This window comes from Mesorhizobium sp. M0496, from assembly GCF_040321205.1.
In the GTDB taxonomy this organism is placed as follows: domain Bacteria; phylum Pseudomonadota; class Alphaproteobacteria; order Rhizobiales; family Rhizobiaceae; genus Mesorhizobium.
In genome coordinates, this window is sequence record NZ_JAMYRC010000009.1 from 1 (window position 1) to 55,691 (window position 55,691).

The window sequence follows — 55,691 nt, forward strand, 5'->3', positions numbered from 1 at the left end:
TAAACCGCTTTCTCTTCATCAGTCCGTCCTTCAATCAAGGCCCGGACTCTAATCTCAGATGGAGGAAATTCTCAGTGGCAGGTCATGATGAACAGGCCTGTGTGGGTCTGGCCGGCGAGCGTATAGGTTCCGGCCAGAGTTCCGTCGGGCATCATCATAAAACTGACGTCCGCGCCATTCGGGAGGCGCCCAAGCTTCAACGTAGTCGCTGATTGTCCCTGAAAGGATTTATTTTTTTTCAGTACGTTACGTCGCAGATTGGCGTATTTTCGGCAGCGTTTGGGCAGGTCTGAATCACTCCCACTCGATTGTTCCCGGCGGCTTCGAGGTTACGTCGTAGACGACGCGGTTGATGCCGCGGACTTCGTTGATGATGCGGGTGGCGGCCGCACCGAGGAAGGCCATGTCGTAGTGGTAGAAATCCGCCGTCATGCCGTCGACCGAGGTGACGGCGCGCAAAGCGCAGACGAATTCGTAGGTGCGGCCGTCGCCCATTACGCCAACCGTCTGCACCGGCAACAGCACGGCGAAGGCCTGCCAGATGGCGTCGTAGAGGCCGGCCTTGCGGATCTCGTCGAGATAGATGGCGTCTGCCTCGCGCAGGATCTCCAGCTTTTCGCGGGTGATGCCACCGGGGCAGCGGATGGCGAGACCCGGACCTGGGAATGGATGCCGGCCGATGAAGCTCTCGGGCAGACCGAGCTCCTTGCCGAGCGCCCTCACCTCGTCTTTGAACAGTTCGCGCAGGGGCTCGACCAGCTGCATGTTCATGCGCGCGGGCAGGCCGCCGACATTGTGATGCGACTTGATCGTCACCGACGGGCCGCCGGTGAAGGAAACGCTTTCGATGACGTCGGGATAGAGTGTGCCCTGCGCCAGGAATTCGGCGCCGCCGAGTTTCTTGGCCTCCTCCTCGAACACCTCGATGAACAGCCGGCCGATGGTCTTGCGCTTTTTCTCCGGGTCCGACTCGCCCTCCAGGGCGCCGATGAAGCGGTCCGATGCGTTCACCAGAATGAGCGGCAAATTGTAGTGCTCGCGGAACATCGCCACCACGCCCGCGGCCTCGTCCTTGCGCATCAGGCCGTGGTCGACAAGTATGCAGGTCAGCTGGTCGCCGACCGCTTCATGGATCAGCAGTGCCGCGACCGAGGAGTCGACGCCGCCCGACAACGCGCAAATGACCTTGCCCTTGCCGACCTGCTTGCGAATGGCCTCGACGGCGTGCTCGCGGTAGGCACGCATGGTCCAGTCGCCCTCGATGCCGGCGATGTTGTGGACGAAGTTGCGCAGCAGTCGGGCGCCATCGGGCGTATGCACCACCTCGGGGTGGAACATGATGCCGTACATCTTGCGCTCGATGTTGCCGAAGATGGCGAAGGGCGAGCCTTCCGACTTGCCGAACACTTCGAACCCCTGGGGCAAGGAGATGACGCGGTCGCCATGGCTCATCCACACCTGGTGGCGCTGGCCGGGTGCCCACAGGCCCTCGAACAGCGGGCTGTCCTTTTCGATCTCGACGAAGGCGCGGCCGAACTCGCGATGGTCGGAGCTTTCGGCGACGCCGCCCATCTGCACGCACATGGCCATCTGACCATAGCAGATGCCAAGCACCGGCACGCCGGCGTCGAAGACGATCTGCGGCGCGCGCGGGCTGCCGATGTCGCCGGTCGAAGCCGGGCCGCCGGACAGGATGACGGCTTTCGGATTGATGCGCTTGAATGCCGCTTCGGCCGACTGGAACGGCACGATCTCGGAAAACACGCCGGCCTCGCGGATGCGGCGGGCGATGAGCTGGGTAAACTGGCTGCCGAAATCGACAATCAGGATGGTGTGGGGATGATTGGCTGTTTTCATGGCGAGCGTTTAGAGAAAGAAATGAGTCGGCGCAATGGGTTGCGAGGCCTGGCTGTCACTTCGATTCCACGACTTCACCTTCAGCGCCAGCGTCTTCATCCATTGCAGCAGCCCCTCCGGCCGCAAGCGCCCGCAGAGCACCCATCAGCGCAGTGAACCGCTCCTCGCCGATGCGACCGACATAGCGGCGCTCGATCTCCATCTTGATACGATCGCCGTCTCGCAAGGCATCCAGCCCCTTGCGGGTGTAGCGCACCAGCTTGCCGCGGCCATCTTGCGGATCAGCCAGACGCTCGACGATGCCTTCCGCCTCGAGGCCGTCGAGCAGTTGTTGGATCGCCTGCTTGGAGATTGCCGAGCGTTCAATCAAGGCCGACTGGCGCATGCCAGCCCTGGTGATGTGTCCAAGCAGTCCGGCGCGCGCTTCGGTGAACCAGCCGTGACCGGCGGCCCGCATCGCCGCGGCGAATTCGGCCTGCCAGGCACGGCTTGCCTGCCATAGCCGCCAGCCGACGTGATCGGGCAGCGCTTCGGCTTTTTCGTCAAGCTCCTTGACCATTCACTCCAGGCTCCATATAGTCAAGATACTTGACGATGCTCATGCCGTCGAGGCTATTTCGAACTCAAGCATGTGGACAGGGAACCATGACAATTCTCGACAAGAACACGCTGGCCGTTATCATGATTGGCACCACGCATGTCATCGACATGGGCGGCAAGGACGCCTTCATCCACTACGAAAACGAAAACCGGGCGCATATGCTGCTGCCGGATGGTACCCTTTTCCATGGGCTTTGGACGCTGCTCGACGATGGCTACAAAGTCGAATGGAAGGACGGTCCCACCGGCTCCTGGAAACTCGATCATTCGCCGGGAGCAATCGACTATGTCGATGCAAACGGCGCCGTGCGCGGGCGTATTTCGCGCATCGATTTCGGCGATCCAGCGAGCTTGGCGGCTTGATCCGATCTGCGGTCAGGCGCCGAGCAGACCGTCGCCGATTGCCTGTTCCAGCAGCCCGACCGCCCCGGCGAGCTTCTCGTCGATGACATGCAGATATTCGGTCCAGTCGTTGACGTGCCTGAGATCCGCCGCGCCGTCGGAAATGCCGCGCAGCCCGACCAGCGCGATGTCGAACAGCTGGCAGGCGCGCAGGCAAGCGAAGGTTTCCATGTCGACCATGTCGGCGGCGATCGCGTCATAGGCCGCGCCAGTAACGATCGCGCCGCCGGTCGACAGCGTCGCTTCCTTGATTCCAGGAATTCGCAGGGGCAGCGGCACCGTCACCGGCAGATCGAGAAACGGGGTCGCCCCTTTCTCGAAACCGAGCGGCGAGGCGTCGATGTCGCGATAGCTGACCGAGACCGCCTGGTAGATCTCGGTCTGCTCCAGCGTCCGGCTGCCGGCCGAGCCGAGCGACACGACGAGGTCCGGCAGCGCCTTCCGCGACTTCAGCCAGGAGAGTTCGGCGCCGAGCCTGACGCCGGCCTCGACCGGCCCGACGCCTGTCATCAATGGCGTGAACAGCCGCTTGAGGTGCGGGCCGTATTCGGCCTGCGCCGCCATGACGAAGAGGACGTCCTTGCCGCCTAGCCGCGCAACATTGCCCATCGGATCAGCCTTCGATGCCGTCACGCCCGACCACCGTCATCATCGTTCCGGTCATGGTGGCAATCAGCTTGGCCTCGCCGTCGGCGGCGAAGGCATAGGCCTGGCCGTCGGCGACGATGATGGTGCGGCCGGGTTTGGTCACCGAGCCGCGGAACAGGAAGCGCTCGCCCCGGCCGGGCGCCAGCAGATTGACCTTGAATTCGATCGTCAGCACGCCGGAGTTTTCCGGCATCAGCGAAAACGCCGCATAGCCGCAGGCCGAGTCCAGCGCGATCGAAATCACGCCTGCGTGGAGGAAGCCGTGCTGCTGGGTGAGTGCTACCGAATAGGGCATCTCGATCTCGATGATGCCGGGCGTCACCAGCGTCAGTTCGGCGCCGATCGTGGCCATCGCGTTCTGGCGCGCGAAGGAGGTCCTGACGCGGTCTTCATAGTCCGGGGCGGGTACGATCTTTGCTGCCATGGCCGCTGCTTTCCTTTATGCGGATAAGCTTATTGCAGAGGCATGGGTGGCAGGCAAATGCTTTTGCTGCACTGCAACAATCAGTCTCGTCTGCCGGCTAGGGATACGCATTCATCAGGGATTGGCGATATCCAATGGGTTCAAGCCGACCTGCGCAACGCACAGAAGTAAAACCCGTCGGTGCCGCTCAGCGCCGGCGACAGCGAAATGTCCCCTTTGGCGCCGATGCGTGCGGCTGCCTCATGACCGGGAAAACAGCTGTCCCAAAGCGCGCGATGATCGACCGGGACAAAACCGCTGTTGCGGTCCCGGAAGGCCGCGACCTGCTCGCCATTCTCCTCAGGGAAGACCGAGCAAGTGATGTAGACCAGCAGGCCGCCGGGTCTGACATAGGCCTTGGCGGCATCGAGAATCGCCGACTGTTCGCCCTTGCGGGCATCGAGCTGTCTTTGCGTCAGCCGCCATTTGGCGTCGGGACGGCGCCGCCAGGTGCCGCTGCCGGTGCAGGGCGCGTCGACCAGCACGATGTCCATGTGGTTGCCGAGCGGGGCGAGTTCGGCCGGCTTGGTGACGATCTGGACATTGCGGTTTTCCGAACGACGGATGCGGTCGAAGATCGGCGCCAGCCGCGCCTTTTCGGCGTCGTGGGCAAAGACCTGGCCTGTATTGCCCATCGAAGCCGACAGCGCCAGCGTCTTGCCGCCGGCGCCGGCGCAGAAATCCAGCACCTGCATGCCGGCTTCGGCTCCGGCAAGGGCAGCTACCACTTGCGAGCCTTCGTCCTGCACCTCGAACCAGCCTTTCTGGAAGGCCGGCTCGGCCTGCACGTTCGGGTGCCTGCCGTCGCCGTCGATCGGCGGAATGCGGATACCCTGCGGGGCGATTGCCGCGGGTTTCGCGCCGGTTCCCGACAGTTCGGCCAGCACCTTGTCGCGATTGGCCTGCAAGGTGTTGACCCTGAGGTCCAGTGGCGGGCGTGTCGCAAGCGCAGCGCCCTCGTCGACCCAAATGGGGCCGAAGGCCTGTTCGAAAAGCGGTTCGCACCAATCCGGTATGTCGGCCCGCACCGCGTCCGGCGCACCGGCGAGCCGGTGCCCGGCGATTGCCTGAAGCTCGTCGGCAGTCAGCAGCGGCGGTGCGAACTTGTCGCCATCGAGCGCGTCGTTGAGCGATTGTGCGGTCTGGCCCCATTCGAGCAGCAGCGCGCCAAAGCCGATGGCGCGCGGCGTGTCCTCGCCCAGCAGCCAGCCGGCGGAACGCTTGTGGCGCAAGGCGTCATAGACGATGTTGCCGATCGCCGCGCGGTCACCGCCGCCGGCGAAGCGATGCGACAGGCCCCAATCCTTCAGCGCGTCCGCCACCGGCCGGTGGCGCCGGCCGATGTCTTCAAGCACTTCGATGGCCGCAGCCAGCCGTCCGCCCAGTCGCATTCGTCATTCCATCATATCGAGCACATCTCAGCCTGCTCTTAGAGCTTTTCACGCCTGGATTGAACCCCGCTTCCGTCTGGCGACGATGAGGCAATCCAAACTCTGGCCAGCCACCCCGTCAGTAAACGCCCTCGGCCGGCAGCAGCAGATCGACCAGTAGATGAAAGGTCTCTAATGTTCGTGACTGGCGACTGCAAGCACGGCATGTGGCGCAACCGCTCTGCTTCCCAAGTTTTTCCGTTGAGAATACTCTTGGCGCCATGATTCGCGGCGCAGAAAAGGCGGACCGGCGGATCGCTACGAGGAGAGGGCAATGAAAACTTATCTGGCGGAAGTTCTAGGCACATTTCTATTGGTATTCATCGGTACGGCTTCTGTGGTGACAGGCGGCTTCGGCGGTGCGCTGCCGCTTGGCCAGGAAGGCATCGGTCTGGCGTTCGGCATCGGCCTCATTGCTGCGGCCTACGCGATCGGCCCGATTTCGGGCGCACATCTCAATCCGGCGGTGACGCTCGGCGTCTTCCTTGCCGGCCGGCTGCCGGCCAAGGACGTCATCCCCTATTGGATCGCGCAGGTCATCGGCGCCATCCTCGCCTCGCTGGCGTTGTGGATAATCGTCTCCGGCCAGGTCGGCGGACACACCGGCGGCTTCGGCGCCAATGGCTGGGACGTGGCCAAATGGGGCGTCAGCTCGGCGTTCCTGTGGGAAGTGATCGGCACCTTCACCTTCGTCACCGTGATCCTCGGCGTCACGGCTGAAAAGCACTCGACGGCGTTCGCCGGGCTGGTCATCGGCCTGACGCTGGCAGGATTGCATTTCGCCATCATCCCGGTGACCGGCACGTCGCTCAATCCGGCCCGCTCGATCGGCCCTGCGCTGTTTTCGGGCACTGCCGCGATCGGCCAGCTCTGGCTGTTCATCGTCGCACCGTTGATCGGCGGCGCCATCGCCGGCGTCGTCGCCAAGGCTCGAATCTTCGAGAAGGACTGAGCTTCGAAAGCCTGAATGAGGAAAAGGGCGCGGGCCAGTCCCGCGCCTTTTACTTTGGTGGATGATATTTTCGTCAAAGGCATAGCCGGGCCGGTCGTCGTTAGGACCCGAAAACGGACCTCCGGATGCCCTATGAAGCAGTCGCACCGTCTGCGATGGCGCGAGTCGTGTTCTGGTGAGGACGCGCCAAAAAATAGAATGCGGCTACGTGCGTGATCATCAGCAGCGGTACGTAGATGATCGGGATCGCATAGGCGGCGCCAAGTTGCTCCGCGTGTGCAGGAAGGCCTACCTGGATGGCGTGGTAATAGTCGACGACGAGCTCGACTGTGCCTACGAGATTGAAGGTGACGACGAACGGCCAGAAGAGCCGAGGCAGCCTCACCGTGAGCAGCGCCAGCATCGCCAGCAGCCCTGTTGCAAAGTCACCGTAGGCGGCGAACACGGCGAAGTGGGCTGGGAGATCGGGGCTGACGACGCCCGCCAGGATGAAAACGAGCCCGAAGAAGCGGAAGCTGTGCAGAGTGGCGATGGCCCGCTGCGCCGCGACCCGGTCCATTGAGTTCAGCCACGGCAGACCGTAGGCGCCGAAGCAGAGCAGCCACGCGACGTAGCCTAGAACGAGATGGGTTTGGAACAGAATTTCCGTGGACATTTTTAACCTCCTGTCGGCAGCTGGTTCACGCGACCTCCCAGTTTCAGCCGGTTACCTAAGCCAGCTTCCATAATTCGACCATCCGGTGTAATCACAACAACCTATGAAGCAGAACTACACAGTCCGGCATGGTGCGCTGGAGGGCATCGAGGTGTTCCTGGCCGTCGCCAGGCGCCGTAACTTCCGCCGTGCGGCCGCGGATCTCGGTGTGACGCCGTCCGCCGTGAGCCAGGCGGTGCGCACGCTGGAAGCCCGCATGGGTGCGGCGCTGTTCGTGCGCACGACGCGAAGCGTCGGTTTGACCGAGGCTGGCCAGCGGTTCCTCGAACGTGCAGGCCCTGCCTTCGAGGAACTCGTCGCGGCAGGCGAGGCCGCGCGCGATGTTGGTCAACGGCCGACCGGGCTGCTGCGCCTGTCCGTACCCCGCGCCGTCGTGCCGTTGATCCTGGAGCCGATGATCGCGTCGTTCTGCCGAACCTATCCCGAGATCGAACTGGAGATCGCCGCGAGCGACGAGATGGTCGATCTCGCGACCGGCGGGTTCGATGCCGGCATCCGCCTCGGCCAGTTCATCGCACCCGACATGATCGCGGTGCGGCTGACGCCATCGTTCCCGTTCCTGGTCGTCGGCAGCCCGGACTATCTCGAGCACCATGGCCGCCCCGAGCGCCTCGAGGATCTGCGCCACCATGCCTGCCTGCGCTTGCGCCGCTCGAACGGCGCCATCGCGCCCTGGTCCTTCGTCGACGGCAACGAGGCAATCGAGGCGATGGTCTCAGGCCCGCTGATCGCGCACGACTATCCGACGTTGCTCGGTGCGGCGATACAGGGCATCGGGCTGGCCCAGACGCCCCGACCCGTCGCCGAAGGTCCGATAGAACAGGGAAAACTCAAATCGGTGCTGGACGGCTTCGCCGCGACGACGCCGGGCGTCTTCCTTTATCATCCCGGTAAGCGCCAGGTCCTGCCGAAGCTGCGCGCCTTTATCGATCACCTCAAATCCGCAGCGTGAGGCTATGAGGGATGTCGCACCCTGCCCCCTCACGCCGTCTTCTGCGTCACCAATAGCAGCCGCCTCATTCGTGCAGTAATTGCCCGCTCGAACCAAAGCCTTCATGGTACAAATATAAGAAATAAATAAGTAAAAAATACCACGATATGAACCGTACCCGTCAAGAATGTTGTTCTTTCAGTACTAAAACTCACGTTGCATATGAAGAGCGCTAAAATCAAAAGCACTGTGTCAGTCGCTGGAAGCCCCAGGGTTAACCCTCTTCCCGTCAGCAGGCTGGCGGCTGCGACCGCCGGTATTGTCAAACCAATTGTAGCGCAAGCCGAACCCATCGCGACATTCAAACCGCGTTGCAGCTCATTGTTGAGGGAAGCGCGAACCGCCGAAATGGCCTCCGGCATCAAAACCAGCCCCGCGATCAACGCCCCCACAATACTGTCAGCCTGTGTCACCTCGTAGGTAACGAGCGTATTTTCAACACTTGCGGCGACTTGCTCGGCGAGCATTACAATGCCAATCAGCCCGATTAACAGGAGCAGAGTGCTGGCAGAGATGCTTTCGTGAGGGGCAGTCCGCAGCGAAACGCCGTGCGTCTGCCCTTCGACAAAGTCGTCTCGGTGCCGGACAGTTTGCGCGAACACAAAACTTGCATAGAGCAGCACCGAAAGCACGCTCACGAAACCAAGTTGAGCTGCTGAAAATGTGCCAGGATCGGTAGTTCGTGTGTAGGTCGGCAGAATAAGCGTCATGATGGTCAGCGCGGCCAGAACCGCCAGATATGCGCTGGTCCCTTGCCGAACGATTGCCTGCTTGCGATGGCGCCAGCCGCCAAGCGTGAGACACGTACCGACAACGCCGGTAGATGTAATCATCACCGTCGAGAAGACGGACTCACGTGCAAGCGTAGGGTTGTTTTCTCCATGCAGCATCATGGAAACGATGATCGACACTTCGATTGCCGTCACGGCAAAAGTCAGCACCAACGTACCGTAAGGCTCCCCTACACGCCGAGCTACCGCTTCGGCGTGGTCGAGCACCACGAAAATGGTGATAAACATGATCGCACTCGAAAGCGTTCCGACGAGGATCCTGACGCTCGGCGAACCTTCGTCTACCGACAGCCCGCTGGCTCTGACTGCGACAGCCATCACCAAGGCGGCCAACGGCATCGCATAAGAAGTCACCGATCGCGCGAAACCACTCATTTCAAGCCCCGTGCGTTTCTGCGAACCTTGCGGAAAGCCTATACTCACGCCGTCTTCTGCGTCACCAATCCCAGTTCCTCGACCATCGCCTGACGCATCAGGAACTTCTGCGGCTTGCCGGTCACCGTCATCGGCAATTCGCTGCGGAAGCGGATATGGCGGGGGATCTTGTAGTGGGCGATCTGGCCGGCGCAGAAGTTTTTGATTTCCTGCTCGGTGACGATCTGGCCGGGCTTGAGCACGATCCAGGCACACAGCTCCTCACCATATTTGGCGTCGGGAATGCCGAACACCTGCACCTCCTTGACCTTGGGATGGCGGTAGAGGAATTCCTCGACCTCGCGCGGGTAGACGTTCTCGCCGCCGCGGATGACCATGTCCTTGACCCGGCCGACGATGTTGCAATAGCCCTCGGCGTCGATGGTGGCGAGATCGCCGGTGTGCATCCAGCCGTCGCTGTCGATCGCCTCGCGGGTCTTCTCCTCGTCGTCCCAGTAGCCCTTCATCACGGAATAGCCGCGTGTGCAAAGCTCGCCCGGCGCGCCGACGGCGACGGTGGCGCCATCGGCATCGACCGCCTTGACCTCGACATGGGGGTGGATGCGCCCGACGGTCGAGACGCGCTTTTCCAGCGGGTCGTCGACGCCGCTCTGGAACGAGACCGGGCTGGTCTCGGTCATGCCATAGGCGATGGTCACCTCTTCCATGTGCATCAGCGACACCACCTTCTTCATCACCTCGATCGGGCATGGCGAGCCGGCCATGATGCCGGTGCGCAGGCTGGAGAGATCGAAGGACGGGAAATCCGGGTGATCGAGGAGGGCTACGAACATCGTCGGCACGCCGTAGAGCCCGGTGCAGCGTTCCTGCGCCACCGCCTTCAGCGTGGCGCCGGCATCGAAGCCCTCGCCCGGAAAAACCATGGTGGCGCCCTTCGACACGCAGCCCATCGTGCCCATCGACATGCCGAAGCAGTGGTAGAGCGGCACCGGGATGCAGAGCCGGTCGTCGACGGTCAGTTTGATCGCCGAGGTGACGAAATTGCCGTTGTTGACGATGTTGTTGTGGGTCAGCGTCGCGCCCTTGGGCGCCCCTGTCGTGCCTGACGTGAACTGGATGTTGATGGCCTCGCTCGGTTTCAGCCCCTCCGAGATGCGGTCGAGGCTGTCATGCTCGTCGCGTCCGGCCATGGCCAATACATCGCCAAAATTGAACATGCCGGGTGAGTTGTCCTCGCCCATGCGGATGACGATCTTCAGCGCCGGCAGTTTTTGCGCCTTGAGCTTGCCCGGCGTGGCCTTGGCAATCTCCGGCGCCAGCGTCTCGATCATGCCCAGATAGTCGGAGGTCTTGAACTTGGCCGCCGTGACCAGCGCCTTGCAGCCGACCTTGTTCAGCGCGTAGTCCAGCTCGGTCAGCCGGTAGGCCGGGTTGATGTTGACCAGGATCAGGCCGATGCGGGCGGTGGCGAATTGCGTCACCAGCCATTCCCATCGGTTGGGCGACCAGATGCCGACGCGATCGCCTTTTACCAACCCCAGCGCCAGGAAGCCGGCGGCCAGCGCATCGACGGTGTCCGACAGTTCGCTCCAGGTGAAGCGCTTGTCCTGATCGACGAAAACGGCGGCATCTTGCGTACCGTACTTGCTGACGGTGTCGGAAAGTAGCGCGGGAATCGTCTTGTCGAGCAGCGGCACGCTGCGCTCACCCGAGACATGCGCCTTGCCGTCGACGGGTGCCACGAAAACACCGCCATTGCGCGCTCCGCGTCCACGCAAATTGCTGGCGTTCTTTAGCTCGTCGAGATTGACTGGCATCGCTCTCTCCTCCCGGGACTGGCCGAGCCTATCAGCCCGAGGGGGTGGTGAAAATCCCGCCGATAGTCGTGGCAGAGCACCGATCCGGTCAACGATGCTTCGGAGACTCGCGTTGGCTGGCGAAGCATCAAAACGCAAAAACCCGCCTGGGCGGCGGGTCGCTGGCGCAAATCAGCACCATGGACAAATATGTACCATAGCTGAGGGCACGGAGTCAAGAAAAAATTCCTATCGCGAAGAAACTAACGGCACAAAAGCTGCTAACACTGGTCGCCGTCAGCTTTTTGTTAATCTGAGTTCGGAGCCCTGTGCCGCCGGGCTGGCCGCCGTCAGCTTTTTGTCAAGCTGGGTTCGAAGCCCGGGGGTAGTGGAGGTGTGGGAAGGCCCCGCCGCTATCCGACCGCTGCCGCTACCTTCGCAGCAATATCGCGCAGGATCGCTTCATCCGCCGCCGCCCGTGTCTTCCTCGACGCCACCAGACAGGCCTGCGAGCGCAGGACAAGGCCGTCGCCCAGCACCTTGAGATGATTGGCGCGCAGCGTCGAGCCAGTGGTGGTGATGTCGACGATGACATCGGCCAGCCCCGCCGCCGGCGCGCCTTCGGTGGCGCCGAGGCTCTCGACGATGCGGTAGACCTGGATGCCGTGTTTTTGCGAGAAGAATTGCTGGGTCAATCGCCAGTATTTGGTGGCAATGCGCAGCCGCCTGCCGTGGCGCTGGCGAAAGTCGGCGGCGACGTCGTCGAGGTCGGCCATGGTGTCGACGTCGAGCCAGATGTCGGGCACGGCCACCACGACATCGGCACTGCCGAAGCCGAGACGGGCGATGATTTCAGCGCGGGTTTCCCAGTCGGCGAGGTTTTCACGCACCAAATCCTCGCCGGTGATGCCGAGATCGATCGCGCCCTGGCCGATCTCGCCTGATATTTCGGAAGCCGACAGGAACACCACTTCGACATTGTCCAGGCCCTCGACGCGGGCGTGGTACTTGCGCTCATCACCTGGCAGGCTGACGGTGAGGCCGGCTTTGGCCAGCACGTGCAGCGCCTGCTCTTTCAGGCGGCCTTTCGACGGGATCGCCAGCGTGATCATGGCGCCATCTCGCGCAACGCCTCGATGCGGTCGAGCCAGACGGAAAAGCCGACGCCTGGGATCGGCGTTTTCGCGCCGAGCAAGGTCAGCAGCCGGTCATAGCGGCCGCCACCGACCAGCGGCCGGTCGCCCCGGTCGCCATTGTCAGCCGCGATTTCGAAAACCAGGCCGGTGTAGTAATCGAGCGGCCGGCCGAAAGCGGCATCGTAGCGGATTTTTCCGGCCGGCAGGCCGTGCGCCTCGATCGCCTGGGCACGGGCGGCGAACTTCTCCAGCGCAGTATCAAGCGAAAGCCCGGCAGCGCTGGCGAAGGAGGCCAGCGCCTCGGCCGCGCCGGCGAGCGGCACGTCGATCGCCAGAAAACCCTTCAGCGCCGCGAAGGCTTCATTCGACAGCCTCACGCTGCGCAGTTCGGCTTTCTCGATCAGCCGCCGCGCAATGTCGGATGGCGGGCGTCCGGCGGATGCCGACAGGCCGGCCTCTTCCATGCCACTGGCGATGTGAGCGGAAAGACCGTCCAGATCACCGTCGAGAACGAGAGCAGCGACCGCGCCGGGGAGCTGGCCGTTGCGCGGCGGATTGGCGAGATCGGCGAGTGCCGCCTCAAGCATCGGCGCTGAGCCGAAGGCGCGGGCAAGACGCATGCGCCAGCCGCGCGGCAGGCCAAGGGCTGCCAGCACCGCCTCGAAAATGGTCTGGTCGCCGAGCGTGATCGCCAGCGCCTGGCCGGGCAGCACCAAGGCAAGCAGCGCATGCGCATCGGCCAGCGAGCGAGCATCGGCTTGCGCCGTATCACGATCGCCAAGATCCTCGATGCCAGCCTGGAAGAACTCGTTGCCGCCTTCACGGCGCTGGCGGAAGACCTCGCCGAGATAGGAATAGCGGCGCGGCGTGCCGGCTTGCGAATGGATGTGGTCGAGGCAGACCGGAATGGTGAATTCCGGCCGCAGGCACAATGTCTGGCCCGTTTCGCTTTCGGTCAGGAAGATACGGCGGCGCAAATCCTCGCCGGCCATGTCGAGGAACGGGTCGGCCGGCTGCAATATGGCGACCTCGACGGCGTGCGTGTTGCGCGTGGCGAAGAGGTTGGTGATATCGGCTGCGATGGCGGGGTAGCGGGAGGTCATGAAGCGCCACCTTCCCTTCTCCCCTTGTGGGAGAAGGTGGGTTGGCGCGTAGCGCCAAGACGGATGAGGGGTGCTGGACGGAATAAGGCGTTGGTGTTCCCTGGAACACCCCTCATCCGACCTCGCTTCGCGAGGCCACCTTCTCCCACAAGGGGAGAAGGACAAGAGAGGCCGGCGCTCGTCACTTAGACCGTTCCTCGGCCTGCGCCGCCAAAATCTTCTTCACCTCCGCGACCAGCTCGCTTTCCGCCACCGTCACCTGCGCCGGGCGGGCGGCGCGCCATTCGGCGTTGTCGGTGATCTCGGCCGACATGCGCGCGCCTTCGATCAGGTCCTTGATCTGCAGCTCGCCCTTGGCGCGCTCGTCGCCGCCCTGGATGATTGCAACCGGGCAGCCGCGGCGATCCGCATATTTGAGCTGTGCTTTCATGCCGGCGCCGCCGAGGTACATTTCCGAGCGGATGCCGGCGGCACGCAGTTCCGAAACCATCTTCTGGTAGCGGCCGAGGCTGTCGGTATCCTTGTCCATCACCAACACCACGACCGGCGCGATTACATCCGCGCTGTCGAGCTTGCCGAGGTTCTTCAGCGCGGTCATCAGCCTGGAGACGCCGATGGAGAAACCGGTCGCCGGCACCGGCTCGCCGCGAAAGCGCGAGACGAGGCCATCATAGCGGCCACCGCCGCCGACCGAGCCGAAGCGCACGATCTGGCCGTCCTCGTTGGGGATTTCGGCCAGAAGCTCGGCCTCGAAGACCGGGCCGGTGTAGTATTCGAGGCCGCGAACGACCGAGCGGTCCATGGCAATACGGTCTTCGCCATATCCCGCCGCCCTGACCAGGGCCTCAATCGTCGACAGTTCGCCGACACCTTCCTGGTAGACCGCGTTCGAACTGACCATGGTATCCTGGCCGGCATGTGCATTCCTCGCTGTCGCGAGAAGAACCGCCTCGGCTTGTCCGCTGTTCAACCCGGCGCCCTTGGCGAAGTCGCCCTCGCCTTCCTTGCCGCCATCCCAGCGCCCCGGCCCAAGCAAAAGCTTCACCCCTTCCGGCCCGAGCTTGTCCAGCTTGTCGATCGCCCGCAGCACCGTCAGCCGGCGGCCGGTATTCTCCTCGCCGCCAAGGCCGATCGCCTCCAGAACGCCGTCCAGAACCTTGCGGTTGTTGACGCGGATGATGTAGTCGCCGCGCTTGATACCCAGCGCTTCCATGACGTCGGCCATCATCATCGCCATCTCGGCGTCGGCGGCCACGCCAGGCGTGCCGATCGTGTCGGCGTCGAACTGCATGAACTGGCGGAAGCGGCCAGGACCAGGCTTCTCGTTGCGGAACACCCAGCCGGAGCGATAGCTGCGATAGGGTTTTGGCAGGCGCTCGTAATTCTCGGCGACGAAGCGCGCCGTCGGCGCGGTCAGGTCATAGCGCAGCGACAGCCACTGGTCGTCGTCATCCTGGAAGGAGAATACCCCTTCGTTCGGCCGGTCCTGGTCGGGCAGGAATTTTCCGAGCGCGTCCGTGTATTCGATCAACGGCTGGTCGGCCGGTTCAAAACCATAAAGCTCATAGACCGAGCGGATCGTCACCATCATCTTCTCGACGGCGCGGATGTCCTCGGCGCTGCGGTCGGCAAAACCGCGCGGCAGTCGCGCTTTCGTCTTTTCCGATTTATCGGCCATGAGATGGGTACTCGGTGTTTCGTGGCGCTGTGCGATAGGAAATTTCCTATTTCCGCAGCGCGCGTGTCCTAACCGATGCAGCTTTGTGCGGCAAGGGTTTGCAGCCTTGCCTCTCCCTGCCGAGAGAAGGCGGAACCGAAGCACCCTGAAACAGAACCGCATCGAAAATGAAACAATCACGCCATGCGCGCGGCATCGTGCCGACACAATCGCCAGGGATAAACGCGCCGAAATGAGGGGGTCGCGGCGATGACCAGCACAGCAAGATTCCATGCCATCGACAGCGATGCAGGCGAATTGCCCGCACGCTTGCGCCCGGCCGACATTCATGCCCCGAAAATGGTCAGCCAGGCTGCCGGCCCGTTCGAAGTCCCGGCCGACACCGGCAAGGGTCCATCCATGCGCGACGCGTTGATGACCGGCCTGCTGGTGATCTATCCGACCGTGGCCACGGTGGTGGCGATTGTCGCCGGCCTGGTGCTGGCCAGCGCCAACGGCACCTGAAGTTACCCCCACCCGCGCCTTCGGCGCGACCTCCCCACAAGGGCGAGGTGGGGAGCCCTATTTTGGTCTTTTGAAAGCCTTCCGCTGCTTCTCGACCTCTTTGCGGCAGACGCAGCCCTCGAGGTGGTCGTTGACCAAACCCATCGCCTGCATGAAGGCGTAGACGGTGGTCGGGCCGACGAAGCTCCAGCCGCGCTTCTTCAACTCCTTCGAAATCCGCACCGAGACGGCCGTGGTCGGGTTGGCGCGCAGGTGCGCGAGATCGACCGTCTCTGGCCGCTCATCCTTGCCGGGTTCGAACTTCCAGAACCAGGCGGCCAGCGAGCCGAATTCATCTGCCATTTCGCGGGCGCGCTTGGCGTTGTTGATGGTCGAGACGATCTTGCCGCGATGACGGATGATGCCGGCATTGCCAAGCAGGCGCTCGACATCCTTGTCGGTGAAGGCAGCGACCTTGTCGAATTCGAAATTGGCGAAGGCTTGCCGAAAATTCTCCCGCTTGCGCAGGATGGTCAGCCACGACAGGCCCGACTGAAAGCCTTCGAGGCAGATCTTTTCGAACAGCCTGCGGTCATCCGCCACCGGCCGTCCCCACTCATGGTCGTGGTAGTGCAGATAGTCGGGCAGATTGCCGTGCCAGAAGCAGCGCGCGACGCCGTCGGGGCCGGCGAGCAGGCCGGTGTCTTCCTTGTCCATAAGCCAAAATCCGTCCGTTAATGCGCTTTTGCGCTGCATTTACTGCGGCTTTACCAGATTCCTGAACCCGGCGGTAACCACACCAAAAGGTTTACCGACACTTGCGCATTTTACGCATTCCGATTCATGTTTCGGTTGCTGCTTGCGCGCCAATGATCGCCGAACCGGGAGGACGTTTCCACCCGTTTTGTATCAGACGATCAAGGTGCGTTCCGATGAAGACAGTACTGTTTCCCGTGCTCGGCGCCGTGGCTGTGTTTGCCGCCGGCGTCACGCCCTCAACCGCCGGCGATCGCTACGCCGACAGGCCGCCGGTGATGGTGAGCCCCGACCTTTCCGCCCCCTGGGTGCTGCAGCTTGGCCAGGCGCCCGGCATCGTGCGCCAGAACCGCCAGGTGGTGCAGCAACAGCCGCGCCTGCGCGCGGCGCAGCCCGACCGGGTGCGGACGGCAGCGGTGCAGGCACCGGCCAAACGCATGGCCATGCGCCCGCAGATCAACCCGATCTTCCTGCCGCAGGAGGTCGACTATGACGGCGCGCAGAAGCCGGGCACGATCGTCATCGACACCACGCAGAATTTCCTCTTCCTGATCGAGAAGAACGGCAAGGCGCGGCGCTACGGCGTCGGCACCGGCAAGCCGGGCTTCGAATGGTCGGGCACGCACAAGATCACCAACAAACGCGAGTGGCCGGACTGGCGCCCGCCGGCGCAGATGATCAAGCGCGAAGCCGCCAAGGGCCGCTATTTGCCGACCTATCTGGCCGGAGGCATGGAGAACCCGCTCGGCGCCCGCGCGCTCTATCTCGGCACGACCGAGTACCGCATCCACGGCACCAACCAGCCGTGGACGATCGGCGGCGCGGTGTCGTCGGGTTGCATCCGCATGCGCAACGAGGACGTGGTCGATCTCTATGAACGGGTCAATGTTGGAACCACGGTCGAGGTGATATAATTCCTGCGAATCACTTGGCCGGCAAAGCAGACCGCTTTTCGAGGTCAGTTTAGGGATAACGGGGGACGGGTCGTATGGGGATGCGGCCGGTCAGGAAGGGCAGCACGGGAAACCGCGCTGCCCTTTCCGTTTTGACCACGGCCTGAGGCGTAACGAAACACTGTTTCCCGGCGCGTCGCGCAAAAATCATGGTGGTTCGCTTTCGCGCTGCCATTGGCGATGTTCTTTTGCTATGTGGGCGGCAACCAGCAAAAGAGTTCACCCATGTCCCTGTCCGAAGACAGCCGTTATCTCAGAGGTGGCCCGGTCGCCCAGCGCATCATCGCCGCCGTCCGCGAGGATGCCGCGATTGCCAAAGCTGAGGGTTTTCCGCCCAAGCTGATCTCGATCACCGTCGGCGACACCGATGCGGTCGACGTCTATGTGCGCAACCAGCGCGCCAAGGCACAATTGGCCGGTATCGATTTCGAGGAAAGGCGCTTTCCTGCAACCATCACATCAGGCGAACTGGAAGCGGCGATCCACGGCCTGAATGCCGACCCGCGTGTCACCGGCATCATCATCCAGCGGCCGGTTCCCGCGCATATCCCGATCAGGACGCTGCAGGCGGCGGTGCATCCGCTGAAAGATGTCGAAGGCATGCATCCGTCCTCGATCGGCAACATCGTCTACAATCAGCTCGACCTCGCCCCCTGCACGGCGGCCGCTTCGGTCGAGCTGCTCAAGGAGACCGGCCTCGACCTCAAGGGGCTGGAAGTCGTGATCGTCGGCCATTCGGAAATCGTCGGCAAGCCTATCGCCTTCCTGTTGATGAGCGAAGGCGCGACAGTGACGGTCTGCCACCACATGACGCGATCGGTCGCCGCCCATGCGCGGCGCGCCGACGCGCTGTTCGTCGCCGTCGGCAAGCCGCGGCTGATCAAGGCCGACATGGTCAAGCCGGGTGCGGCCGTCATCGACATCGGCATCAATTCCGAGATCGGCCCTGACGGCTCCAGCCGCATCGTCGGCGATGTCGACACCGACAGCGTGCGCGAGGTCGCCTCCTGGATCACGCCGGTACCGGGCGGCGTCGGCCCGATCACGGTCGCCATCCTGCTGCGTAACACGATGGTGGCGCTCAGCCGCCAGCGCGCGCTCTACGAGGCGACCTACGGCACGGCGGACAGGCTGGCGGCGGAGTAACGCCGCGACAGGCAGGCTATTCCGCGGCGATCAGACTCTCGTCCAGAACACCTTCCGGCTTTGGCCCGCCATAGGCCCAGTCGAGCAGCTTGATCGTGTGCACGACCGGCAGCTTCGCGGCGGAAGCAATCTGCGTGATGCAGCCGATGTTGCCGGTAGCAACGATCGAGGCACCCGTCGCCTCGATGTTTTTCACCTTGCGGTCGCGCAGCTTGGCCGAAATCTCGGACTGCAGAATGTTGTAGGTGCCGGCCGAACCGCAGCACAGATGGCCCTCGCGCGGCTCGCGCACAATGAAGCCGGCCTTGGCCAGCAGTTCCTTCGGCTGGCGGGTGATCTTCTGGCCGTGCTGCATCGAGCAGGCCGAGTGATAGGCGACGATGGTGCCCGGCTTGCGCACCGGTTCGGGCAGCTCGAGACCAGCTAGATACTCGGTGATGTCCTTGGCCAGCGCCGACACGCGCGCGGCCTTGTCGGCATAGGCCGGATCGAGCCGCAGCATGAAGCCATAATCCTTGATGGTGGTGCCGCAGCCGGACGCGGTGATGACGATGGCATCGAGCCCACCCTGCTCGATGGCTTGTGTCCAGGCGTCGACATTTTGTCTGGCCGACGCAAGGGCAGCTTGCTCCCGCCCCATATGATGCACCAGCGCGCCGCAGCAGCCCTCGCCCGGCGGCACCACGACCTCGATGCCTAACCGGGTCAGCAGCGAAATCGTGGTCTTGTTGATGGCGGGATCAAGCACGGATTGCGCACAGCCGGTGAGGATGGCGACGCGACCCTTTTTCGCCCCCTGCCCGGCATGGATGCCTGGTGAGGCCATCGGCGAAGCCGTGGGGATCGAGGCCGGCGCGAGCTTGAGCATCGCGCCGAGCGGCTTCAGCGCCGGGACCTTTTCGAACACGCGAATGAACGGCTTGCCCAGCTTGGCCAGCCTGAGCGCGGCGCGAAAGCGCGCGGGATAGGGCAGCACCAAGGCCAGCATGACGCGGGTCAGGCGGTCGAGCAGCGGTCGCTTGTAGGTCTCCTGGATATGGGCGCGGGCATGGTCGACCAGATGCATGTAGTTGACGCCCGACGGGCAGGTGGTCATGCAGGCGAGGCACGACAGGCAGCGATCGATATGGGTGACGATCTGCTTGTCGGCCGGACGGCCGTTCTCCAGCATGTCCTTGATCAGGTAGATGCGCCCGCGCGGTGAATCGAGTTCGTTGCCGAGTGTCACATAGGTCGGACAGGTCGCGGTGCAGAAGCCGCAATGCACGCATTTGCGCAGGATCTTCTCCGATTCCGCGACATGCGGATCGGCAAGCTGGGCAAGCGAAAAATTGGTCTGCATCGCGTCGGATCCTAGGCCATTCGGCTGGGATTGAGGATGTTCTTGGGGTCGAATTCCTGTTTCAGCCGTGCCGACAGTTCCGCCAGCGCCGGTGCCTGCGGCTCGAAAACGGGCAAGGCAGCACGATGCGAAGGCGCCGCGCGCACCAGCGTCGCATGGCCGCCGCCATGTTTCCTCAACAGCCCGCGCAGCAGAACGGCTTCCGGGTCGCCCTGTTCCATGCGCAACCACACCAGCCCGCCCTGCCAGTCATAGAAGGCGCTGACGGCTGCCTGCATGCGCAGCGTCAGGACCATCTGGTGACCCTCTCCCGGCGTCATCGACACGCGCCAGACCGGTTTCTCGCTGTTGTCGGCGAAAGGCATGCAATCACGCACATCGCGCCAGATCAGCCGTGAAGCCTCACCGGCAATCTCCTCCAGCGGCCCGGCCTCGCCGAGCAGCGTTTTCAGCGCGGCGATGCGATAGGCGACGGAGGGGCCGAAGCCCTCGACACGCAGCAGCGTGGCGGCCTCGTTGCCAAGCGCACCCTCGGCGACGCGCGCGGCGATGCGCTCCGGCAGATGGGCGGCACTCGACACTTCAGCGCTCGAACCCAGCGCCATGGCCATGGCGGCGGCAGCCGCATCGTCGAGCAGGCCACGAATGGCGAACGTGACCTCGGTCTCGGCGGCCGGCAGCACCTTGAAGGTGACGTCGGTGAATACGGCCAGCGTGCCCCAGCTGTTGGCCATCAGCTTCGACATGTCATAGCCGGTGACGTTCTTGACCACGCGGCCGCCCGACTTGAAGGCCTCGCCACGGCCGGACACCACATTGATCCCCAGAACATGATCGCGTGCCGCGCCCGCCTTCAACCGGCGCGGGCCGGAGAGGTTCGCGGCAAGCACACCGCCGATCGTGCCTTTTCCAGGCTCGCCGCCGAGCAGCGGACCGTAATCCATCGGTTCGAAGGCGAGTTGCTGGCCGTTTTCCGCCAGCAGCTTCTCGATGTCGGCCAGCGGTGTGCCTGCCTTGGCCGACAGCACCAGCTCGGCCGGTTCGTATAGCGTGACGCTGGTGAGCCTCGACAGGTCAAGCGTGTGTTCGGTTTGCAGCGGACGGCCGATGCCGCGCTTGGACCCATGGCCAAGGATTTCGAGCGGCGTCTCTTCCGCCACCGCCCAGGCGACGGTGGACAGGACTTCGGCTGACGTGGTTGGCGTGAAAGTGGTCATGAGGAGCACGCGCCAGTCGCGAGTACCGAGATGCCGCGATCCTTGGCGCCCCCCTCTGTCCTGCCGGACATCTCCCCCTCAAGGGGGGAGATTTGCTGACGGCTTTGCTTTCGCCAATCCCCAACCGAGGCGGAAGAGCGAGACGTCGAAGCTGCCGATCTCCCCCCTTGCGGGCCTTGCGGGGGAGATGTCCGGCAGGACAGAGGGGGGTGTTCAAGCGCCGACATGTCCCTCAAAACCTCGGAATGTCCGGGAACGGCAGCTTGCCGCCGGAAATGTGCATGCGGCCGAGCTCTGCGCAGCGGCGGAGCTGCGGGAAGACCTTGCCGGGGTTGAGCAGATGGTTGGGATCGAAGGCGCATTTGACGCGCATCTGCTGGTCGAGGTCGATCTGGGTGAACATTTCCGGCATCAGGTCGCGTTTTTCCACGCCCACCCCGTGTTCGCCGGTCAAGACGCCGCCGACCTTGACGCAGAGCCGCAATATGTCGGCACCGAAGCTTTCCGCCTTGTCGAGTTCGCCCGGCACATTGGCGTCATAGAGGATCAGCGGGTGCAGATTGCCGTCGCCGGCGTGAAAGACATTGGCGACGCCGAGGCCGTATTTCTCCGACAGTTCGCGCATGCCGGCGAGCACGCGCGGCAGTTCCTTGCGCGGGATGGTGCCGTCCATGCAGTAATAGTCGGGCGAGATGCGGCCGACCGCCGGGAATGCCGCCTTGCGGCCGGCCCAGAAGCTTAGCCGCTCCTGCTCGGACTGCGAGATGCGGCAGGTGGTCGAGCCGTTCTTGTAGGCGATGGCCTCGACAAGGCCGATCAGATGATCCACCTCGACGCCCGGCCCGTCGAGTTCGACGATCAGCAGCGCCTCGACATCGAGGGGATAGCCCGCATGGACGAAATCTTCGGCCGCGTGGATCGCCGGCCGGTCCATCATCTCCATGCCGCCCGGAATGATGCCGGCGCCGATGATGTCGGCGACGCACTGGCCGCCCTGCTCGCTGGTCGGGAAGCCGATCAGCAAAGCGCGCGCCGTCTCCGGCTTCTTCAGGATGCGCACGGTGACCTCGGTGACGACCCCGAGCAGCCCTTCCGAGCCGGTCATGATACCAAGCAGATCATACCCTTCCGCATCAAGGTGACTGCCGCCCAGCCGCACCACCTCGCCGTTCATCAGCACCATTTCGATGCCGAGCACATTGTTGGCGGTGAGGCCGTATTTCAGGCAGTGCACGCCGCCGGAATTTTCAGCGACGTTGCCGCCGATCGTGCAGGCGATCTGGGAGGATGGATCGGGGGCGTAGTAGAAGCCCTCCTGCTCGACGGCGGTGGTGATGCCGAGATTGGTGACGCCCGGCTGGGCGACGACGACACGATTGGGAAAATCGATCGCAAGGATGCGGTTGAAGCGGCTCATGACCAGCAGCACCGCGTCTTCCAGCGGCAGCGCGCCGCCCGACAGCGAAGTGCCGGAGCCGCGCGGCACGACGCGGATGTTGCGGTCGTTGCAGTACTTCAGCACGCGGGAAACCTGCGCCACCGTTTGCGGCAAAACGACAACCAATGGCAGCTGCCGATAGGCGGTCAGGCCGTCGCTCTCGAAGGCACGCATGGAATTGGCGGCGTCGACGACGCCCTCGCCCGGCACGATGATGCGCATGTCGGCGACGATCTCGTCGCGCCGGCGCATCGTGGCGTCGTCTGGTTTCGGCATTGCCAGGCCGGACATCAACAGCCTCTTTTCGCTTGACTGGTCAAAATCTTTTACCAGTGAAGCGAGCTGGTTGCAAATGCTGTGGTGGTGGAGACCGTCACTCTACGGCCAGGACAAGCTTCCGCAGCGGCAATCTGCCGCTGTCTTACCCTCCCCCTTGTGGGGAGGGTCGCGAACGAAGTGAGCGGGGTGGGGGTGCGGCGCAAGGCCAGCACTCTATGAGCACCCCCACCCCGTTTCGCAGGTTTCGCTTCGCTCAACCTGCTCACCGACCCTCCCCACAAGGGCAGGGCTATCGCATATGGAATTCCTGAGATGTCTGCCCGGCACGGACCCCCACCCCTAACCCCTCCCCACAAGGGGGAGGGAGACTTCCGTTGGCGCTGACCCAGGAGAATCGCCTGTCTTTTCGGCGCCAAGAAGAATTAAACGCACGCGGCAGCGTTCCCTCCCCCTTGTGGGGAGGGTTAGGGTGGGGGTTCTTCTTCGCAAGAATTCATATGCGATAGCCCTGCCCACAAGGGGGAGGGTGAAGGCGCTACTCCCCAGCCAGCTTGCCGGGTTCGGAATGCAGCCGGCGTACGCGGCGCACGCCCCACCAGACCAGCAGGATGGCGACAGGCACCGAAGCAGCCGTGATGACCTCCGGCGCGAAGGCATGGCCGAAGATCGAGGCGCCCTTGGCGACATAGCCTATGAGGCCGACCACATAGTAGGAGACGGCGGCGACCGACAGGCCTTCGACGGTCTGCTGCAGGCGCAGCTGCAGGCGAGCGCGGTTGTTCATCGAGGCGAGCAGGTCGCGGTTCTGCTTCTCGACCTCGACATCGACCCATGTGCGCAGCAGCGTCGTGGCGCGGGTCAGTTTTCGCGACAGATTGGCCTGCCGCTCCTCGACCGAGCGACAGGTGCGCATGGCTGGTGCGACGCGGCGCTGCAGGAACCCGCCCCAGGTGTCGTACCCAGGCACGGCTTCTTCCTCGAGCGCTTCCAGCCGCTCGACGACAATGCCATCATAGGCGCGGCTGGCGCCGAAACGGTAGAGGCTCGACGCGGCGTCGGCTTCCAGTTCCGCGGCGAGTTCGGTGAGATCGGCCAGCAAGGTCTGGCTGTCACGAGTCTGAGCGACCTTCATCTCCAGCGTGGTCTGCGCCAGCCGGTCCTCGATGCGGCGGGCGCGGCCGGACAGGTTCAGCGCCAACGGCAGGCCGAGCATGGCCAGCGTGCGATAGGTTTCGATGTCGATCAGCCGTTGCGAAAGCGCGCCGGTGCGGGCCGGGGTCAGGCCGCGGTCGAGCACCAGCATGCGCGTCATGCCGTCACCGTCCTGGCGAAAGTCGGTGACGATGGCAGCATTGCCGCGCTCGACCAGCGAGTAGCACAGGCTGGTCGGATCGAAGCCGGCGATCAATCTTTCGCTGACCTGCGTCCATCTGCGGATTTCGAGCCGGATGCCCGAAATGACGGTTCCCGGCGGCGAAAACCCGTTGCCGAACGGCGAATCTTCCTGTGCCCTGCCGCTTTCGGAGAGCGGCCCTTCCCACAGATAGGTCGAGAATTCGGTGTGCCGTTCCCAGCGCAGCGAACCTTTGCCCCATTTCATGGCATGATGGCGAGCCTGTCGATCGGGCGCGGCGATGCCGAGGCGTCGCGACAGTTCGGAAAGCACCGCGTGGTCGACGCCGGAACCGCCTTCGGTCATGAAAGCGAGTTGCACCAGCACGCGCGGCTTTTCGATCAGCGGATGCGGCCGGGCATGGACCTCGCCGAGCGCGCCGGGCCGGCCCTCATGCGCGGGAAACCCCATGACGCTGCCTTTGGCGCGCGGCTGGAATTCGAGATTGGACGGGTCGTCTGACACGGCTTGTTCCCCGGGCTTCTTTGAACCCTCTTGCACTCGCGTCCCTCTAGACCAATAGCCTGATGACGCAAACAGCAAAGTTTAGCCCAAGACGATATGGCGCCGGGCGGCAAAATCGACACGCTTCGACCAATTGGATAAATAATTTGACCAGTTGACGACGCAGGCTTTATCCTGCGCGACACCGGTTCACCTTCCAGGCATTGAGTTGAGCGACATTTTTTCCAGGATCGAGCATTCGCGCACCGCCGACGAGGTGGTGCAGCAGATCGAAAGCCTCATCCTCGAAGGCGTCCTGCGCACCGGCGACCGGCTGCCGGGCGAGCGCGAGCTTGCACGCCAGTTCAACGTGTCGCGGCCGATCCTGCGCGACGCACTGAAGGGGCTCGAAGGGCGTGGCCTTTTGACGACAAGGCCCGGCGGCGGCACGCATGTCGCCGATGTCATCGGCCAGCTGTTCACCAAGCCGGTGACGGACCTGATCTCGATGCACCGCAAGGCTGTGACCGACTATCTAGAATACCGCCGTGAGATCGAAGGCGTAGCGGCCGAATACGCGGCGCGGCGGGCCACACCAGACGACATGGCGCTGCTCGACAAGATCATGGCACGCATGGACGATGCGCACCGGACCGGCGACTTCGACGACGAGGCTGAAATCGACGTCGAGTTCCACCACGCGATCTGTGAGTGCGCGCATAACATCATCCTTTTGCACACCCTGCGCTCCTGCTACCGGCTGTTGTCGGAAGGCGTTTTCCAGAACCGGCTCCTGGTGTTCAGCGTGCCCGGCGCGCGCGAGGCGCTGCTTGCACAGCATCGGGCGATCCATGCGGCGGTGAAGGCCGGCGACCCGGCTGCGGCCCGGCAAGCGGCGATGGACCACATCACCTATGTCGAACGGTCGATGGCAGAGGCCGAGCGCAGCGGCGACTGGCAGCGCGTCTCGCGGCTGAGGCTGAAACAGCGTGTCGACGCCACCGACACCGAACCTGCACGCAAACGCTCCTAGCAATCGAAAACGGGAACCCATGAGCCAGATCCTGACCATCGCCGATCTCAAGGACCTCGCGCGCCGGCGCGTGCCGAAGATGTTCTTCGACTATGCAGATTCCGGTTCGTGGACCGAAAGCACGTATCGGGCCAACGAAGAGGATTTCCATAAGATCAAGTTCCGCCAGCGCGTCCTCGTCGACATGGACAACCGTTCGCTCGCATCGACGATGGTGGGCGAGAAGGTATCGATGCCGGTGGCATTGGCGCCAACCGGCATGACCGGGATGCAGCATGCGAATGGCGAGATGCTGGCGGCGCAGGCGGCGGAAGAGTTCGGCGTGCCGTTCACCCTGTCGACGATGAGCATCTGCTCGATCGAGGATGTTGCCTCCGTCACCACCAAGCCGTTCTGGTTCCAGCTCTATGTGCTGCGCGACAAGGATTTCGTGCTCAACCTCATCGACAGGGCGAAGGCAGCGAAATGCTCGGCGCTGGTGCTGACGCTTGACCTGCAGATTCTCGGCCAGCGCCACAAGGACATCCGCAACGGGCTTTCGGCGCCGCCGAAGCTGACGCTGACGAACATCGTCGACATGGCCATCCGCCCGCGCTGGTGCGCCGCCATGGCCGGCACCAAGCGGCGGACCTTCCGCAACATCGTTGGCCACGCCAAGGGCGTCGGCAACATGTCCTCACTGGCATCGTGGACGACGGAGCAGTTCGATCCGCATCTGTCGTGGAAGGACGTCGCCTGGATCAAGGAACGCTGGGGCGGCAAGCTGATCCTCAAAGGCATTCTCGACAAGGAAGACGCGCTGATGGCGGCCAAGACCGGTGCCGACGCGATCATCGTTTCCAACCATGGCGGGCGCCAGCTCGATGGTGCATCGTCGTCGATCGGCGTGCTGGAAGAGATTGCCGATGCGGTCGGCGACACGATCGAAGTGCATATGGACGGCGGCATCCGTTCCGGCCAGGACGTGCTGAAGGCGCTCTGCCTCGGCGCCAAGGGAACCTATATCGGCCGGCCATTTCTTTACGGCCTGGGTGCGCTCGGCAAGGAAGGAGTTACCAAGGCATTGGAAATCATCCGCAAGGAGATGGACATCACGCTGGCACTGTGCGGAAAGCGTCTGGTCACCGACATGGGCAAGGACCAACTCCGGCGCTAGAGTTCCGTGACAGCCTGACCACGGAGACGACGAGACCTTGGCGGAACCCGGTATCCATTTTCTCGACGCGCAGGGGCCGGACGGTGTGCGTCTCTACGCGATTGGCGACGTGCATGGCCGGCTCGACCTGCTGGCTGCCATGCATCAGCGCATCAGGACCGAGATCGAGCAGCAGGCGCCAGCCGACTGGCGTGTCATCCATCTTGGCGACTATGTCGACCGCGGGCCGGACTCAAAGGGCGTCATCGACTTCCTGATCGAAGCGCGCGAGCGCGACCCGCGCCATCTGATGCTGGCCGGTAACCACGACATCGGTTTTCTCGATTTTCTCAAGGCCCCCGACCCGGACGGACTTTTCATCCGCTTTGGCGGTATCCAGACGGCGCAGTCCTACGGCGTGACGATCAATGACGGCACAAGCGTGTGGTTCGGCAAGGCCGAGTCCGCCGTGCGCAAAGGACATCAGGCCCTGGTCGAGGCCGTGCCGCAGGACCACATCGATTTCCTTCGGTCGCTGCCGTTTTCGGTGACACTGGGCGATTTCTACTTCTGCCATGCCGGCATCAGGCCGGGCATCCCCCTGGACAGGCAAAACCCGCAGGATCTGATCTGGATCCGCGACGTCTTCCACAATCACACCGGCCTCTATCCGAAGATCGTGGTGCACGGCCACACGCCGGTACCGGAGGCGGAAGTGATGGCCAACCGCGTCAATGTCGACACGCTTGCCTGGCAATCGGGCATGCTGACCGCGCTCGTCGTCGACGGTCCGGACAAACGCATCCTGACAATGACGATCAAGGAACCTTGGACAATTAAGGAAGCTTGAGCGCTGTGCGTCCGAGGACGCTCCGGCTCGTGGCGCAGCCCGGCTCTAGCGTAGCGAGGCGGTGACGCCGTAACCGTCGACGGCGTTGTGGTTGTTGGCTGCGTCGGCGGCATAGATGCCGAGTCCGCACAGCACGATGGCGGATACCATGGCAAAGGACAGAAGCGCTGCTTTCACGGACGTCATCTCTTGTTGAGCTTTCTGCATCTGTGCACGAGGCGGTTACCAATGCGTTGAAACGGAGAATTCGCTTCAAAGTTTCGACGATTTCGCGCTTCTAGGCATGTTCTGTATCAACGGTGTGTCGCGCGGGTCACACAAAAGGTTCATCGCGGTTGCACGGAAGATGCAGAGCGCGCGCCTTCTAGGATGGCGGGCGGACACAAGCCAAGGATGAAAGGTGTTTTCCCCAGGCGGATTCCCCGCCGCGTGCCAATTATGTCACGCGGCAGCGCACCGAGGGACGCTTAGATTGTCGCTACCCACGCACGTGCGATGGCCAGGCCCGCGGCATCCGCATCAGGCCCGTTGCGGGCCATTTCGCGATCGAGCTTGCCGGCCCAATCGGGATGGCGCACGGCGATGGTCGGGGCGAAGGACGTGCTCCAGTCCTGCACCATCGGCCGGTCGGCCTCGAAATGGAACTGGAAGCCGTAGACGGCGCGGCCGACGCGAAATGCCTGGTTCTCGGCGACATCGTTGCCTGCGAGCCGGACGGCGCTCTCAGGCAGCACGAAGGTGTCATCGTGCCACTGGAAGATCGGAAACTTTTCCGGCAGTGCGCCCAGCACCGGATCGGCCTTGGCATCCGGCGTCAGCGACACGCCGCGCCAGCCGAACTCGTTGGCGCCGCCGATGCGGTTCTCGCCACCGAAGGCACGAGCAACGAGCTGACTGCCGAGGCAGATGCCGAGCACGGCGCGGTCGTTGCCGGCGAAATCGCGCGTCAGTTCGAGCAGTGCCGGGAAATAGGGGTACTCATCGTCGGCCAGTGCATTCTGGCCACCGCCAAGCACCACCATGGCATCATGCCCGGCCGCGTCATCCGGCAGCAGATCGCCCTTGTAAGGGAGGCGTATATCGAGATCGGCGCCCGCCTCCGCAAGAGCGGCGCCGACCTGGCCAAGGCCGGTATTGTCGTAGTTCTGGACCACCAGCACCCGCATGAAAAACCCTGCTGACATGAAAATGATACGACGAGCGATATCATGCCGTCCGCATTGCAGCCAAGATGCGTATTCCGGGAGAAAACTATGCCACTGCAGAACCGGGTCGATCCGTTCGGCGCCATCCACGCCGTGTCCGAGCGCGGGCTGTTGACCGGCAATCGCGGCATCATCCACGATCCCGAGACGAAGACGCTGCTGAAAAAGCGCTGGGCGCTTCAGGCCTGGATCATCTGCGTCTGCCAATTCCGGGATGTGCGGCGCGAACCGATGGGCCGCAACCGGAAGGGCGGTAAAGCGGGCTGGACCGAGCTGTTCTTCCTCGATGAGGTGACTGCATTGGCGGCCGGCCATCGCCCCTGCTTCTTTTGCCAGCGCGAACGGGCCAAGGATTTTGTCGGCCGCTTCGGCGAAGCCTTCGGCATTGCAGAGCCCCGCGCGCCGATGATCGACAAGCGGCTGCACAAGGAGCGGTTGGCCTCCGGCGGCAAGCCGGCGACGGTGGCCTTTGACGAGCTTGCCGGCCTGCCGGACGGCGCCATGGTTGCGGATGGCGGCATCGCTTATGCTTTGCGCGGCGGCAGAGCATTGCGCTGGTGCTTTGCTGGATATGGCCCACCAGCTGATTTCGGCATGCTCAAAAGCAAGACGCTCTCGCTGCTGACGCCGGCCACGACGCTCGCCGTGTTGCGTCACGGCTTTCGCCCCGTATGGCATCCGTCCGCCCAGACTTGACGCCGGCGGTCGGCTCGCTCATTCCTCGGCAATGCGCGCCAATTACAAGATGCAACGTCTGTTCGTGCCTGATGATCTGCGGCCAGACATCGAGTTCGACGCCGGCCAACAGCAGAGCCACTATCTCCTGCACGTGCTGCGGCTCGGCGAAGGCGCCGAAATCCTGGTGTTCAATGGCCGTGACGGCGAATGGTCGGCGGCCATCACGGCGAAGACAAAAAGGGCGGTGCGGCTGAAGGTGTCGGTGCTGCAACGGCCACAGCCGCCGCTGCCCGATCTCGTCTACTGCTTTGCGCCGCTAAAGCAGGGCCGGCTCGACTATCTCGTGCAGAAGGCGGTCGAGATGGGCGCCGGCATCCTGCAGCCGGTCATCACCCAGCACACGCAAGTGGCCAAGCCTAGCATCGATCGCCTGCGCGCCAATGTCGTCGAAGCCGCCGAACAATGCGGCATCCTGGCGGTGCCTCGAGTGCTCGAAGCGGAAAAATTCGAGCGTTTGCTGACCGGTTGGGACAAGGAACGGCGGCTGATCTTCTGTGACGAGGACGCCTCGACCAACAATCCGCTGCCCGCGCTGCAAGCGGTGAAGGAAAACAGGCTTGGGCTTCTGGTCGGGCCGGAGGGCGGCTTTTCCGACGACGAGCGCAAGATGCTGCGCGCCCTACCCTTCGTCACCGCCATTCCGCTCGGACCGCGCATCCTGCGCGCCGATACGGCAGCAGTGGCCGCGCTCGCGGTGATGCAGGCGACGGTTGGAGACTGGTGAGCGACCCCCTTCCCTTCTGCCCCATGTGGGAGAAGGAAGAACCGTCGCCACCGTTCAATTCCTGTTCACCTGTGGCTCAGGATTTTTCGCTTGCTCGTCTGCTGACATTTCGTCCATCTAGCGCCGGCGATCATCCGATCGTCCTAGAGCGCCACGCGTCCTTTCGGACACACAAAGGACGCTGTAGCATTTCATTGGGTTCATGGTCCTTTCCGAAAATCGAAAGCAGATTTTCGGGGTCATGTGCTGAGGGCTTACAAATGGCGCGCGATACTACTGATTTCCGCCCGATCGAAGGTGTCGACGAACTCGTCGAGCATCTGGCCGAAGGCAACAAGCCGCGCGACAAGTGGCGCATCGGCACCGAGCACGAGAAATTTCCCTTCTATGTCGACGGCAATGCACCGGTCCCCTATGGCGGCGAGCGCGGCATCCGCGCTATCCTCGAAGGCATGCAGTCGAAACTCGGCTGGGATCCGATCATCGATGACGGCCGCATCATTGGCCTGGTCGAACCGACCGGCCAAGGGGCGATTTCGCTGGAACCAGGCGGCCAGTTCGAGCTTTCCGGCGCGCCGCTGGAGACCATCCATCAGACCTGCCGCGAGGGCAATGCCCATCTGGCGCAGGTGCGCGAGATCGCCGAGCCGATGGGCATCCGCTTCCTCGGCCTCGGCGGCAGCCCGAAATGGTCGCTGGCCGAGACGCCGAAAATGCCGAAGTCGCGCTACGAGATCATGACGCGCTACATGCCCAAGGTCGGCACCAAGGGCCTCGACATGATGTACCGCACCTGCACGATCCAGGTGAATCTCGACTTCGAGAGCGAGGCCGACATGCGCCGCAAGATGCAGGTGTCACTGAAGCTGCAGCCGCTGTCGACGGCATTGTTCGCCAATTCGCCTTTCACCGAAAGTCACCCGAACGGTTTGCAGAGCTGGCGCGGCGACATCTGGCGCGACACCGATAACCAGCGCTCGGGCCTGCTCGAATTCTGTTTCTCGCCCGATTTCGGTTTCGCCGACTATGTCGAATGGGCGCTCGACGTGCCGATGTATTTCGTCATCCGCGACGGCCACTATCATGACATGACGCACATCACCTTCCGCCAGTTCATGGCGGGCGCCGCACGGCATGAAATTCCCGACGGGCTGCCGACGATGGGCGACTGGGCAAACCATCTGTCGACACTGTTCCCGGACGTGCGGCTGAAGCGTTTCCTCGAGATGCGCGGCGCCGACGGCGGGCCATGGCGGCGCATCTGCGCGCTGCCGGCCTTCTGGGTCGGGTTGCTTTATGATGAGGCGGCGCTCGACGCCGCCGAGGCGCTGACCTCGAGCTGGACGTATGAAGAAACGCTGGCGATGCGCAATGCCGTGCCGGAACAAGGCATTTCCGCACCCTTCCGCAACACCACGCTGCGCGAAATCGCGCGCGACGTGATGGTCATTTCGCGTATGGGGCTGAAGAACCGTGGCCGCAAGAACCGCGACGGCTACGACGAGACCTCCTTCCTCAACACGCTCGACGAGGTCGTGGCACGCGGCACCACCAGCGCCGAGGAGATGCTGTCGGCCTACCACACGCGTTGGGGCGGCTCGATCGAGCCGGTATTCATGGAATATGCCTATTAACCCTCGGATTTGACGCGGCTGATCGATCGGCAAAAGCCGCTTCAATCGGAAGTCGAAACAAACTAGGCTTCTTCGGCGAGGATTTCCGGAGGAGACGCCGATGCCTACCTTGTTCGACATGCTGACGCAGGCCCAGAACGGCAACGGAATGCAAGCCCTTGCCCAGCAATACGGGCTTTCGATGCAGCAGACCCAGGCGGCGGTTGCCGCATTGCTGCCGGCCTTTTCGCAGGGGCTGCAACGCAACACCGCCGACCCCTATGGGCTCGGCGCCTTCATGACGGCGATGGCCAGCGGCCAGCATGCCAAGTATTTCGAGGACGCAACCAGAGCCTTCTCGCCGCAGGGCGTCGATGAGGGCAACGGCATTCTCGGACATTTGTTCGGCTCGAAGGATCTGTCGCGCGCCGTCGCCAGCCAGGCGGCGCAAGCGAGCGGCGTTAGTCAACAGATCCTCCAGCAGATGCTGCCGGCGATCGCCTCGATGGTCATGGGCGGGCTGTTCAAGCAAACGACAAATCAGATGCAAGCCGCCGGCGGCTTTGGCGGTGGCGGCAACAATCCGCTCGGCGAGATCATCGAGCAGATGATGCGGCAAGGTGGCGGCATGCAGGCCCCGGCACCGCAGCAACGGCAGGCGCCGCAGCCCCAGAACCCGATGGACAACCCGCTCGGCAAGGTTTTGCAGGACATGTTCGGCGGCGGGGCGCCACAGCCGCAAAGCCAGCCGCAGCCGGCACCCAATCCCTATGGCGACAACCCGCTCGGCAAGGTGCTGCAGGACATGTTCGGCGGCGGCGCGCCGCAGCCGCAGCCGCAAGGCCGGGCGCAGCCTCAGCCTCATCCTCAGCAGACGCAGAGCCCTTATGGCGATAATCCGTTGGGAAAGATCTTCGAGGAGATGCTGCGGCAAGGTGGCGGTGGCGGCTTCGGCGTCCCGGGCGGGCAGCCGGCGCCGCAACAGCCTCAAGCGCCCCCACAGCAACGTCAGGCACCTCAGCCACAGACCAATCCGAGCGGTCGGCCGAAGAATCCGTTCGACGACCTGTTCGGCAAGATGTTCGAGACCGGCGCCCAGCAGCGTGACGACTACCAGAAGGGCGTGGAAACGATCTTCGACCAGTTCAAGCGCGATATGGACCGGCGGTAGTCGACATCCGTGGGTAAGAGACTGGAGCAGATGAAAGCTCGTGGCATTTTTCGACGAGGCAAAGACACATAATGGACAGACTTGAATATCCCGTCGTCATTGCGCCACTTTCTGCAGAGGACGGAGGGGGGTTTTCGGCTTTGGTGCCTGATCTGCCAGGCTGCGTGAGTGACGGCGACACCCCTGAAGAGGCCATCGCGAATATCCAGGACGCCATAGCATCTTGGATAGAGGCCGCGCACGAGTTCGGCAGATCGATACCAAGGCCATCGCGAAAGCTGGCATTCGCCTGACTGCCAAAAGAAAAGCCCGGTCCTGGGAGGACCGGGCAGAGTGCAGGCGGGCCGGCGGGGATCCGGCAGGGAGTGGGGCCTGCATACTTTTCAGTCGCGCCGAACCTCTAAAAGGTTCAAAGCAACCGGAACAACAAGCAGCCGATCAAGCGACCTTGCGGGCGAAATCCTCGATCGTCTCGATGCGATCGCTGGCGATTTCGCGCAACATCGCCGTCGGGTCACGGCCGAACGGCACGTCGATGGCGACATGCAGGTCGGCGCGCGTCAGACCGATATCGGCGAGTTCGGCATCCGACATCTCGCCAAGGCGGTAAAAGGCGCGGCGGTTTTTCCACGCGCGGTAGATGTTGGAGACGGTATTTGCCACGCGCGTCGCAACGGCCGGACGCGAGGTGATGCGCGAAGTCTCGGTGGCGAAATCAAACGTGGTCATGTCGGTCTCCTTCAGACTCGAACGAGCAAGGCCAGCAATCGGCGCTGACAACAGCGACGGTTCCGGTCCCAATTCACATGCTTTCATGTGGACAATGCGAATTTGCCATGATGCGATTGATTAATCCAACGAATGTTTCTAATCTTAAGCATCAACACTAGTGATGGATCAAATCGATGAAATCGCCTCTCGATCTCGATCAGTTGCAGACCTTCATCTCGATTGCCGACACCGGCAGCTTCACGCGAGCAGCCGAAGAGGTGCACCGGACCCAGTCGGCGGTATCCATGCAGATGCGCCGGCTGGAAGAGCGGATCGGCAAGCCGCTGTTCGAGAAAGACGGGCGCACCAACAGATTGACCGAGGAAGGCGACAAGCTGCTGTCCTACGCGCGCCGGCTGCTCTATCTCAACCGCGAGACGCTGGCCGCCTTCGACGACCGGCGGCTCGAAGGCACGATCCGCATCGGCACGCCTGACGACTATGCCGACCGTTTCCTGCCCGAGATCATGGCGCGGTTCACCCGCTCCAATCCGCGTGTCGAACTGACCGTCATCTGCGAGCCGACACCGGGGCTGGTCGAGCATATCAAACGCGGCAACCTCGACCTGGCGCTGGTGACGCACAACGACGTACGCGGCCAGTCGGAGGTGGTGAGGCGCGAACCGCTGCTGTGGGTCACCTCGGCCAACCATGCAACGCATGAGCAGGAAACGCTGCCGATGGCCTTTGGCCGGCCGAATTGCATCTGGCGGCGCGCCGCGGTCGATGTGCTCGACCAGCAGAACCGCGACTATCGCATCCTGTTCACCAGCTTCTCGGCCACCGTCATCACCGCCGCCGTACTTTCCGGCCTGGCGATCTCGGTGCTGCCGGAATGCGCGCTGCGGCCCGGCATGCGGGTGCTGGGCGAAGCCGACGGCTTCGGCGCCCTGCCCGATTGCCGCATCGGCATCATGCGCGGCCAGACGTCGCGACCCGAGATCGTCGATGCGCTCGCCCGCCATATTTCGGAAAGCCTGGACAATATTTCCGTGCCGATCAGCGAAGACACCGGGAGCTTCGACTTTGCGGCGCTCGCCTTCAGCAAGCTGCGGCGAACCAAGCCGAACCAGATCCTGCCCGGCTGGTAGGCAGGGTCAGGCATGCGGGTTTTGAACGCCTGGCCTGGCGCGGCCATCTTGACGCGGGCGCCCAACCGCCCCCCAATCGGCCTATGAGCGACGCAGCATCCGAATCACGCACCAACGCCACCGAATACACGGTGAGCGAGATTTCCGGCGCGCTGAAACGCACGGTCGAGGACGTCTTCGGCAATGTGCGGGTGCGCGGCGAAATATCAGGCTATCGCGGGCCGCATTCCTCCGGTCATGCCTATTTCGCGCTGAAGGACGACCGCGCCCGGCTCGACGCCGTGGTGTGGAAAGGCACGATGAGCCGGCTGAAGTTCCGCCCCGAAGAGGGGATGGAGGTGATCGCCACCGGCAAGCTCACCACCTATCCCGGCAAGTCCAACTACCAGATCGTCATCGACAATCTGGAGCCGGCCGGCGCCGGCGCGCTGATGGCACTGCTGGAAGAGCGCAAACGGCGGCTGCAGGCCGAGGGCCTGTTCGACACCGGCCGCAAGCGGTTGCTGCCGTTCATGCCCCGCGTCATCGGCGTCGTCACCTCGCCGACAGGGTCCGTCATCCGCGACATCATCCACCGCATCAAGGACCGGTTTCCACTGCACATCCTGGTCTGGCCGGTACGCGTGCAAGGCGAGACGTCAGGCGCGGAAGTGACTGCCGCCGTCAACGGCTTCAACACGCTGGCCTGGGATGGCGCCATTCAGCGCCCCGATCTGCTGATCGTGGCACGTGGCGGCGGCAGCCTCGAAGACCTCTGGGGGTTCAACGACGAGGCGCTCGCCCGCGCGGTTGCCACCTCCGGCATTCCGGTGATCTCGGCTGTCGGTCACGAGACGGACTGGACGCTGATCGACCTCGTCGCGGATGTGCGGGCGCCGACGCCGACGGGTGCCGCGGAAATTGCCGTCCCGGTGAAAGCGGACCTTGAAGCAACGCTTGCTAGCCTCGGCGCGCGGCTCAAGGCGGCGGTCTTGCGCAATTTCGAACGCAAGCGGCAGGCCGCTCGGGCAGCCGCCCGCGCGCTGCCCTCGCCCGATCAATTGCTGGCGCTGCCGCGGCGACGCCTCGATGATGCGACATCTAGGCTCGGCCGTGGCCTGCTGGTCTCCACCGAACGAAAGCGAGCACGGTTCTTCGCTGTAAAGCTGACACCGGCAATGTTGTCACAGCGGATTGCCGAGGCGCGGCGCACCAACGAACGCAATCTTTTGCGCGCACAAGGGGCGCTACGCGCGTTGGCAAGAGCCCGGCGTGCGGAATTAAATCGTGCGGCGGACCAGTTGCCGAAATGCGCGAGGGCATCGCTGCAGCGGCACAGGCAACAACTGGCTTTGCTGCAAGGCCGCATCACGATCGAGCCCACAGCGCGGCGGCAACGCGTGCAGAGGGATTTGCTGACAGCATTAACCAGACGCGGAACGCAAGCCGTGGTGCTCAGGCTGGAGCGTTTGCGCGGCCGCGTTGTCCAAGCCGAAAGGCTGATGGCGACACTGTCGCACAAGGCGGTGCTGGCGCGCGGCTTTGCTCTGGTGAAGGATGCCGATGGCGCGGTAATCAAGCAGGCGGCCGATGTGTCATCGGGAATGGCGCTTTCGCTGGAATTCGCCGACGGCACCGCCGATGCCATTGCAACCAGCGGCACGGCAAAACCGAAAGCGGTGACCAAGCCGGCGGCCAAGACCAAAGAGCCCGGCAACCAGGGATCCCTGTTCTGAGATCATGACCGACAATCCGAACCATCTGGCAACGCCTTCCGGCAAGCCGCGTGCGCGAAGTTTTGGCATCGGCTTCGACGGGACACCCGGGCCATTCAACGCAATCACCGATGTGTCCGGTGTAGCGGTCGGTTATGCGACGCTGATTTCGGGCGATGGCGCGCTCGTCGTCGGCCAGGGACCGGTGCGGACCGGCGTGACCGCGATCCTGCCCAGGCCGCGCGCCGATCTTGCCACGCCGGTCTTCGCCGGCATCTTCAGCCAGAACGGCAATGGCGAACTGACCGGCTCGCACATCGTCGAGGAAACCGGCGCTTTCAACTTCCCGATCACCATCACCAACACGCATTCCTGCGGTGTCTCACGCGACGGCACGCTGCGCTGGATGCAAAGCGTGCTGCCGGCGGCGCTCGACAGCGCCTGGGGGCTGCCGGTAGCGGCGGAAACCTATGACGGCTTTCTCAACGACATCAACGGCCACCATTTGACTTTTGAGCACGTCGCCCAGGCCCTTGACGGTGCGACCAGCGGACCGATCGAGGAAGGCAGCGTCGGCGGCGGCACCGGCATGATCACTTTCGGCTTCAAAGCAGGATCAGGGACGGCGTCGCGCGTCGTTGAACGACACGAGCGCAGCTACACGGTCGGTGCCCTCGTGCAGTCGAATTTCGGCAAGCGACACAATTTTACGGTTCGCGGTCTGCACGCCGGGCCGGAACTCATCGAACCGGCGGTCCGCGAAGGCACGCGGCGCGCCGAAAAGGGTTCGATCATCGCCGCTATCGCCACCGATGCCCCGTTCCTGCCGCACCAGATGAAACGGCTGGCACGCCGCGTGCCGCTTGGCGTCGCCATGACCGGCGGCTTCGGCTATCACAGCTCAGGCGACATTTTTATCGCCTTCTCGACCGCCAACGTGAGCGCGGCGCTGGCGCCGTCCGGCAGCATCGCCAGTGCCGACTTCATTCCTGACACCGACATCGATCCGTTTTTCGACGCGGTGATCCAGGCCGTGGAGGAAGCGATCCTCAACGCGCTCGTCGCCAATGACGACATGATCGGGCGCGACGGCAATTTCGTGCCGGCGCTGCCGAAGGCCTGGCTGAAAGAAAAATTTGGCTGAAAGCGATCATTGAAACGAAAACGCGGGCCAAACAAGCCCGCGTGTTTCAGATGGAGTCCGCCCCCTATGCGGTCATTCCGCGGCTTTGTTGGACGCCTGCTGCTGCTCGTCGGCCTCGGCCGCTTCCTCTAGCCTGGAGGCGATGAGTTCCTTGATATCGCCGACTTCCTCCTGGATATCCTCCAGGGGTATGCCGACTTCGGCTGCCTTGGCAGCGCATTCCTTGGCCAGTGTCTCGGCCTGCTTCTCGATCCGGGCCTCTGAAGGCTGGCAGTGGACCTTTTCGCCGATCCATCCCCGCAAGAACTCGATCGCGTGTTCACTCATACTGCTGTTCCCTTGCGGCAAAGCCGGTTGGTAATCATAAACGTCGGCACCCCGCAAAGGATGCATGCCCCTATTCCAGCCGAGTCGCGGCCACTCGGCAAGCCGATGCCGTCCAAGGTCCACAGAGCCATAGGAAATCGAAGGGTCAAGAACATTTTCTGATTCTGGAGGAGTCGGTACCGTTGGCTGGGTCACACCCAGCGTTGCGCATTTGTTTCTATTTGCTTTTTCCGGTTTTCGGGCCGATTTTCGTCACAATAGATGGCGCAACACACAACACATTTACAGTTGCTTCGAGGTCGCTGCCCTCAGGCACGCGGGTCGAAGCCGCCGCTATATAGTGACATCCTCATGCAATGTCGACTCCGCTCGCCATGCTGCTTCTTTCCGCCGCGCCGAAGCGCTCCGCGAAGAACGCAGAGCAGGTGATGGACGGTGCGGGCGGTCCCTGCCGGAACCGCTCAGACGTGCACAGCCACGACCGCCGCGCAGTCGCCGGCCTTGACCAGGCCGGGGAAATGCCGCGCCGCCAGCATGCCCGACATTTTTGCCCGGATTTCCTGGGGGGCGATGCCGGTGCGGCCGGTGGAATGGATGCGTGCCAGCACCGCGCCTTCTTCGACGGGCTCGCCAAGGTCGACCATGGTTTCGATCATGCCGTCTTCCTCGGCGAACGAAAAACAATCGCCAGATGGCATGTCGAGCCACTGCGTCGGGCTCTTCTCGACCGCTCCGGCAACAATGCCGGCATGACGCAGCATATTGAGAACACCGCGCCGCGCGATCCGTACGGTTTGCGCGCGCGACGTGCCGCCGCCGCCAAGCTCGGTGCTGACGAAGACCTTGCCCATCTCCTCGGCAGCCGTGTCGTACATGCCGACAGCGTCGATCTCGATCATGCGCATCGAGAATGGTGCGGAAAATGCCGCCACCGCGTCGAAGGCTTTCTGCTCCAGCGCCTTGTCGGGCAAAGTGTGCGCGGCGCAGAACGGCACGAAGTCCAGCGTCCTGCCGCCGGAATGGAAGTCGAACACGATGTCCGCGCGGGGAAGCAACTCACGTTGAAAATAGTCGGCGATCTTCTCGGTCACCGTGCCGTCCGGCCGGCCGGGGAAACTGCGGTTCATATTGCCCTTGTCGATCGGCGAGGTACGCGTGCCGGCGCGGAAGGCCGGATAGTTCATTGCCGGCACGATGATCACCGTGCCGCTGACATGCTTCGGATTTAGCGTCCTGGCGAGGTCGTAAAGCGCCAGCGGCCCCTCATACTCATCGCCATGGTTGCCGCCGGTCAGCAGTGCTGCCGGCCCCTTGCCGTTGCGGATGACGCAGATCGGGATCATCACCGAGCCCCACGCCGAGTCGTCTCGGCTGTAGGGCAAGCGCAGGAAACCATGCTGGACGCCGTCGCGGTCGAAATCCACCGTCGGCGAGATCGGAGAGGGGCGCAGACTCGACATCGGGTTCAATCCTTCACCACCAGCTTACGCGGCACATTGGCCAGGCACTCTACACCGGTTTCGGTGATCAGGATGGACTCGGTGATCTCCAGTCCCATCGTTTCCAACCACAGCCCGGTCATGAAATGGAAGGTCATGCCGGGCTTGAGTTCGGTCCGGTCGCCGGGGCGCAGGCTCATCGTGCGTTCGCCCCAGTCCGGCGGATAGGACAGGCCGATCGGATAGCCGGTGCGGTTGTCCTTGACGATGCCGTATTTCTTCAGCACGCCGAAGAAGCCATTGGCGATATCCTCGCAGGTATTGCCGGGTTTCGCCGCAGCAAGGCCCGCTTCCATGCCCTCCAGCGTTGCCTTCTCGGCATCGAGGAATTCCTGCGTCGGCCTGCCGAGGAAAACGGTGCGCGATAGCGGGCAATGGTACCTGTTGTAGCAGCCGGCGATTTCGAAGAAGGTGCCCTCGCCCCGCCTCATCGGCTGGTCGTCCCAGGTCAGATGCGGCGCCGAGGCATCCGCGCCCGACGGCAGCAGCGGCACGATCGCCGGATAGTCGCCGCCAATTCGCCCCTCTGGGCCGTCGACGCCGCGCGTGCCGGCATCATAGATCTCGGCAACGAGATCGCATTTGCGCATGCCGACTTCGATCTTGTCCACGATGCGCTGGTGCATCGCCTCGACGATGCGGGCAGCCTTGCGCATATAGTCGATCTCGGTCGGGCTCTTCACCGCGCGCTGCCAGTTGACCAGGGCGGTTGCGTCGACGAAGCGGGCGTTGGGCAGATGTTTCTGCAGCGATGCTAAGGCGGCGGCCGAAAACCAGTAATTGTCCATCTCGACGCCGATGGTGAGCTTGCCCCAGCCGCGATCGGCTAGCACGCTGGACAGAAAATCCATCGGGTGGCGCTCTGTCGACTGCACATAGTGATCGGCATAGCCGACGATGTTGTCATGCGCGAGATAGGCGGTGCGCTTGGCGCCGTTGGCGTCCTGGCCGCGGCCATACCAGACCGGCTCGCCTGACGGCGGCACGATGACGGCCTGATGCACATAGAACGACCAGCCGTCATAGCCGGTCAGCCACGCCATGTTGGAGGGATCGCTGACGATCAGGAGATCGACACCCTTGGCCTCCATGGCTTTGCGCGTCTTGGTGAGGCGATCCGCGTATTCGCCGCGCGAAAATTTCAGGTTCGGTTGCATTGTTCTTGGTCCTCGTTTTGTTGGGCCTCGCGGCCAGCATCAGCTTTCGAAAATGGTCCCGGAATTGGCCGCCCGCGCACGGTCGCGGGCGAGCGTGGCTATGGCCGTATCCTGCACGCCGGTGCCGGTCAGGTCGGCAATAGTGATGTCGTCCGCCGAACGCCGGCCGTGTTTTGTGCGGGCGATGATCTGGCCGAGTTCGGTCACCTCCGCATCTCCAGCCATCACACCCGCCGCAATGGCATGATGCAGTTCACCCAGTCGCCGCGTCTGGCGGGCGCTGTCGGCGACATAGAGATCTGCCATCCGCAGGATTGCCGGCGCGATTTCATTCTTGTGCTCGGCGTCAGAGCCCATCGCGGTGATGTGCTGTCCGGCGGAGACGAAGCCCGCCTTGATCAGCGGTTCGGTCGACGGCGTGGTGGTGACGATGATATCGGCGCCGGCAACCGCGCTTGCCGCGTCGGCTTCGACGCGCACGGCGATGCCGAGCTTTTCGCGCAAGGCAGCGGCGGTCATCTCTGCCTTGACGGCATCACGCGCCCAGATGCGTGCCTCGGCGATCGGCCGCACCAGCATGAGTGCTTCGAGCTGCAGCCCGGCCTGGACGCCGGCACCAAAGATCGCGGCCACTGAAGAGTCCTGTCGCGACAGATGTTTGGCCGCGACCGCGCCGGCGGCAGCCGTGCGGACATCGGTGAGATAGCCATTGTCGAGCAGCAGCGCTTCGACCAGGCCTGTTTTGGCCGACAGCAGCACCATCATGCCGTTGACGCTGGGCAGACCGAGCTTCGGATTGTCGAAGAAGCCGGGGCTGATCTTTATGGCGAAGCCGTCGATACCTGGCACATAGGCGGTCTTCACGTCGACCTCGCCGCGATGCTCGGGAATGTCGAGCCGCAGGATCGGCGGCATCGCCACCGGCAAGGTGGCGAGCGCGCGGAAGGCGTTTTCGACGCAGGCTACGGCATCGAGATCGAGCGTCACGATCCCGCGCAATTCAGCTTCGGTGAGAATTGTCATCCGGCTCATGCTGCGCGCTCCTTGATCGACGGTGCCTCGCCGCAAACGATCTTGCGGTGCAGGCCCATGTCGATGTTGCGGCCGGAAAACAGAACAATCACCGGCCCGTCCGACCTGACCTTGCCGGCGAGCAGTGCGGCGATGCCGACCGCACCGGCGCCCTCGACGATCTCGCGCTCCTGCGCATAGGCGTGGCGGATGCCGGCGGCGATCTCGTCTTCGCTTAGCAGAATAACATCGTCGAGCAGGTCGCGGCACATGCCGAAGGTCAGCCGGTTGTCGAGGCCGATGCCGCCGCCGAGCGAATCCGCCAGCGTTGGCAATTCTTCCACCAGCACCGGGTGGCCGGCATCGAGGCTGGCCTTCATCGCCGCGCCACGCGCCATCGAGACGCCGATGACTTTTGTCCGGGGGCTGACGCCTTTAATCGCTGCGGCAACGCCGGAGGCAAGCCCGCCGCCGGAGAGCTGGACCAGAACGAGGGCAGCATCCGGGACCTGCTCGATCATCTCCAGCCCAAGCGTGCCTTGCCCGGCAATGATGGAAGGATGGTCGAAGGGGGGCAGCATGACCAGTCCCTCCTGCGCCACCAGCCGTTCAACCTCCTGCTGAGCATCGTCCTGGCTGTTGCCGACGATGCGGACCTCCGCGCCAAGCCGGCGGATTTCGTCGAGCTTGTTTCCCGGCACCAGCCGCGACATGCAGATCACCACGCGCAGGCCTTCGAGCTTTGCCGCGTGCGCCAGCGCCCGACCATGATTGCCGGTCGAGGCCGCGACCACGCCGCGCGCCTTCTCGTCAGCGCTCAGCGAAGCGACAGCATTCGAGGCGCCACGCAGCTTGAAGCTGCCCGTTGTTTGCCGGTGCTCGAGCTTGAGGTGAACCTGTGCGCCCAACTGCTCGGAAAGACTCGGGGATAGCACGGTCGGCGTGCGCTCGACCTTGCCGGCAATGCGCTCACGCGCGGCGCGAATGTGCTCAAGGGTTACCTGTGTCATAATCACCAATCACGTGGCAATGGCAGCGTCATCAGACGGCCGGATTCGGGATGGGCTGTGTCGTCGCCGCAAAGCCGCAAACAATTCCAGGCGGTCGCCTGGTTGCTGGTCACCACGGGACGGCCGATTGCCTTTTCCATGCCGGTGACTGCGAGGGCACCACGCAGCGCCGTGCAGGAGACGAACAGGGCATCGGCGCTCGCGTCGGTCGCCTCACGCGCCAGATCGACAAGCGTTGCCGGGGCGATGCGGGCCATCTCACGGTCGTCCTCGAAGCCGAGACAGGTGAAGCTGGCGATGTCGAAACCCCGCTCCGCAAAATAGGCCGCCATCGACCTGGATGTCTCGACCGTGTAGGGCGTGAGAATGCTGATCCTATTTGCGCCCAGCGCACGCAGCCCGCGCACGCCCGCCATCGGCGGCGTGACGACGGGGACGCCGGGCTTGGCGGCCTGGATTGCCGCCTCAATCTCGGCATCGCCGATCACCACCGACGCCGAAGTGCAGGAATAGCAGAGCGCATCGAGCGGTTCGTCGGGCAGGATCAGGGCTGCGCCCGCCGTCAGCGCCGGCTGCATCTTGCGCAGATTTTCCGGTGTCGTCGGATTGGCGTAAGGAATGCGCGCGACGTAGACGCCGATCTTGTCGCTCGCCACCATGCGGCGGAAATCCGGTTCGCTGGTATGGTCGGTGGCCAGGATGATCAGGCCGACGCGCCGCTCCAGCGGGCGCGCCTCCAGTGGCGGCCGTTTCGGGTAGACCTTTATCTCAGGCAAGGGTTTCATCGGTTACCTCTCGATCTTGCCGTAGCGGCGTTCCAGCCAGCGCAGCAGAATGACCGAAAACAGACTGATGACGAGGAAGAAAGCACCGACCAGCGTGATCGGCTCGATATAACGATAATAGGTGTTGGCAACGCTTTTCGCCTGGTTCATCAACTCCAGCACGGTGATCGCCGACAGCAGCGGCGTTTCCTTGAACATGGCGATGAAATAATTGGCCAGTGCCGGGATCATCGGCGGAATGGCCTGCGGAATGATAATGTGGGTCCAGGTCTGCCTGGCGCTGAGATTGCACGCCTTGGCGGCCTCCCATTGGCCGCGCGGCACGTTGTCGATGCCGGCGCGGTAGACTTCCGCCGTGTAGGTGCCGTAGTGGAGCCCGAGCCCGATGACACCGGCGACCAACGGCGGCAACAGGATGCCGATATCGGGCAGCACGTAGAAGATGAAATAGAGCTGCACCAGCAACGGCGTGCCGCGAATGAACTCGGCCAGGAAGCCGACCGTGCGAGACAATGCCTTGTTGGGCGAGCGGCGCGCCAGCGCGATGCCCAGCCCGACGATTGCCGCCAGCACCGAGCCGAGCAGCGTCGCCAGGATGGTGATCTTCACACCCTGGATCAGCGTCGGCATGATTTCCCAGACGAAATTCCAATCCCATTCCATCAGCAGGCCCAATTTATCAGAAGGGCATTGGCCATCAGACGCGCACCCCATCGAGGCCGCGCGCCATGCGGCGCTCCAGCGAGCGCACGCCCCATGAGATGAGCAGCGCCAGAATGAAATAGATGAACAGGATGGTGGTGAACGGCACCATGGTGTTACCGGTCTGCGAGCGCACCACCTGCGCCTGGAAGGTCAGGTCGGTGAGCGAGATCAGCGACACCACGGCGGTCGCCTTGAGCAGTTCGATGGCGTTGTTGCCGAAGGTGGGCAGCATCACCAGCAACGCCTGCGGCAAGATGATGTGACGCATGGCTTGCCAGCGACCGAGATTGAGCGCGATGCACGCCTCGTATTGCTCGCGGCCGATCGACTGGATGGCGCCGCGCACCACTTCGGCGGCGTAGGCACCGACATTGAGGCCCAGCGCCAGCACGCCGGCCTGCAACGGCGTCAGCGATATGCCGATGAAGGGCAGCACGAAATAGGCCCAGAACAACTGCACGAAGATCGAGGTGCCACGGAAGAATTCGATATAGGCGGTGGCCAGCGCGCGCAGAATGAAGAAGCGCGACAACCGTCCCATTCCGGCGAGAAAGGCCATGAACAGGGCAAGCACCGACCCCATCAGCGTCAGCTCGATGGTGACAAGCGCTCCCTGCAATATCAGGCCGAAATAGCCGGACCACTGGGTCATTCGGTTTCCAACGTTGACGGTTCTTAGGTCCTTCTCCCCGTTCACGGGGAGAAGATGCCGGCAGGCAGATGAGGGGCGGCACTGAACTCTCAGAGGTAGGCGCCGCCCCTCATCCGTCACTTCGTGACACCTTCTCCCCGTGAACGGGGAGAAGGGCAAAAAGGCGCGCCTACTTCGCCGCGCAGAGCTTGTCGCGGGTCGTCGACATCGCCGCCGCGGCCGAGAAGCCATAGGGCTCGATGATCTTGGCGAACTCGCCCGATGTCTTCAGCTTGGCCAGTTCGACGTCGAAGGCATCGCGCAGCGCCTCGTCGCCCTTCTTGAAAGCGGCGCCGTCGCAATAGACCGGCGCGCCCTGCACCGGAGCGATGACTTCGAGGTTCGGATCGGCCGCCTTCTTGACCAAGTCGTTGATCGACAGAACGGGCAGCGAATAGGCATCGATACGACCGTCCTGCAGCATCTTCACGCCGCTCTGGCCGTCCGGCACCACAATGACGCGCTCGCGCGGCACGCCGGCATTGAGCGCAAGCTTCTCTTCGGTGCCGCCGCCGGGTGCGCCAATCGTCGCGGTCGTATCCTTGGCGATATCCTCGTAGCTCTTGAAGCCTTTCGGATTGCCCTTCTTCACCAGCATCGCCTCGGCGTCGCACAGCACCGGTTCCGAATAGGCAACGGCGGCGCAGCGCTCGGGTTTCATGAACAGGCCGGCGGTGACGACGTCGAAGCGCCCGGCCTGCAGGCCGGGGATCATCGCGCCATATTCCGAGATCGAGGCGACGATGTCGGCGACGCCGAGGCGCTTGAAGATCTCACGCGCCACATCGGGCGCCGCGCCCGAAACCTTGCCGTCGGCGGCGACCGCCGTATAGGGCGGCTCGTTGGCGATGGCGACGCGGGCAAAGCCTTGCGCCTTCAGTTGCTCGAGCTTGCTGTCGTCGGCCGAACCGGCGGTCGAGACGGCCAGCACCGCCGTCAATGCAAGACCGGCGACGCCGGCCAAAATGCCAAGTTTCTTCATTGTTCCCAACTCCTTTGTTTCTTGTCTTGCTTTTGTTCCGGATGGCCTCGCCACCCCTGGCATTACGGTCAGACGCGATGTCCGGCCGCGATGATCTTCTTCAGGAAGCCTTGCGTGCGCTCCTGTTTGGGATTGCGAAAAATCTCGTCCGGCTTTCCTTCCTCGACGATCTTGCCACGGTCGAAGAACAGCACCCGGTCGGCGAAATCATGGGCGAAACCCATCTCGTGGGTGACCAGCAGCATGGTCATGTCGGTCTCGGCGGCGAGCCTGCGCATGACGTTCATCACCTCTTCGACCAGTTCCGGGTCGAGCGCCGATGTCACCTCGTCGAACAGCATGATCTTCGGCGACAGGGCGAGCGCCCGGGCGATCGCCACACGCTGCTTCTGCCCGCCGGAAAGCTGTGCCGGCATGCTTTTGGCCTTGTCGGCCATGCCGACCATCTCAAGCAGTTCCATTGCCCGCTTTTCGGCGGCAGCACGCGGCGTGCCCTTGGTCAGCATCGGCGCCAGCGTGACATTGTCCATGACGCATTTGTGCGGAAACAGGTTGAACAGCTGGAAGACCATGCCAATCTTCTGGCGCATCCTTGTCAGGTGTCGCTCATCGGCGGGCAGCAACTGGCCATTGCGCTCCATGTGGTAGAGTTGCTCGCCGTCGATCTGGATATGACCGCCATCGATGCGCTCCAGCGTCATCAGGATGCGCAGGATCGTCGTCTTGCCCGAGCCCGACGGGCCGATCAGCGCCAGCTTCTCGCCAGGCATGACCTGCATCGACAGGCCGTCCAGCACTTTGAAAGTGCCGAAGCTCTTCGAGATGCCGTCAATCTTGATGATGGGCGCTGATGCGGACAAATGAATTTCCCCGTCCTGGAGAAGCCTGTGCCCTTTAACGATGCGGAACGCGCCAAATCATGTCAATCTGGAAAATAATATCATGACAATTATTCTGATTGCGCACATTTTCCGGTCAATTCGAGCCTAGATAGCGAGCAGCAAGTGCTCGGGATCTCCAAGCAGCAGCTTGGTAACAACGCCGAGGCCGGCGCGCAGTTCCCCCTCGGTGGTAGAACCCAGCGAGATGCGCACCGCCGGATGCCAGGGCGCATCCGAAATGCGGAAGGATGTGCCGGGCGCAATCGCCACGCCCTGAAGCCGAGCCTGGGCGACAAAGCTCTCCTCGGCGCGGTCGGCGGGCAGTTGCAGCCAGACATGCAGGCCGTCACGCCGGGCGCGATAGTCGACCCCGGCCAGCACCTCCGCCGCTATATCCAGCCGCCGCCGCAGCGCCGCGCGCTGCCAGTGGACAAGCTCCATCGCGGTGCCGTCGGTCACCCATTTGGTGGCGATCTCGGCCACCAGCGGGGTCGCCATCCAGTTCGAGACCAGATGCCGGTTGGCGACGGCGGCGACATAGCGATCGGGCGCGGCGAGATAGCCGATGCGCAGGCCAGGCACCACGATCTTGGTAAAGGAGGTGACGTAGAGCGTACGCTCCGGCGCAAACGCAGCGACCGGCGGCGGCCGGTCCTCGACCAGGGGACCGAGCACATCGTTCTCGATGATGGCGATGTCGTGCTTGCGTGCGACGGCGGCGATTTCTTCGCGCCGCCGCGCGTCCATCAGCGTCGCCGTCGGGTTGATTACCGAGGGCTGCACGAACACGGCGCGGATGTCGGAAAGCCGGCAGGCCTCGTCCAGCGCTTCCGGGATCAGGCCATTGTCGTCGATCGGCAGCCCCTCGAGATTGAAGCCGAGATAGCGGGCGAGCGGCACCAGCGTGTGGTGGCCGATCGCCTCGGTGGCGACCGTCGATCCCGGCGGCGCCACGCTCATCAGCGCTACCGTCATGCCGGCGGTGGCGCCGTTGGTCAGGCTGATGTTCTGCGCGGAGGTGTCGAGACCGCACAGTTTCAGCCATTCGACGGCGACGGCGCGGTGACGCGGAAACACCATGTTGGGCCGAAACGAAAGCGCTGAACTCGACGGCAGGTTATCGGCCAGCCAGCCCAACGCCTGCTTCAGCCGCTCCAGATGCATCGGCTCGCAGACCGGTTTCAGGATCGAGAGATCAATCACCTCGCCGAGCCGCTCCGGCAGATAGGGCGGTTCCGGCTCGCGGCGCTGCGTCTGGACGAAACTGCCGCGGCCGATCTCGCCCGAAATCAGCCCGCGGCGGATCAGTTCCTCATAGGCGCGGCTGACCGTCTGCACCGAAAGCTTGAGGTCGTCGGCCAGCCGTCGATGCGTCGGCAACCGTGCGCCATTGGCCAGGCGCCCGTCATGAATGGCGCGCGCGAACTGGTCGGCAAGCGACTGATAGGCTGGCCGCCGGATAAGCGCGGGATCGGGTTGCCACAATGTCATGACTTATTAGAGATCGAAATCAGTGCAATTGACAATCGAAATAATGCGCCGTCATGGTGCAGTCGACGAAAAAGTGGATGCTGATGACTGCCGCGAAACTCGACCCGATCGACCTGAAAATCCTCGACGCCATCCAGCGCGACGGACGCATCACCAAGCTTGCGCTGGCCGAGCAGGTCGGCCTGTCGCCGACGCCGTGCTGGATGCGGCTGCGCAAGCTGGAAAAGGCCGGCATCGTCTCTGGCTATCACGCCAGGGTCGCCATGCGTGTCGTCGCGCCAGTCGCCACCGTGCTGATGGAGGTGACGCTGGCCAACCACCGCCAGGCCGATTTCGACCGCTTCGAGCGCGTCATCCGCGACATTCCCGAGATCGTCGCCTGCTGGTCGGTCGGCGGCGGCGTCGACTATGTGCTGAAGGTGATGGCGCGCGACATTGATGCCTATCAGCGGCTGGTCGATGGCTTGCTCGAGCGTGAAATCGGCATAGATCGCTACTTCACCTACATCGTCATCAAGACGGTGAAGGACGAGATTGCGCTGCCCATAGCGGACCTGTTGCCGGCGTCGTCGTAGGGTCGGAGAAATCGCCTGCCGCGGCGACGCCATAGAGAGAAACTCTCTACATCAAGGCATCCAAACAGCCTCTCTGTCTGCACAGGTCGGATAATCTTCCCGCATCAGTCCGAACCGGGAGGCATCGACCATGTCCGCGCATTTCGCTCGCTCGCATCGCCATGAAGCGCTCGATCGCCTGGCCGACCGCCGGCTGCTGCGTGAACTCGCCTATGTCGATGGTCACTGGACGGCAAGCGAAGCCGCTGAAAGCTTCGAGGTCACCGATCCGGCCACCGACACGACTGTCGCTTTTGTCGCCGCGCTAGATGCACGGCAGACGACAAAGGCGATCGATGCCGCCGCACGCGCCTTTCCGGCCTGGCGGTCGCTGTTGCCGCAGGAGCGTTCTAAAATCTTGCGAAAATGGTTCGAGCTGATCATTGCCGCCAAGCAAGACCTCGCTTTGCTGATGACGCTGGAACAGGGCAAGCCGCTGCAGGAGTCGCTGGGCGAAATCGACTATGCCGCCTCCTTCGTCGAGTGGTACGCTGAAGAAGCAAAACGCCTGAACGCCGAGAGCGTCACCAGCCATCTGCCGAACGCCGAAATGATGGTGCGGCGCGAGCCGCTCGGTGTCGTCGGTGTCGTCACACCGTGGAATTTTCCGTCGGCGATGCTGACCCGCAAGGCGGCGGCGGCCCTTGCCGCCGGTTGCACCATCGTTGCGCATCCGTCCTCGGAGACGCCGCTGTCGGCGCTTGCATTAGCCGAACTCGGCGAGCGTGCCGGCCTGCCCGCCGGCGTCTTCAACATCATCACCGGCAAGGCTTCGACCATCGTCGGACGGATGTGCGAAGATCCACGCGTTCGCGCCATGAGCTTCACCGGCTCAACCGAGATCGGCCGGCTGATCGCCGCCCAGAGCGCGCCGACGATGAAGCGGCTGGTGATGGAGCTTGGCGGGCATGCGCCGCTGATCGTCTTTGCCGACGCCGACATCGACAAAGCAGTGAACATCGCCATCGACGCCAAATTCGCCACGTCGGGCCAGGACTGCCTGGCCGCCAACCGCATCTATGTCCAGCGCCCGGTTTACGATCGCTTCTGCGCCGCTTTCGGCGAGCGCATCGAGACGTTGCGGACCGGCAATGGCCTTGCCGGCGACACCGACATCGGACCGCTGATGCATGAGCGCGCCGTCAAGAAGGTCGAGGAGCAGGTCGCAGATGCCCTGACCCACGGTGCTCGCTGTCTCACCGGCGGCAAGCGCCATGAGACCGGGCCGCTGTTCTACCAGCCGACGCTGCTGGCCGATGTCAGCGATGAAGCGCTGATCATGCGCGAAGAAACGTTTGGGCCGGTCGCTGCGGTGACGCCGTTCGACAGCGAGGATGAGGTGATCGCCCGCGCCAATGCCACCGAATATGGCCTCGTCGCTTATGTCGTGACCGAAAACGGCGCCCGTCAGCAGCGCATGGGCCGCGCGCTCGACTACGGCATGGTCGCCATCAACCGCGTCAAGATCACCGGCGCGCCGATCCCGTTCGGCGGCGTCAAGCAATCCGGCATCGGCCGCGAAGGTTCGCGACACGGGCTCGAAGCTTTCACCGATCTAAAGTATCTCTGCCTGGACGTCGCTTAGATTTCGCCCGGCCATTTCTCTCAAGGAGTCAAAAAATGCTCGACCAGTCCAACGAACTCGCCGCCTGGGATCGCGATCACTTGTTCCATCCCTCGACCCATATGGGCACGCACGCGCGCGGCGAGAGCCCGACGCGCATCATGGCCGGCGGTGAAGGCGTCACTGTGTGGGACAACAATGGCAAGAAGAGCCTCGACGCCTTCGCCGGCCTCTATTGCGTCAATGTCGGCTACGGCCGGCAGAAGATTTCAGACGCCATCGCCGCCCAGGCGAAGAACCTCGCCTACTACCACGCCTATGTCGGCCACGGCACCGAAGCCTCGATCACGCTCGCCAAGATGATCATCGACCGCGCGCCGCAAGGCATGTCGAGGGTCTATTTCGGCCTCTCGGGCTCCGATGCCAACGAAACCAACATCAAGCTGATCTGGTACTACAACAACGTGCTCGGCCGGCCGGAGAAGAAGAAGATCATCTCGCGCTGGCGCGGCTATCACGGCTCGGGCGTGATGACCGGATCGCTGACCGGGCTCGACCTGTTCCACAACGCCTTCGACCTGCCACGCGCGCCGATCCTGCACACCGAGGCGCCGTATTATTTCCGCCGCGCCGACCGCTCGATGAGCGAGGAGCAGTTTTCGCAGCATTGCGCCGACAAGCTCGAGGAGATGATCCTGGCCGAGGGGCCGGAGACCGTCGCCGCCTTTATCGGCGAGCCGATCCTCGGCACCGGCGGCATCGTGCCGCCGCCGGCTGGCTACTGGGAGAAGATCCAGGCGGTGCTGAAGAAGCACGACGTGCTGCTGGTCGCCGACGAAGTGGTGACGGGCTTCGGCCGGCTGGGCACCATGTTCGGCTCCGACCATTACGGCATCAAGCCGGACCTGATCACCATCGCCAAGGGCCTAACCTCGGCCTATGCGCCGCTGTCGGGCGTCATCGTCGCCGACAAGATGTGGCAGGTGCTGGTGCAGGGCTCCGATAAGCTCGGCTCGCTCGGCCATGGCTGGACCTATTCGGCGCATCCGATCTGCGTTGCCGCCGGCGTCGCCAATCTCGAACTAATCGACGAGATGGATCTTGTGACCAATGCCCGCGAGACCGGCGCCTATTTCCGCGCCGAACTGGCCAAGGCGGTCGGCGGTCACAAACATGTCGGCGACGTGCGCGGCGACGGCATGCTGGCGGCGGTCGAGTTCGTTGCCGACAAGGACGACCGGGTGTTCTTCGATGCTTCGCTCAAGATCGGACCGCAGGTTGCGACGACGCTTGCAGCAAGCGGGGTCATCGGCCGCGCCATGCCGCAGGGCGACATTCTCGGCTTCGCGCCACCGCTCTGCCTGACCCGCGAAGAAGCCGACATCGTCGTTTCGAAGACCGCCGATGCGGTCAAGAGCGTGTTTTCCAATCTCTGAGATCGACTCATGAATGCCATGACCAGAACCCTCCCCGCCACCATGGCCGCCGTGCTGCTCACAGGGCACGGCGGACCGGAAAAGCTCGTCTATCGCAGCGATGTCAAAGTGCCCGTGCCTGCTCCTGGTGAGGTGTTGGTCAAGGTCACCGCTTGCGGGATGAACAACACCGATGTCTGGGTGCGCCAGGGCGCCTATGGCACGGAAGAGGATGCTGCCGCCGTGTCGACGTGGCGGCGTCAGGGCAACACGCTGAGCTTCCCACGCATCCAGGGCACCGACACCGTCGGCACCATCGCTGCTGTTGGCGAAGGCGTTTCGCCTGATCGTATCGGCGAACGGGTGATGGTCGATTTCTCGATCTACAACCGCGACGACGATTCGCTCGCCGACATCGACTATATGGGCCACGGCCGCGACGGCGGTTACGCCGAATATCAGGCCGTGCCGGCCGAGAATGCTCATGTCGTCGACACGGACATGAGCGATGTCGAGCTCGCCACCTTCTGCTGCGCCTATCTGACCGGCGAACAGATGCTGGAACGCGCGAGCCTGAAAGCCGGCGAACGCGTGCTGGTCACTGGCGCCTCGGGCGGTGTCGGCTCCGGCATCGTGCAGCTGGCACGGGCGCGCGGCGCCATCCCCTATGCCGTCGTCGGCAAGGGCAAGGAGCAGGCGGTGCGCGACATCGGCGCAGAGGCTGTCATCACCCGTGGCGTTGCCGACCTGCCGCATGCCGTGAACGAGGTGACCGGCGGCCAGCCGATCGACGTGGTCGCCGACCTCGTCGGCGGCGCCATCTTCAACGACCTCCTGCGCATCCTGCGGCCCGAGGGCCGCTACACCACGGCGGGCGCTATCGCCGGCCCGGTCGTCCAGCTCGATCTCAGGACCATGTACCTGAAGCAATTGCAGTTGCATGGCTCGAGCCAAGGCACGCGCGCGGATTTCCGCCGCATCGTTGGATACATCGAGGCGAAAAAGATCCGGCCGCTGGTCGGCGGCGTCTACAAGCTCTCCGATTTCCACCATGCGCAGGCGGACTTCATCGCCAAGGATTTCGTCGGCAAGCTGGTGGTGGTGCCGGATGCGATGTGGGGTTCGGCTATCCTAGCAACTTGACCACGTCATTGAGCTGATGCCGACCAGCGACGGCGAGGTCTACGGCTTCAAATACGTCAACGGCCACCCGAAGAACATGTGACGCGCGATGTCTTATCGAACAGCTCCCAGCGGCGGAAATCGTCCTCGATGTAGCCGACGAGTTCGACGGGGAAGCGCTCGACACCGATCTTCAGCACCAGCTTCATCATGTGGTCAACGCTGACGAAGGGGACGATGTCGAGATTGGGAATCATTTTTTCTTATCCTTGCCGCATGCAGGCGGTCAGTCCTGGCGATGCGCGTTGTGCGCCTTCATCATCGCCGCCAGGGGCGAACGGCGCGTCTGGATCGACATTGGAGCCCTCTCTGCGAACAACGCTCTACTCGAAAAACCGATTGGGTGGCCGCTTCAGGCCGAGATTTTCGCGTAGCGTTGATCCCTCATATTGCCGCCTGAAGATGCCGCGCCGCTGCAGTTCGGGCACGACCTTTTCGGCAAAATCATCAAGCCCGGCAGGTAGGTGGGGAAACATGATGTTGAACCCGTCGGAGCCTTCAGCGATCAGCCATTCCTCCATCTCGTCGGCGATTGTTTCAGGCGTGCCTACAAAAGCAAGGCCGGAATAGCCGCCCAACCTCTGCGCAAGCTGCCTGACGGTCAGGTGCTCCTCGCGCGCTAGTTCGATGACACGCTCGCGGCCGCTCTTGCTGGCATTGGTCTCGGGGATTTCGGGCAAGAGCCCGTCCGGGTCAAAACCGGACGCGTCATGTCCGATGGCGATCGACAGCGAGGCAATGCCGCTCTCATAATAGACGAGGCTGTCGAGCTTCGCCCGTTTGGCCTGTGCGTCCTCGAGGCTGTCGCCGACCACGACAAACGCACCGGGCAGGATCTTGATGTCGTCGCGCGAGCGGCCAAGTTTCTCCGCACGGCCTTTAACATCGGCAAAGAAACGCTGCCCCGAGGCGAGATCGGCATGGGCGGCAAAAATGACTTCCGCCGTTTCGGCAGCCAGTTGGCGTCCTGCCTCCGACGCGCCGGCCTGGACGATGACCGGCCAGCCCTGCACCGGCCGCGCGATGTTGAGCGGACCGCGCACCGAAAGATGCTCGCCCTTATGGTCAAGCACATGCAGCTTTGCGGGGTCGAAATAGAGCCCGCTTTCGGCGTCGCGGATAAAGGCATCGTCGGCGAAGCTGTCCCACAGGCCGGTGACGACATCGTAGAATTCCCGTGCCCGCCGATAACGCTCGTCATGCTCGACATGCTCGTCGAGGCCGAAGTTCAGCGCCGCGTCAGGGTTGGACGTGGTGACAATGTTCCAGCCGGCGCGTCCGCCGCTGATATGGTCCAGCGAGGCGAAGCGGCGGGCAACATGATAGGGCGCGTCGAACGTCGTCGATGCGGTAGCGACCAGCCCGATATGGTCGGTGACGGCGGCGAGCGCCGACAGCAGCGTGAACGGCTCGAACGACGTGACAGTGTGGCTGCGCCGCAGCGCCTCGATCGGCATGTTGAGAACGGCCAGATGGTCGGCCATGAAGAAGGCGTCGAATTTCGCCGCCTCCAGGGTCTGGGCGAAGCGTTTCAGATGCGCGAAATTGAAATTGGCATCGGGATAGGCGCCCGGATAGCGCCAGGCGCCGGTATGCAGGCTGACAGGACGCATGAAGGCGCCAAGGCGCAATTGTTTCTGTGTCATTTGACGGATATCTCGAACGTTGGAGATTGAACAAATCTGGGCGAGGATCGGCCTCCGACAAGGCGCGGGGAAGGTATTGGGTTCCACCGCCACGCGCTTCCGCAGCATTCGCTTCCCCGCCGCCAGCGCAAAATGGCACAGCGCTGCGCCGGCAGGCCGCAGCGAGCTTTATGGGCTCAGTGATGCTGCGACCGGCGCAGATATGTCTCCAGCCAGAGACTGTAGCGTGAGCCGCCGAAGCACAGCGCGAAATAGATCAGCGCAGCGAACAGATAGGCCTCGTCGTAGTAGCCGAGCCACTGCGGATCGGTCGCCGAGGATCGGGCCGCATTGAGCAGGTCGAAAATGCCGATGACGGCAAGCAGCGATGTCGCCAGCAGGAAGCCGATCGCCAGATTGACCATGCCGGGAATGACCAGGCGCAGCGCCTGCGGCAGGACAACGAGCTGCATCGTGCGCCAATAGCCGAGGCCAAGCGCCGTGGCGGCCTCATACTGGCCCGCCGGGATCGCTTGGAGGCCGGCGCGAACGACTTCGGCGACATAGGCCGACCAGAACAGCGTAATCATGATCATCGCCCGGACATTCTTGTCGATTATCTGGCCATTCGGGATGGCCATTGGCAGGATGAGCATCGCCACATAGAGGATGGCCACCATCGGCGTGCCACGCATCAGTTCGATAAAGGCAATCGCAAGCGTGCGCAGGCCGCCCATGCTGGAGCGCCGCGCCAGTGCCAGCAGGATCGCCAGCGGCGTCGCCAGGCCGAAGCAGACCGACCATACGAACAGCGTTACGGCCAGCCCGCCCCACTGGTTCGAAGGGACGGCGGGAGGCACCAGCGTGCCGGACATCAGGATCCAACTGGCGGCGATCACGACAAACCAGGCGGCGAGCAGTCCCTTGCGCCAGTATCGCGGTTGCGCGGTGATGACGAGAAGCCCCAGCAACAGCACCATGACGACCAGTGGCCGCCATTGCAGCGCCGGCGGGTAGAAGGCGAACAGGATGAAGCGGAACTTTGCCGCCACGAACGCCCAGCAGGCGCCGGTGGCGAGCGCACAGTCGGCCGACGTTCCTGTCCATGTCGCGTCGAATATGCCCCAGCGCAGCAGCGGCGGTACGATCCAGCCCAGCAGCACCACCGTGACGACGGTGATGATCGAATTGAGCG

The 55,691-nt window shown here is 63.4% G+C and carries 54 protein-coding genes and 2 pseudogenes (1 of these 56 running past the window's edge); 23 read left to right on the forward strand and 33 right to left on the reverse strand.

Annotated features, from left to right (window positions below; translation table 11 throughout):
- Nucleotides 1–212: hypothetical protein (locus NKI73_RS10915; protein WP_352629365.1), on the forward strand; the 212-nt coding region annotated here is incomplete at its 5' end.
- A gap of 82 nt (nt 213–294) precedes the next feature.
- Here the strand turns inward: NKI73_RS10915 and guaA are convergent.
- Entirely contained in the window at nt 295–1,857 is a 1,563-nt protein-coding gene (gene guaA, locus NKI73_RS10920) for a glutamine-hydrolyzing GMP synthase (protein ID WP_352629368.1), read from the reverse strand.
- A gap of 55 nt (nt 1,858–1,912) precedes the next feature.
- A complete protein-coding gene (locus tag NKI73_RS10925; RefSeq protein WP_352629370.1) occupies nt 1,913–2,416 on the reverse strand; it encodes a MarR family winged helix-turn-helix transcriptional regulator in 504 nt (167 codons plus the stop codon).
- 86 nt (nt 2,417–2,502) lie between these two features.
- Here NKI73_RS10925 and NKI73_RS10930 point away from each other — a divergent pair, with 86 nt between their 5' ends.
- On the forward strand, nt 2,503–2,820 hold the full coding sequence (locus tag NKI73_RS10930; protein WP_352629372.1) for a hypothetical protein: 318 nt from the start codon (nt 2,503–2,505) through the stop codon (nt 2,818–2,820).
- A gap of 12 nt (nt 2,821–2,832) precedes the next feature.
- On the opposite strand, the gene NKI73_RS10935 is transcribed toward NKI73_RS10930, so the two are convergent.
- The 3 genes from NKI73_RS10935 to NKI73_RS10945 all read right to left on the reverse strand — a co-directional run bounded on the left by NKI73_RS10935 (nt 2,833) and on the right by NKI73_RS10945 (nt 5,361).
- Entirely contained in the window at nt 2,833–3,468 is a 636-nt protein-coding gene (locus tag NKI73_RS10935) for a 5'-methylthioadenosine/S-adenosylhomocysteine nucleosidase (protein WP_352629664.1), read from the reverse strand.
- A 4-nt stretch (nt 3,469–3,472) separates the two neighbouring features.
- Nucleotides 3,473–3,931 carry a PaaI family thioesterase gene (locus NKI73_RS10940; protein ID WP_352629374.1) on the reverse strand — a complete coding sequence of 153 codons (459 nt, stop codon included), beginning with the start codon at nt 3,929–3,931 and terminating at the stop codon, nt 3,473–3,475.
- A 140-nt stretch (nt 3,932–4,071) separates the two neighbouring features.
- Nucleotides 4,072–5,361 (reverse strand): RsmB/NOP family class I SAM-dependent RNA methyltransferase, encoded by a 1,290-nt coding sequence (locus tag NKI73_RS10945; RefSeq protein WP_352629376.1) that lies wholly within the window; start codon nt 5,359–5,361, stop codon nt 4,072–4,074.
- A 313-nt stretch (nt 5,362–5,674) separates the two neighbouring features.
- Here NKI73_RS10945 and NKI73_RS10950 point away from each other — a divergent pair, with 313 nt between their 5' ends.
- Nucleotides 5,675–6,352 carry an MIP family channel protein gene (locus tag NKI73_RS10950; RefSeq protein ID WP_352629378.1) on the forward strand — a complete coding sequence of 226 codons (678 nt, stop codon included), beginning with the start codon at nt 5,675–5,677 and terminating at the stop codon, nt 6,350–6,352.
- Between the two features lie 130 nt (nt 6,353–6,482).
- On the opposite strand, the gene NKI73_RS10955 is transcribed toward NKI73_RS10950, so the two are convergent.
- Nucleotides 6,483–7,007, reverse strand: a complete 525-nt coding sequence (locus tag NKI73_RS10955) for a DUF8737 domain-containing protein (protein WP_352629380.1) — start codon at nt 7,005–7,007, stop codon at nt 6,483–6,485.
- Between the two features lie 103 nt (nt 7,008–7,110).
- On the opposite strand from NKI73_RS10955, the gene NKI73_RS10960 reads away from it, so the two are divergent.
- Complete coding sequence (locus NKI73_RS10960) at nt 7,111–8,019, forward strand: LysR substrate-binding domain-containing protein (protein ID WP_352629382.1); 909 nt, start codon at nt 7,111–7,113, stop codon at nt 8,017–8,019.
- 101 nt (nt 8,020–8,120) lie between these two features.
- Here the strand turns inward: NKI73_RS10960 and NKI73_RS10965 are convergent, their stop codons facing one another.
- The 5 genes from NKI73_RS10965 to hisS form a co-directional block, all read right to left on the reverse strand.
- Nucleotides 8,121–9,077: a calcium:cation antiporter gene (locus NKI73_RS10965; RefSeq protein WP_352629384.1), complete on the reverse strand. Its 957-nt coding sequence runs from the start codon at nt 9,075–9,077 to the stop codon at nt 8,121–8,123.
- A 191-nt stretch (nt 9,078–9,268) separates the two neighbouring features.
- Nucleotides 9,269–11,041 (reverse strand): AMP-binding protein, encoded by a 1,773-nt coding sequence (locus tag NKI73_RS10970; RefSeq protein ID WP_352629386.1) that lies wholly within the window; start codon nt 11,039–11,041, stop codon nt 9,269–9,271.
- A 392-nt stretch (nt 11,042–11,433) separates the two neighbouring features.
- Nucleotides 11,434–12,132, reverse strand: coding sequence for an ATP phosphoribosyltransferase (hisG, locus tag NKI73_RS10975; RefSeq protein ID WP_352629388.1), 699 nt, complete (start codon nt 12,130–12,132; stop codon nt 11,434–11,436).
- Entirely contained in the window at nt 12,129–13,259 is a 1,131-nt protein-coding gene (locus tag NKI73_RS10980; RefSeq protein ID WP_352629390.1) for an ATP phosphoribosyltransferase regulatory subunit, read from the reverse strand. Before NKI73_RS10980 ends, hisG begins: the two co-directional genes overlap by 4 nt.
- A 181-nt stretch (nt 13,260–13,440) precedes the next feature.
- Nucleotides 13,441–14,937 (reverse strand): histidine--tRNA ligase, encoded by a 1,497-nt coding sequence (gene hisS / locus NKI73_RS10985; RefSeq protein ID WP_352629392.1) that lies wholly within the window; start codon nt 14,935–14,937, stop codon nt 13,441–13,443.
- Nucleotides 14,938–15,186: 249 nt separating this feature from the next.
- On the opposite strand from hisS, the gene NKI73_RS10990 reads away from it, so the two are divergent.
- The gene (locus tag NKI73_RS10990; protein ID WP_352629394.1) at nt 15,187–15,441 is read left to right on the forward strand and encodes a hypothetical protein; all 255 of its coding nucleotides are present in this window, start codon (nt 15,187–15,189) and stop codon (nt 15,439–15,441) included.
- A gap of 57 nt (nt 15,442–15,498) precedes the next feature.
- Here the strand turns inward: NKI73_RS10990 and NKI73_RS10995 are convergent, their stop codons facing one another.
- The gene (locus NKI73_RS10995) at nt 15,499–16,137 is read right to left on the reverse strand and encodes a DNA-3-methyladenine glycosylase I (RefSeq protein WP_352629396.1); all 639 of its coding nucleotides are present in this window, start codon (nt 16,135–16,137) and stop codon (nt 15,499–15,501) included.
- 215 nt (nt 16,138–16,352) lie between these two features.
- Here NKI73_RS10995 and NKI73_RS11000 point away from each other — a divergent pair, with 215 nt between their 5' ends.
- Both NKI73_RS11000 and NKI73_RS11005 read left to right on the forward strand, forming a co-directional pair.
- A complete protein-coding gene (locus NKI73_RS11000; protein ID WP_352629398.1) occupies nt 16,353–17,090 on the forward strand; it encodes a L,D-transpeptidase in 738 nt (245 codons plus the stop codon).
- A 264-nt stretch (nt 17,091–17,354) separates the two neighbouring features.
- A complete protein-coding gene (locus tag NKI73_RS11005) occupies nt 17,355–18,275 on the forward strand; it encodes a bifunctional 5,10-methylenetetrahydrofolate dehydrogenase/5,10-methenyltetrahydrofolate cyclohydrolase (RefSeq protein WP_352629400.1) in 921 nt (306 codons plus the stop codon).
- A gap of 16 nt (nt 18,276–18,291) precedes the next feature.
- Here NKI73_RS11005 and glcF read toward each other — a convergent pair whose 3' ends face one another.
- The 4 genes from glcF to NKI73_RS11025 form a co-directional block, all read right to left on the reverse strand.
- The gene (glcF, locus tag NKI73_RS11010; RefSeq protein WP_352629402.1) at nt 18,292–19,617 is read right to left on the reverse strand and encodes a glycolate oxidase subunit GlcF; all 1,326 of its coding nucleotides are present in this window, start codon (nt 19,615–19,617) and stop codon (nt 18,292–18,294) included.
- Between the two features lie 11 nt (nt 19,618–19,628).
- Entirely contained in the window at nt 19,629–20,834 is a 1,206-nt protein-coding gene (locus tag NKI73_RS11015; RefSeq protein ID WP_352629403.1) for an FAD-binding protein, read from the reverse strand.
- Between the two features lie 232 nt (nt 20,835–21,066).
- Nucleotides 21,067–22,563 carry an FAD-linked oxidase C-terminal domain-containing protein gene (locus NKI73_RS11020; RefSeq protein ID WP_352629406.1) on the reverse strand — a complete coding sequence of 499 codons (1,497 nt, stop codon included), beginning with the start codon at nt 22,561–22,563 and terminating at the stop codon, nt 21,067–21,069.
- 523 nt (nt 22,564–23,086) lie between these two features.
- Entirely contained in the window at nt 23,087–24,409 is a 1,323-nt protein-coding gene (locus tag NKI73_RS11025; RefSeq protein WP_352629408.1) for a DUF3422 family protein, read from the reverse strand.
- Nucleotides 24,410–24,617: 208 nt separating this feature from the next.
- On the opposite strand from NKI73_RS11025, the gene NKI73_RS11030 reads away from it, so the two are divergent.
- The 3 genes from NKI73_RS11030 to NKI73_RS11040 are packed head-to-tail and all read left to right on the forward strand — an operon-like array spanning nt 24,618 to nt 27,406.
- The gene (locus NKI73_RS11030; protein ID WP_352629409.1) at nt 24,618–25,421 is read left to right on the forward strand and encodes a FadR/GntR family transcriptional regulator; all 804 of its coding nucleotides are present in this window, start codon (nt 24,618–24,620) and stop codon (nt 25,419–25,421) included.
- Nucleotides 25,422–25,440: 19 nt separating this feature from the next.
- Nucleotides 25,441–26,577: an alpha-hydroxy acid oxidase gene (locus tag NKI73_RS11035; RefSeq protein WP_352629411.1), complete on the forward strand. Its 1,137-nt coding sequence runs from the start codon at nt 25,441–25,443 to the stop codon at nt 26,575–26,577.
- A gap of 37 nt (nt 26,578–26,614) precedes the next feature.
- A complete protein-coding gene (locus NKI73_RS11040) occupies nt 26,615–27,406 on the forward strand; it encodes a metallophosphoesterase (RefSeq protein WP_352629413.1) in 792 nt (263 codons plus the stop codon).
- A 45-nt stretch (nt 27,407–27,451) separates the two neighbouring features.
- Here the strand turns inward: NKI73_RS11040 and NKI73_RS11045 are convergent, their stop codons facing one another.
- Both NKI73_RS11045 and NKI73_RS11050 read right to left on the reverse strand, forming a co-directional pair.
- Nucleotides 27,452–27,583, reverse strand: a complete 132-nt coding sequence (locus NKI73_RS11045) for a hypothetical protein (RefSeq protein WP_274533732.1) — start codon at nt 27,581–27,583, stop codon at nt 27,452–27,454.
- Between the two features lie 290 nt (nt 27,584–27,873).
- Complete coding sequence (locus NKI73_RS11050) at nt 27,874–28,572, reverse strand: type 1 glutamine amidotransferase (RefSeq protein ID WP_352629414.1); 699 nt, start codon at nt 28,570–28,572, stop codon at nt 27,874–27,876.
- Between the two features lie 87 nt (nt 28,573–28,659).
- Here NKI73_RS11050 and NKI73_RS11055 point away from each other — a divergent pair, with 87 nt between their 5' ends.
- The 5 genes from NKI73_RS11055 (at nt 28,660) to NKI73_RS11075 (ending at nt 33,150) form a co-directional block, all read left to right on the forward strand.
- The gene (locus NKI73_RS11055) at nt 28,660–29,307 is read left to right on the forward strand and encodes a hypothetical protein (protein WP_352629416.1); all 648 of its coding nucleotides are present in this window, start codon (nt 28,660–28,662) and stop codon (nt 29,305–29,307) included.
- 31 nt (nt 29,308–29,338) lie between these two features.
- Nucleotides 29,339–30,073, forward strand: a complete 735-nt coding sequence (locus tag NKI73_RS11060; RefSeq protein WP_352629418.1) for a 16S rRNA (uracil(1498)-N(3))-methyltransferase — start codon at nt 29,339–29,341, stop codon at nt 30,071–30,073.
- A gap of 260 nt (nt 30,074–30,333) precedes the next feature.
- Complete coding sequence (locus NKI73_RS11065; protein ID WP_352629420.1) at nt 30,334–31,707, forward strand: glutamate--cysteine ligase; 1,374 nt, start codon at nt 30,334–30,336, stop codon at nt 31,705–31,707.
- 100 nt (nt 31,708–31,807) lie between these two features.
- Nucleotides 31,808–32,857, forward strand: a complete 1,050-nt coding sequence (locus NKI73_RS11070) for a DUF937 domain-containing protein (protein WP_352629421.1) — start codon at nt 31,808–31,810, stop codon at nt 32,855–32,857.
- A gap of 71 nt (nt 32,858–32,928) precedes the next feature.
- The gene (locus NKI73_RS11075) at nt 32,929–33,150 is read left to right on the forward strand and encodes a type II toxin-antitoxin system HicB family antitoxin (RefSeq protein ID WP_352629423.1); all 222 of its coding nucleotides are present in this window, start codon (nt 32,929–32,931) and stop codon (nt 33,148–33,150) included.
- 145 nt (nt 33,151–33,295) lie between these two features.
- Here NKI73_RS11075 and NKI73_RS11080 read toward each other — a convergent pair whose 3' ends face one another.
- Nucleotides 33,296–33,586 carry a DUF1127 domain-containing protein gene (locus NKI73_RS11080; RefSeq protein WP_013530339.1) on the reverse strand — a complete coding sequence of 97 codons (291 nt, stop codon included), beginning with the start codon at nt 33,584–33,586 and terminating at the stop codon, nt 33,296–33,298.
- Nucleotides 33,587–33,762: 176 nt separating this feature from the next.
- Between NKI73_RS11080 and NKI73_RS11085 the strand changes: the two genes are divergently transcribed.
- The 3 genes from NKI73_RS11085 (at nt 33,763) to NKI73_RS11095 (ending at nt 37,557) form a co-directional block, all read left to right on the forward strand.
- Nucleotides 33,763–34,719 carry a LysR substrate-binding domain-containing protein gene (locus NKI73_RS11085; protein ID WP_352629425.1) on the forward strand — a complete coding sequence of 319 codons (957 nt, stop codon included), beginning with the start codon at nt 33,763–33,765 and terminating at the stop codon, nt 34,717–34,719.
- An 83-nt stretch (nt 34,720–34,802) separates the two neighbouring features.
- On the forward strand, nt 34,803–36,434 hold the full coding sequence (xseA, locus tag NKI73_RS11090) for an exodeoxyribonuclease VII large subunit (protein WP_352629427.1): 1,632 nt from the start codon (nt 34,803–34,805) through the stop codon (nt 36,432–36,434).
- A 4-nt stretch (nt 36,435–36,438) separates the two neighbouring features.
- Nucleotides 36,439–37,557 carry a DmpA family aminopeptidase gene (locus NKI73_RS11095; RefSeq protein WP_352629429.1) on the forward strand — a complete coding sequence of 373 codons (1,119 nt, stop codon included), beginning with the start codon at nt 36,439–36,441 and terminating at the stop codon, nt 37,555–37,557.
- 72 nt (nt 37,558–37,629) lie between these two features.
- Here NKI73_RS11095 and NKI73_RS11100 read toward each other — a convergent pair whose 3' ends face one another.
- The 11 genes from NKI73_RS11100 to ehuR form a co-directional block, all read right to left on the reverse strand.
- A complete protein-coding gene (locus NKI73_RS11100) occupies nt 37,630–37,884 on the reverse strand; it encodes a hypothetical protein (RefSeq protein WP_352629431.1) in 255 nt (84 codons plus the stop codon).
- A 461-nt stretch (nt 37,885–38,345) separates the two neighbouring features.
- Complete coding sequence (gene doeB, locus NKI73_RS11105) at nt 38,346–39,344, reverse strand: N(2)-acetyl-L-2,4-diaminobutanoate deacetylase DoeB (protein WP_352629433.1); 999 nt, start codon at nt 39,342–39,344, stop codon at nt 38,346–38,348.
- Nucleotides 39,345–39,349: 5 nt separating this feature from the next.
- Complete coding sequence (doeA, locus tag NKI73_RS11110; RefSeq protein WP_352629435.1) at nt 39,350–40,540, reverse strand: ectoine hydrolase DoeA; 1,191 nt, start codon at nt 40,538–40,540, stop codon at nt 39,350–39,352.
- Nucleotides 40,541–40,579: 39 nt separating this feature from the next.
- Nucleotides 40,580–41,572 carry an ectoine utilization protein EutC gene (gene eutC, locus NKI73_RS11115; protein WP_352629437.1) on the reverse strand — a complete coding sequence of 331 codons (993 nt, stop codon included), beginning with the start codon at nt 41,570–41,572 and terminating at the stop codon, nt 40,580–40,582.
- Entirely contained in the window at nt 41,569–42,561 is a 993-nt protein-coding gene (gene eutB, locus NKI73_RS11120) for a hydroxyectoine utilization dehydratase EutB (RefSeq protein WP_352629439.1), read from the reverse strand. Before eutB ends, eutC begins: the two co-directional genes overlap by 4 nt.
- Before the next feature lie 2 nt (nt 42,562–42,563).
- Nucleotides 42,564–43,346: an ectoine utilization protein EutA gene (gene eutA / locus NKI73_RS11125; protein ID WP_352629441.1), complete on the reverse strand. Its 783-nt coding sequence runs from the start codon at nt 43,344–43,346 to the stop codon at nt 42,564–42,566.
- Nucleotides 43,347–43,349: 3 nt separating this feature from the next.
- Nucleotides 43,350–44,009 (reverse strand): ectoine/hydroxyectoine ABC transporter permease subunit EhuD, encoded by a 660-nt coding sequence (gene ehuD / locus NKI73_RS11130; RefSeq protein WP_352629443.1) that lies wholly within the window; start codon nt 44,007–44,009, stop codon nt 43,350–43,352.
- Nucleotides 44,010–44,043: 34 nt separating this feature from the next.
- Entirely contained in the window at nt 44,044–44,703 is a 660-nt protein-coding gene (ehuC, locus tag NKI73_RS11135) for an ectoine/hydroxyectoine ABC transporter permease subunit EhuC (protein ID WP_352629445.1), read from the reverse strand.
- A 169-nt stretch (nt 44,704–44,872) separates the two neighbouring features.
- A complete protein-coding gene (gene ehuB, locus NKI73_RS11140; RefSeq protein ID WP_352629447.1) occupies nt 44,873–45,724 on the reverse strand; it encodes an ectoine/hydroxyectoine ABC transporter substrate-binding protein EhuB in 852 nt (283 codons plus the stop codon).
- Nucleotides 45,725–45,792: 68 nt separating this feature from the next.
- On the reverse strand, nt 45,793–46,584 hold the full coding sequence (gene ehuA / locus NKI73_RS11145) for an ectoine/hydroxyectoine ABC transporter ATP-binding protein EhuA (protein WP_352629449.1): 792 nt from the start codon (nt 46,582–46,584) through the stop codon (nt 45,793–45,795).
- 126 nt (nt 46,585–46,710) lie between these two features.
- Nucleotides 46,711–48,096, reverse strand: coding sequence for a MocR-like ectoine utilization transcription factor EhuR (gene ehuR, locus NKI73_RS11150; protein WP_352629450.1), 1,386 nt, complete (start codon nt 48,094–48,096; stop codon nt 46,711–46,713).
- A gap of 83 nt (nt 48,097–48,179) precedes the next feature.
- Here ehuR and NKI73_RS11155 point away from each other — a divergent pair, with 83 nt between their 5' ends.
- The 5 genes and pseudogenes from NKI73_RS11155 to NKI73_RS11175 all read left to right on the forward strand — a co-directional run.
- Complete coding sequence (locus tag NKI73_RS11155; protein ID WP_352629666.1) at nt 48,180–48,671, forward strand: Lrp/AsnC family transcriptional regulator; 492 nt, start codon at nt 48,180–48,182, stop codon at nt 48,669–48,671.
- Between the two features lie 130 nt (nt 48,672–48,801).
- Nucleotides 48,802–50,295 (forward strand): NAD-dependent succinate-semialdehyde dehydrogenase, encoded by a 1,494-nt coding sequence (locus NKI73_RS11160; protein ID WP_352629452.1) that lies wholly within the window; start codon nt 48,802–48,804, stop codon nt 50,293–50,295.
- A gap of 35 nt (nt 50,296–50,330) precedes the next feature.
- Nucleotides 50,331–51,710, forward strand: a complete 1,380-nt coding sequence (locus NKI73_RS11165; RefSeq protein ID WP_352629454.1) for an aspartate aminotransferase family protein — start codon at nt 50,331–50,333, stop codon at nt 51,708–51,710.
- Nucleotides 51,711–51,719: 9 nt separating this feature from the next.
- Entirely contained in the window at nt 51,720–52,832 is a 1,113-nt protein-coding gene (locus tag NKI73_RS11170; RefSeq protein ID WP_352629455.1) for an alcohol dehydrogenase family protein, read from the forward strand.
- Nucleotides 52,833–52,836: 4 nt separating this feature from the next.
- Nucleotides 52,837–52,908, forward strand: a pseudogene (locus tag NKI73_RS11175) (hypothetical protein); the annotation flags it as partial.
- Here the strand turns inward: NKI73_RS11175 and NKI73_RS11180 are convergent.
- From NKI73_RS11180 to NKI73_RS11190, 3 genes and pseudogenes are all read right to left on the reverse strand, one after another.
- Nucleotides 52,901–53,068 (reverse strand): annotated as a pseudogene (locus NKI73_RS11180) (ornithine cyclodeaminase); the annotation flags it as partial. The pseudogenes NKI73_RS11175 and NKI73_RS11180 sit on opposite strands and share 8 nt — an antisense overlap.
- 126 nt (nt 53,069–53,194) lie before the next feature.
- Nucleotides 53,195–54,517 (reverse strand): LLM class flavin-dependent oxidoreductase, encoded by a 1,323-nt coding sequence (locus NKI73_RS11185; protein WP_352629457.1) that lies wholly within the window; start codon nt 54,515–54,517, stop codon nt 53,195–53,197.
- A gap of 176 nt (nt 54,518–54,693) precedes the next feature.
- Nucleotides 54,694–55,691 carry the 3' portion of an amino acid ABC transporter permease gene (locus tag NKI73_RS11190; protein WP_352629459.1) on the reverse strand. Its footprint extends 85 nt past the window's final position, so the window shows 998 of its 1,083 coding nt (coding positions 86–1,083); its start codon lies off the right edge, out of view; its stop codon occupies nt 54,694–54,696.

Excerpts from the sequence above, each read along its gene's own strand:
- guaA (WP_352629368.1), bottom strand. The coding sequence starts at position 1,857 with ATGAAAACAGCCAATCATCCCCACACCATCCTGATTGTCGATTTCGGC.
- NKI73_RS10925 (WP_352629370.1), bottom strand. The coding sequence starts at position 2,416 with ATGGTCAAGGAGCTTGACGAAAAAGCCGAAGCGCTGCCCGATCACGTC.
- NKI73_RS10930 (WP_352629372.1), top strand. The coding sequence starts at position 2,503 with ATGACAATTCTCGACAAGAACACGCTGGCCGTTATCATGATTGGCACC.
- NKI73_RS10935 (WP_352629664.1), bottom strand. The coding sequence starts at position 3,468 with ATGGGCAATGTTGCGCGGCTAGGCGGCAAGGACGTCCTCTTCGTCATG.
- NKI73_RS10940 (WP_352629374.1), bottom strand. The coding sequence starts at position 3,931 with ATGGCAGCAAAGATCGTACCCGCCCCGGACTATGAAGACCGCGTCAGG.
- NKI73_RS10945 (WP_352629376.1), bottom strand. The coding sequence starts at position 5,361 with ATGCGACTGGGCGGACGGCTGGCTGCGGCCATCGAAGTGCTTGAAGAC.
- NKI73_RS10950 (WP_352629378.1), top strand. The coding sequence starts at position 5,675 with ATGAAAACTTATCTGGCGGAAGTTCTAGGCACATTTCTATTGGTATTC.
- NKI73_RS10955 (WP_352629380.1), bottom strand. The coding sequence starts at position 7,007 with ATGTCCACGGAAATTCTGTTCCAAACCCATCTCGTTCTAGGCTACGTC.
- NKI73_RS10960 (WP_352629382.1), top strand. The coding sequence starts at position 7,111 with ATGAAGCAGAACTACACAGTCCGGCATGGTGCGCTGGAGGGCATCGAG.
- NKI73_RS10965 (WP_352629384.1), bottom strand. The coding sequence starts at position 9,077 with ATGTTTATCACCATTTTCGTGGTGCTCGACCACGCCGAAGCGGTAGCT.
- NKI73_RS10970 (WP_352629386.1), bottom strand. The coding sequence starts at position 11,041 with ATGCCAGTCAATCTCGACGAGCTAAAGAACGCCAGCAATTTGCGTGGA.
- hisG (WP_352629388.1), bottom strand. The coding sequence starts at position 12,132 with ATGATCACGCTGGCGATCCCGTCGAAAGGCCGCCTGAAAGAGCAGGCG.
- NKI73_RS10980 (WP_352629390.1), bottom strand. The coding sequence starts at position 13,259 with ATGACCTCCCGCTACCCCGCCATCGCAGCCGATATCACCAACCTCTTC.
- hisS (WP_352629392.1), bottom strand. The coding sequence starts at position 14,937 with ATGGCCGATAAATCGGAAAAGACGAAAGCGCGACTGCCGCGCGGTTTT.
- NKI73_RS10990 (WP_352629394.1), top strand. The coding sequence starts at position 15,187 with ATGACCAGCACAGCAAGATTCCATGCCATCGACAGCGATGCAGGCGAA.
- NKI73_RS10995 (WP_352629396.1), bottom strand. The coding sequence starts at position 16,137 with ATGGACAAGGAAGACACCGGCCTGCTCGCCGGCCCCGACGGCGTCGCG.
- NKI73_RS11000 (WP_352629398.1), top strand. The coding sequence starts at position 16,353 with ATGAAGACAGTACTGTTTCCCGTGCTCGGCGCCGTGGCTGTGTTTGCC.
- NKI73_RS11005 (WP_352629400.1), top strand. The coding sequence starts at position 17,355 with ATGTCCCTGTCCGAAGACAGCCGTTATCTCAGAGGTGGCCCGGTCGCC.
- glcF (WP_352629402.1), bottom strand. The coding sequence starts at position 19,617 with ATGCAGACCAATTTTTCGCTTGCCCAGCTTGCCGATCCGCATGTCGCG.
- NKI73_RS11015 (WP_352629403.1), bottom strand. The coding sequence starts at position 20,834 with ATGACCACTTTCACGCCAACCACGTCAGCCGAAGTCCTGTCCACCGTC.
- NKI73_RS11020 (WP_352629406.1), bottom strand. The coding sequence starts at position 22,563 with ATGTCCGGCCTGGCAATGCCGAAACCAGACGACGCCACGATGCGCCGG.
- NKI73_RS11035 (WP_352629411.1), top strand. The coding sequence starts at position 25,441 with ATGAGCCAGATCCTGACCATCGCCGATCTCAAGGACCTCGCGCGCCGG.
- NKI73_RS11050 (WP_352629414.1), bottom strand. The coding sequence starts at position 28,572 with ATGCGGGTGCTGGTGGTCCAGAACTACGACAATACCGGCCTTGGCCAG.
- NKI73_RS11055 (WP_352629416.1), top strand. The coding sequence starts at position 28,660 with ATGCCACTGCAGAACCGGGTCGATCCGTTCGGCGCCATCCACGCCGTG.
- NKI73_RS11060 (WP_352629418.1), top strand. The coding sequence starts at position 29,339 with ATGCGCGCCAATTACAAGATGCAACGTCTGTTCGTGCCTGATGATCTG.
- NKI73_RS11065 (WP_352629420.1), top strand. The coding sequence starts at position 30,334 with ATGGCGCGCGATACTACTGATTTCCGCCCGATCGAAGGTGTCGACGAA.
- NKI73_RS11070 (WP_352629421.1), top strand. The coding sequence starts at position 31,808 with ATGCCTACCTTGTTCGACATGCTGACGCAGGCCCAGAACGGCAACGGA.
- NKI73_RS11075 (WP_352629423.1), top strand. The coding sequence starts at position 32,929 with ATGGACAGACTTGAATATCCCGTCGTCATTGCGCCACTTTCTGCAGAG.
- NKI73_RS11080 (WP_013530339.1), bottom strand. The coding sequence starts at position 33,586 with ATGACCACGTTTGATTTCGCCACCGAGACTTCGCGCATCACCTCGCGT.
- NKI73_RS11085 (WP_352629425.1), top strand. The coding sequence starts at position 33,763 with ATGAAATCGCCTCTCGATCTCGATCAGTTGCAGACCTTCATCTCGATT.
- xseA (WP_352629427.1), top strand. The coding sequence starts at position 34,803 with ATGAGCGACGCAGCATCCGAATCACGCACCAACGCCACCGAATACACG.
- NKI73_RS11095 (WP_352629429.1), top strand. The coding sequence starts at position 36,439 with ATGACCGACAATCCGAACCATCTGGCAACGCCTTCCGGCAAGCCGCGT.
- NKI73_RS11100 (WP_352629431.1), bottom strand. The coding sequence starts at position 37,884 with ATGAGTGAACACGCGATCGAGTTCTTGCGGGGATGGATCGGCGAAAAG.
- doeB (WP_352629433.1), bottom strand. The coding sequence starts at position 39,344 with ATGTCGAGTCTGCGCCCCTCTCCGATCTCGCCGACGGTGGATTTCGAC.
- doeA (WP_352629435.1), bottom strand. The coding sequence starts at position 40,540 with ATGCAACCGAACCTGAAATTTTCGCGCGGCGAATACGCGGATCGCCTC.
- eutC (WP_352629437.1), bottom strand. The coding sequence starts at position 41,572 with ATGAGCCGGATGACAATTCTCACCGAAGCTGAATTGCGCGGGATCGTG.
- eutB (WP_352629439.1), bottom strand. The coding sequence starts at position 42,561 with ATGACACAGGTAACCCTTGAGCACATTCGCGCCGCGCGTGAGCGCATT.
- eutA (WP_352629441.1), bottom strand. The coding sequence starts at position 43,346 with ATGAAACCCTTGCCTGAGATAAAGGTCTACCCGAAACGGCCGCCACTG.
- ehuD (WP_352629443.1), bottom strand. The coding sequence starts at position 44,009 with ATGGAATGGGATTGGAATTTCGTCTGGGAAATCATGCCGACGCTGATC.
- ehuC (WP_352629445.1), bottom strand. The coding sequence starts at position 44,703 with ATGACCCAGTGGTCCGGCTATTTCGGCCTGATATTGCAGGGAGCGCTT.
- ehuB (WP_352629447.1), bottom strand. The coding sequence starts at position 45,724 with ATGAAGAAACTTGGCATTTTGGCCGGCGTCGCCGGTCTTGCATTGACG.
- ehuR (WP_352629450.1), bottom strand. The coding sequence starts at position 48,096 with ATGACATTGTGGCAACCCGATCCCGCGCTTATCCGGCGGCCAGCCTAT.
- NKI73_RS11155 (WP_352629666.1), top strand. The coding sequence starts at position 48,180 with ATGACTGCCGCGAAACTCGACCCGATCGACCTGAAAATCCTCGACGCC.
- NKI73_RS11160 (WP_352629452.1), top strand. The coding sequence starts at position 48,802 with ATGTCCGCGCATTTCGCTCGCTCGCATCGCCATGAAGCGCTCGATCGC.
- NKI73_RS11165 (WP_352629454.1), top strand. The coding sequence starts at position 50,331 with ATGCTCGACCAGTCCAACGAACTCGCCGCCTGGGATCGCGATCACTTG.
- NKI73_RS11170 (WP_352629455.1), top strand. The coding sequence starts at position 51,720 with ATGAATGCCATGACCAGAACCCTCCCCGCCACCATGGCCGCCGTGCTG.
- NKI73_RS11185 (WP_352629457.1), bottom strand. The coding sequence starts at position 54,517 with ATGACACAGAAACAATTGCGCCTTGGCGCCTTCATGCGTCCTGTCAGC.